We start from the raw sequence: 45,164 nt of genomic DNA on the forward strand, positions 1-45,164 counted from the left end.
CCGGAAGCCGGATGGGACCTCGTCGGGCATCAGATGTTGCTCGGAGTGCAACAAGCCATCCATCAGTATGGGATTCCAACGCTCGATCTCTGGGGCGGGAACGCCGGCCTCCTGATGGGCATCCGGGCTCTGTCGCGCGGCGGCACACGCTATCAGAGCATGATGGAGTCCATGAACCGATTTGCAGCGGAACAGCTTCCGGCTTTCCTCGACGAACGGATGGCTCGCATGTCCAGCGATTTGCGGCCTACCGACTATGATACGATGGGCGGGATCACCGGGGTCGGACGGTACCTGCTGGCTTTCCGGGACGAACTCATGTTGCAACCGGTGTTGGAGAGCGTTTTGCGCTATCTGATTGCGTTAAGCGGCGACAAGGAGCTTGAGGGGGAACAAGTTCCGATGTGGCACATCTTGCCCCACAATCATTTCCTCGAAATCGAACGCGAGCAATACAAGCAAGGCTCGTTCAATTTGGGCGTCTCCCACGGGATGGCAGCTCCGATGGGACTCCTCGCCTTGGCGAAGTTGCACGGCGTGGAAACAGCGGGGCAGGACGCGGCGATCCGCCGCTATGCGGAATGGTTGATCGAGCAGAAGCGGGAAGATGAGTACGGCATCTACTGGCCGGGCCGCCTCGCGAAGGAAGTGCTTGCAAACGGACGGGGAGAGGGGAACGTGATGCCTCCGAATGAATCCTGGTGCTACGGGGGACCCAGCATCGCGCGTCAACTGTGGTTTGCGGGAACGGCGCTTGGGGAGACGGCGTGGCGGGAACTTGCCGTGGAAGCGGCTCTGGCGTCCTATCAACGACCGTTTGAAAAAACCGGCTTGCATGCCCCGAACTTCTGCCACGGCATCGCCGGTACTGCGTATATGGCGCAAGTCATGTACGCCGAGACAGGGCGCGAACTGTTTGCACAAGCGCGGGATCAACTCGTGAAGCGGGTGTTGGAGCGATTTGAAAACGAGATGGAGTACGGCGTCTATGAGCTCACGCGCGAACCGGACGGCACCCAGCGCAAATTGAGCAGACCGGGCTTGCTGGACGGCTTGGCGGGGACGTTGCTCGTATTGACCAGTATGCTGGCCGAAGAAGCGCCGGAATGGGATGCGGTGTTTTTGCTTTCGTAATTTATTCTTGAAAATCTTACCTTTCTCATTCGGACAAAAGGATTTTCTCAATAAAAAATTTCAATATATTGTGTTTTTATATTGAATATATTTGAGTAATGGTCTATAATCAAAATGTGAACTCCAGTTTGTGTGTGCATTTAACAAACCAAACTCACACAACAACTCAGAAACGCATTCGATACCATTCCACTAGAAAGGAGGATGCTAAATGGAAAACATGTTCGAACTCGACGTTCAAGTCTCGAAAAGCCAACCTTCTGCCTCTATGAACCAAGCTGGGGGCACGTTCCTCGGTTCGAGCATCTGCTCGTGGAATACGATCGGCGGATGCACCGAATACGATGCTATGTAAGCTTGACTCCCTAAATTGCCAGTGCAAGTAAGAACGTGCCATCACCAGTTCTGTTCCAGAACTGGTGATGGTTTTTAAATTCAGATGAAACAAAAAGGCATTCCTCTTCAACGAGGAATGCCTTTTGGAGCTACACGGATTGTTTCACTCTCTGGCGAATCGGCCGAGTGAACAGGGCGAGCACCAGCGCAACTGTTGCGGGGAGTATCCACCCGAGGCCTTGAGGTTGCAGCGGAAGTTCGGTGAACATGGAAGGGTACACCAGATTCAGCAGCGAGAACACGGCGACCGTCCACGCCGTCCACGGGTACACGCGGGTGTTTCCTTTCCAGAGTCGATCTGTCAACGCCAACAGGATGAGCACGATCGCGATCGGGTAGAGTACACCGAACAACGGGACGGAGAATTTCAAAATCGCGTTCAGCCCCAAATTCGCCACGCCGAGCGAAGCGAGGGCGAGCAAGTTGACGCAGGTCTTGTACGACAAGCGCGGGAACAAGCCGGCGAAGAATTGACCGCACGAAGTGGTCAGCCCGATGGATACGCAGAGGCAGGCGATGGTGAACACCGCGCCGAGCAGCACCATGCCGTACGCGCCAAACAGGTGGTTCATGAGGTACGTCAACACTTGCGCCCCGTTGTCCGCCTTGCCGTACGATGCGCTGGAAGCGCCCAAAAAACCCAAGATTAAGTAGATCACCATCAAGAGCGCTCCGGCCCCGAGACCGGAGATGATCATGTAGCGTGAAATCTTCTTGTCGTTGTCCACGCCTTTCGAACGCAGGGTATTGGCGATCACGATGCCAAACGCCAGCGCAGCAAGGGCGTCACCGGTTTGGTAGCCGTCGAGAATCCCTTGGAACACCGGATGTTCGATATAAGCACCTGTCGCAACCCCGGTCGGTCCCGACGGGGAGAACAGGCTTTTCAGCACCACGATGCCAATCAATGCCAGCAAAAGGGGAGTCAGCAGTTTGCCGAAGCGTTCCACCAGTTTGGACGGGTTGTGGCTCAACCAAAGCACGATGCCAAAAAAGAGAAGGGAGTAGAAAAACAACGCCGTTGTATTCTGCTGCCAGTCGGTCGGGAGAAACGGGTGCATCCCCATCTCAAACGCCAAACTGCCCGCACGCGGAATCGCGAGGCATGGTCCGATGCACAGGTAGATCAAAAACAAAAACACCCGCGCAAATGAAGGATGCACGCGGCGAGCAAGAATTTCAAAACCGCCCGCTTTGGAAATCGCGAGCACCCCGAGGATCGGCAAGCCGACGGCGGAGAAGATGAATCCGATCAAGGCAAACGGCACGTGAGAGCCCGCTTGATACCCCAACAGCGGAGGAAAGATCAAGTTCCCGGCTCCGAAAAACATGGAAAACAACAGGAAGCTAAGCAGTACGAGGTCTTTTTTTGACAAGCCGTTCATAACAATCTCCTTTTGGGTACGTCTTTGGGCATTTTTCAGAAACTTTAATCTCTATATCCATATTTAATAAATCCAATCGATATTTCTGATCATTATACACTTTGGTGCGAGCAGGGGCAATGATGTTTTTACTTCCTCCTCAACGTCCGATAATATATATTATGTGAACTAGAAACAAAAAAAGGACACGGAGACAAATCACGGTCTCGCAGCGTGACTTCATTCATTGTATTGACAGCCGTTTCCGGCAGGTGTACTATCTCCGTATATTCAAAGAATCAAATATTCAAAGAAGAAGGCGAGACCATGCGAACGTATTCCCTGCAGAACTTGAAGCGAGACCTCGTCTCGGGCCTGATTGTCGGCATCATCGCGATCCCTTTGGGGATGGGGTTTGCGATCGCTTCCGGCGTCAAACCTGAGTACGGCATCTACACCACGATCTTCGCAGGCGCACTGATTTCTATGTTCAGCGGGTCGAAATTTCAGATCGGCGGGCCGACGGGTGCTTTTATTCCGATTTTGTTTGGCATCGTCATGGCGTACGGCTATGAGAAGCTGTTGACCGCAGGCTTTCTGGCGGGCATTTTGCTCGTGCTGATGGGGGTCTTTCGGCTCGGGAATCTCATCAAGTTCATCCCGCGTCCGGTGACGATCGGGTTTACGGCGGGCATCGCCGTGACGATTTTCTCCGGGCAAATCGCGAACTTTCTGGGGCTTGCCAACTTGCCGAAACATGAGCAGTTTTTGGCGAACATGAAGGAAATTCTCATGCATCTCCCCGCCTTGCATATGCAGAGCGTGTGGACCGCCCTCATCTGCTTGACCGTGATCCTGTTCACGCCGAAGGTATTTCCGAAAGTTCCCGGCGCGCTGCTCGGGATCTTGATTTCAAGTTTGATCGCCGCTTGGCTGTACCCCGGCGAAGTGGCGACGATCGGCTCGACATTTGGCGACATCCCCGGCAAACTGCCGCAGTTTCAGATGATCCATCTGGATGGGACGACAATCATCTCCCTCCTCCCTCCTGCTTGTCTGATCGCATTTCTCGGCGGCATCGAGTCGCTGTTGACCGCAGTGGTGGCGGACGGTATGACCGGAACGAAACACAACAGCAACAAGGAACTGATCGGCCAAGGCATTGCCAATATGATCACGCCGCTGTTCGGGGGGATTCCTGCGACCGGCGCGATTGCGAGAACCGCTACAAACATTCGTTCCGGGGCCGTGTCACGCGTGTCCGGTGTCACGCACAGTTTGGTGGTTTTAAGCACCTTGCTGCTGTTTGCACCCTGCGCGTCGAGCATTCCGCTCGCCAGCATGGCGCCGGTATTGATGGTGGTGGCGTGGAACATGAGCGAACGTCGTGAGTTCGGGCACATCTTGCGCTCGAAGACCGCCGATTCCTTGGTGTTGGTGGTGACGTTCGGCTTGACCGTGCTGACGAGCCTCACCGTCGCGGTGGCTGTCGGGCTTGGGATGTCGATTCTTTTTTTCACAAAGCGGATGAGCGAACATCTGATCGTGACGCATCGCCATCACAGTCCGGAGATTCGCATCTTCCACATCGAGGGGCCGCTGTTCTTCGGAGCGGCGCAAAGTTTTGAAGCTTCCGTTTTGAAGTTGGCCCCGCAGGAACACGCCGTTTGCGTGTTTCAGTTGGATCGAGTGCCGTTTATCGACATGACAGGAGCCGCCAACCTGAAAAACATCGTGGTCGATCTGACGGAGCAGGGCCGCGTCGTTTTGCTTACCGAACTTTCCGACCAACCAAAAGACCTGTTACGAAAAACCGGATTGTATGACATAATTGGAGAAGATCACCTCTTTGATCACACCGAGGAAGCTGTCCAGTACGCCCTCACCCACATACAATCGCACCGCGAGACTGCCCACGCGATTCACCCCTAGTTGATGAGAGGAGAATCCTATGGATTTGGAAATGCAGCAATTCAAGGCCGATTTTTTCAAAGCGCTCGCGCACCCGTTGCGGATTCGCATCTTGGAACTGCTCGCCGAAGGCGACAAGAGCGTCAACGAACTGCAATCGTTGGTCGGCAGCGAAGGATCGGCGATGTCCCAACAACTGAGCGTCTTGCGCGCCAAAAACATCGTCGTCGGCACCAAGGACGGCAACCGCGTGATCTACGCTCTGCGCGATCCGATGATCACCGAACTATTGGCGGCGGCGAAGACGATTTTCAACAACCACTTGATTGACGTTCGCAATACGTTGCATCGCATGCATAAGGAATAGAAAAAAGCCGGACGGCGGACGTCTGGCTTTTTTCCATTCCCGGTGCGGTTGCATCTGCACGGCGCATAATTTTCTTGAAAAAGGAAATTTGAAAATCCTTGCAGAATCTTACCCATTCGAAACGAGAGACAAGGAGGCGCGTATGATCCGTTTGAAAAAAACGAAAGCCGTTCTTGCGGCCGCGATGCTTTTTTCCGCAACGACAGGGCTCGTTGGTTGCTCTTCCGAAGATGAAGTGCGGGGTCCGATTGCGGACTATCTGAAGAACAACTACGGGATTCAGGACTTTACGATCTTATCAGATGAATATAACTGGTTTGAAACCGGCGATCACCAGACGCATCTACTCATTCAGAAGCCCTACCCTGCCTACGTGTATCTGGTGCTGGGGCGCGATAAGGACCGGCGGATTCAAGGCGATGATGTATACGCAGAGCTTTTTACCAGCGCATTTGCCGAACAACACCCGAGAGTGTTCGCGAAGTCGGAGGAGCTGGTGAAAAAGTATAAGCTGTTTGAGAAATCTCCGTTTTCCAAGTCCACTCCCAATGTCATCCAAGGTGATCCGTACTATTTCGTAGATACCAAACTCAAAGAGGCACAGGAAACGCAGTTGGTCGAGCAATTCAAGAAGACGCACGAAATCAAGACGGACGCCCTTCTCCCGACCCTCGAACAGGGCGATCCGGTTCAAGGCGTCGTTGATTTCACGTATTACTTCAATACGTATCACTATACAGGCGAAGTGCCCAAGGCAGACAGCCTCGTTCAGGATTTCGCCGAAAGCCGAGTGCTGCCGGAAGGGACTTTCAGCGTGAATATCAAGAGTGCGGCCATCAACGAGAACGGCGGCTCCTCCATCGGGATTGATCAGAACTACAGCAGTGTGCTGTTTCGCGTAAACGGGCAGGGCGATGTGCAGGTGCTCAAGACGGTTCACGGCGAGGATGAATATCTAAAGGCATCCTCATCGAAGGTCAAATAGCCGTTCCGAAAAAACTGGCATTCTCCTACCGGGAGGGTGCCAGTTCGTTTTTTACAAAGGGACGCAACTTCTTTCGGAAGGCAGTATAAGAGCGTGTTGGTTTCCTGTAATAATGTTATGTAAAATAAAAGGCTGTTTAGAGAAAAACACATCCCTCAGACCGGATGTCTAAGGGATGTCCTGATGCTTCTATCCATTGGCGTTTTTTACTTCTTCGCGCTCTCGAACTGCTCCTCTTCGGTGGAGCCGCTCAGCGCTGTGGTCGACGAGGTGCCGCCGGAGATCACCATCGACACTTCGTCGAAGTACCCCGTCCCCACTTCCCGCTGGTGGCGGGTCGCGGTGTAGCCGTGCTCTTCGCTCCCAAACTCCGCTTGCTGCAACTCCGAGTACGCCGCCATGCCGTGGTCGCGGTACTGACGCGCCAGTTCAAACATGCTGTGGTTGAGCGCATGGAACCCCGCCAGCGTCACAAACTGGAACTTATACCCCATCTCTCCCAGCTTGTGCTGGAACTCCGCGATCGTCTGCTCATCTAACTTCCGCTTCCAGTTAAAAGACGGCGAGCAGTTGTACGCCAGCAGTTTCCCCGGAAACTGCTCGTGAATCGCATTGGCAAACTGCTCCGCTTCCTCCAGATCCGGCTCCGACGTCTCGCACCAGATCAAATCCGCATACGGCGCATACGCCAATCCGCGCGCAATCGCCGCCTGCAGCCCGCCGCGCATGCGGAAGAATCCTTCCGGCGTCCGCTCGCCCGTCAAAAACGCCCCATCCCTCGGGTCGATGTCGCTGGTGATCAAGTGCGCTCCGTTGGCGTCCGTTCGCGCCACCACCAACGTCGTCGTCCCCGACACATCCGCCGCCAACCTTGCAGCCACCAAATTGCGCACCGCCTGCTGCGTCGGAATCAACACTTTGCCGCCCATGTGCCCGCACTTTTTCTCCGACGCCAACTGGTCTTCAAAGTGCACGCCCGCAGCCCCCGCCTCGATCATCGACTTCATCAGCTCAAACACGTTCAACGGCCCGCCAAACCCCGCTTCCGCATCGGCGATGATCGGCGCAAACCAATACGTGTCTCCCTTGCCCTCCGCCGTCTGAATCTGATCCGCCCGCTGCAACGCTTGGTTGATGCGCTTCACCACTTGCGGCACCGAATTCACCGGGTACAACGATTGGTCCGGATACATCTGCCCCGCCAGATTCGCGTCCGCCGCCACTTGCCAGCCGCTCAGGTAGATCGCTTTCAGCCCCGCTTTGACTTGCTGCATCGCTTGGTTCCCCGTCAAAGCGCCCAGCGCGTGCACATGGTGCTCACTGTGCAACAGCTCCCACAGACGCTCCGCCCCCATCTGCGCCAACGTGTGCTCGATTTTGACAGACCCGCGCAGGCGCAACACGTCCTCCACGGAATACGGGCGCTCGATGCCCGCAAAGCGCGGGGATGCCCACAGGGTTTCCAGTTCGTTTTTTTGCTGTTCTTGCATCATGTCGATCCTCTCCCTTAGGTTGATGTCAACAAAACTACAGGCGCTCGTACCCCAGCCCTGTCAGAAAATCCTCAAACGTTTCCCCAAACACCAAATCGCGAAACAGTTTCGCCGCCTCGTCAAAGTCGCCGGTCAACGCCGCCAACTCTTCGTCGATCAACTCCGAAACCCATTGCGCGGTGATCGGACGCCCGTCTTCCAATACACCCTGCGGATGACGAATCCACTGCCACAACTGCGCCCGCGAAATTTCCGCCGTCGCCGCGTCTTCCATGAGATGGTACAGCGGCACCGCACCGCTGCCTTGAAGCCAAGCGGCGATGTATTGCACGCCCACTCGAATGTTCGTGCGCACGCCTTCCTCCGTGATCGTTCCGGTCGGTACTTCCAACAGGTCGGCCGCCGTCACGCGCACATCGTCGCGCAGGCGGTGCACTTGATTTGGCGTCGGCATGTGCTCGTTGAACACCTCCATCGCCACCGGCACCAAGCCCGGATGCGCCACCCACGTGCCGTCATGGCCGTCGCGGGCTTCCCGTTCCTTATCCGCCCGCACTTTGGAAAAAGCGACCTCGTTCGCCGCCGCGTCGTTTTTGACCGGAATCTGCGCCGCCATGCCGCCGATGGCGTGCGCCCCACGCTTGTGGCAGGTATGGATCGTCCAGAGCGAGTACGCCCGCAATAACGGCGTCGTCATCGTCACTTGCGCTCGGTCGGGGAAGATCACGTCCGGCTGGCAGCGGAATTTTTTCAAATAAGAGAAGATGTAATCCCAGCGCCCGCAGTTCAGCCCCGCTGCATGATCGCGCAGCTCATAGAGGATTTCCTCCGTCTCAAACGCCGCGAGGATCGTCTCGATCAGCACCGTCGCTTTGATCGTCCCCTGCAGCATCCCGAGCAGCTGTTGCGCCCGCACGAACACGTCGTTCCACAGACGCGCTTCCCGGTGGCTCTCCAATTTCGGCAAGTAGAAGTACGGCCCGGTGCCATGCTCCGCCAGCGCGGCTCTGTTGTGGAACAGATACAGCCCGAAATCGAACAGCGACGCTGAAATCGGCTGGCCGTCTTGGAGTACGTGTTTCTCTTCCATATGCCACCCGCGCGGACGCACCACCAACACGGCGGTGTTCTCCCGTAACGCGTAGACTTTGCCGCTCCCGTTCACGAACGAGATCGTGCGCCGTACCGCGTCTCGCAAGTTCACTTGACCTTGGACCGTGTTCGCCCACGTCGGCGAGTTCGCGTCTTCCAGATCCGCCATAAACACACTGGCGCCGGAATTCAGCGCGTTGATCACCATCTTGCGGTCGCTCGCCGGCCCCGTAATCTCCACACGGCGGTCTTGGAGGTCGTGCGGCACCGGCGCAATCTTCCACGCCGTCTCCCTTACCGCCGCCGTCTCCGGCAAAAAATCCGGTTTCACACCCTCGTCAAACGCCGCTTGCCGCTCCTGTCTCGCCACAAGCAACTCCAACCGCCGCCCGCCGAACTCACGCGCCAACACGCCGACAAACGCCAGCGCTTCTTCTGTCAGAATCTCCTCCATCCCTGCGGCCATCGGCCCGATCACCGTCAAGTTGCACACGCCAGTTTCGTGTCCCATGTCGTCCCTCCGTTCTTGCTATATAACAGATCAGGTTTCACGTCACTATTCTATAACAGCGTATCGAGAAAATGACACAAACTTTTTTCCCGCAAAAAAAGTCGCATCTCCGAGAAATCCCGCATATTGTTATACAACAGAAACACGAAGCTAAATTTGTTATACAACAAAACTTACGAGGTGATCAGAATGGATGAATTGCAAGTTCTTCTGAATCAAGAAAGCACCCACGAATGCATGACCTGCGGCGAGGATCTGCACTCGAATTACCCGGTGTACGAATGCGACCGCTGCTTGAGCCAATCGCCGGAGTAACAACTTGAATTCCTTAAAGGAGGGCTGCCGATGACGACAACCCAACCGACTTCCCCGCAACCGGATCGCCAACCTCAAGACACCGAGCGAGCCATCCGATACCCCGCACACCTCTGGCTGACGGAAAATACGAACCACCTGCACACGATGTGGAACCTCCACCGCATCTACGACCCCCGCGCCTAGCACAAAAAAGCCGGACACCGCTGCAAAGGGCGGGTTCCGGCTTTTTTTCTGATGTTCTTGTCGACTGTATGGGTTTTTGCCAGCTGTTTCGATTAGTTCCAGACGCGCTCCACCTGGACCGCATCGCCGTCGAACGTCAGCAGATACACGTCCGGGTTGCTCAACACTTTCCACGATTCAAAACCGAACGAGTCGTCGTACGCTTTCAGCAGGTGTGTGCAAAGTCCGCCGTGCGAGGCCAAGACCGTGATCTCCGCGTCCGTCGCGAGGATGTCTTGCACCGCCGCAAGGGCACGGTTCATCACCGTACGCCCGGATTCGCCGCCTTCGTAGCAAAGGTCGAGGTCTTCATACGCCGCTTTCAGCATCTCCATCCAATTCAGCTCGTCCCGGGCTGACAACACGCGCTCGCCGAGACGCTCATCTTGGCGAATCTCCAACCCCAAGCGCTTTGCCAACGGTTCCAACGATTGCACCGCGCGCAAAAACTGCGAAGCGACCAACTGCTGCGCTCCCACGCCTTCCAAGAAATCAGCCAGCGACTCCGCTTGCTCAAATCCTTCCGCCGTCAACGGTGCTTCGACCGTTTGTCCCGCCGCTTTGCAATGGCGCACCACGTAGAGCTTTTTCATAGTATTCTCCACCTTCTTCCACTTATGTACCAATTTAGTATACTTGAAATTGACAATCAAAGGAACAACTTTGCAAGGCTGTAGGGTTTTGTTATACTTGTAGAATTGAGTTCAGGAAAACAAAGGAAGTGGCGACCCTATGACAGCCAAAATCACCCGCACTGCTTCGTTTGGCCCGCAAGCAGTGGAAGTCAGCGCCCTCGCACTCGGTTGCATGGGCTTGGCGGGTACGTGGGACCCGCAGGAATTTTCCGAAGAACATCTGAAGCGCGGCATCGCGGCACTGGAAACCGCCGTGGAAGCCGGCATTACGTTCTACGACCACGCCGACATCTACGGCCGGACGATGAGCGAGTCTGTGTTCGGCGAGTTCCTCGACATGAATCCGGGGCTTCGCGAACGTTTGTTCCTCGCTTCAAAGTGCGGCATCATCCTCGGCGACGAACAGACGCCGTATCACTACAACCTCTCGAAATCCTACATCTTAGAGAGCGTGCAAGGCTCCTTGAAACGCTTGCAGACCGACTATCTCGATCTCTACCAAATCCACCGCCCGGACCCGCACACCCATCCGCGCGAGACGGCGGCGGCGCTCAACCAGCTTGTCAAGGACGGCCTCGTGCGCTGCATCGGCGTTTCCAACCACTTGCCGTCGCAGGTGGAAGCGCTCGAAGCGTACCTCGACGTGCCGATCGTCTCCACCCAACCGTCGATTTCGCTGTGGAACCTCGATACGCTGCACAACGGCGTCCTCGATCAGTGCTTGGCGAAAAACATCACGCCCCTCGCCTATTCTCCGCTCGGCGGCGGCATTCTGACCGGCAAAAACTGGGACAAAGTCCAAGGCGATCCGCGCGTGCCGAAACTGCTGGCGGCGTTTGCCGAGCTGGGCGAGACCTACAACGCCACTCCGGCACAGCTCAGCCTCGCGTGGCTGATGCACCATCCGGCGGGCATCATCCCGCTGTTTGGCAGCAACAACCCGGAGAACATCCGCGAAGCGGTCGCGGCGACGTCCCTTGAACTCAGCCACGAAGACTGGTACATCCTCTGGTCCGCCGGCCGCGAAGTCCCGCTTCCGTAAGCTGTCTCCATGACCGCTTTCAAAAGTTGGTACAATCGTCCTATGTTACGCTTCGATCGTATAGGTCGAAGCGTACTTTACATTTTGTATTGCGTATAAAACCCCTTAAATCACTGGGCATTAGGAACCAAGCAAATTTACCCATACTTTTTTCCGAATTTGAAAAGGTGTTTGAGAATTCACGGAGAATTTGTTCCTCTAGTAAGTCGTGGAAAGGGGATTCGAACCTTGTCATTTAAGCAACTTGCGACTGGTACGACTCTTCTCGGCTTGATTCTCGTCTGCATCGTCGCCATCTCGGCACCGCCGAATCTGCACACGCACGACGCTTTGATCTTGCTCACGCTGTTCGGGTTGTACGGCTTCACGGAATTTTTCCCATTGAAGCGCGATCAATTTTCCATTTCGTTGCTGTTGTGTGTGGATCTTGTGATTTTTGTGAAGTTCGGTCTGGTTGCGCTCGTGTTCACGAGTCAGATCGTACATCTCTTCTCCAGATGGTACCGACAACGAAAGTTTGAATTTTGGAAAACCCTGGCGAACAACGGGATGTTTTTGTTTATCAACGGAGGTTCCGCCGCCGTGTTCTACCTGCTTGGCGGCACCCACCATGATAAGATGTCGATCAACCTCGTCCCGCTGTTCGGCTATTGTGCCGCTCACTTTCTGTTCAATCACTTCATCCTCTACCTCTACTTCCGCAAATTGGACAGCACAACGACGTTTCAGGGTCACTTGAAGCGAACCAAATTCGATATCTTCTCCACGTTGTTCGCCGCTTCCCTCGGGTTTCTCGTGATCATGCTCTATGAAGGGGACGGGCTGTACGGCCTGATCGCCTTCGGGATGCCGATGGTGCTGTGCGTGTATGTGTTCAAACTGTTCAACGACGTGTGGAGGTCGAATACGCTGTTTCGCAACTTGGCAGCCCTGACCGGGGATTTCTCCGCGGAACTGGAAGTCGAAGCCCTGTTTGCCCGCGTGACGGAAGAATTGCCGAAATGGTTCGACCATGTGCATTGCGTGATCTTCTTGCGCCAAGGCGACAATTTGGTGGCCATCTCGCGTTCGGCTGGATTCCGGCCCTATGAACTCGACGCGCTGCACCGCTACCTCGTGCAACAAGAGGCGTCTTTGCGCGATGAACCGACGCTGACGAAGCGTCTTGCCGAAGACCCCCAATTTGCCGGGACGGTGTACAGAAACTTGGTTGTCGCTCCGTTTCATTCAAGCTATGCCGATTACGGGTTTTGCTGCCTGCTCGCACCGAAAAACAACGATTTTGACGCGACGACGCTCGACGCCGTCTCCATCCTCGCCAATCAACTGTCCGTTTCGTACCACAACGCCATGCGGTATGAAAGCGTGGAGAAGCAGAGCTTGTACGACGAACTCACCCAGCTGCCGAACCATCGCTACGGCGAGAAGCGGTTGGCCGAAGAGCTGGAGCGTCTGCAGGACGGAGAGTCCCTCTCCCTGCTCTTGATCGACTTGGATCACTTCAAGAAAATCAACGATACGTACGGCCACCTCGCAGGGAATGTGGTCCTGCGCACAGTCGCCCAAGCGTTCGAAAGCGCGCTTCAGGAACCGGAATTCGTCTCCCGCTACGGCGGCGAGGAATTCATCATCGTCCTGCCGGGTTCCGATGCCGCACGCGCGCTGTTTCTCGGCGAATTCATCCGCGAAACGGTGGAAAGATTGTGCGTGCCGGTGCCGACGATCGACGGACAGACGGTCACGATCCAACTGACCGTCTCCATCGGGATTGCCACTTGTCCCGACGAAGCCGAAGACGCCCTGTCGCTGGTGCGGTTTGCCGACCGCGCCATGTACGTGGGCGCCAAGCGCGCCGGACGCAACCGCGTCGCGCTCTATCGGGAGGAGAAAGAAAGCGCGATCCCCCGCCAAACGGTCTAACCTTGACGAAGACCTTCCCCGCCGGATGCGGAGAAGGTCTTTTTTTAGCGCTTGGACTTTTGGAAGACTTCAAACAGCGCCAACACGATGAAAAAAACCCCCACCACTTCCAGCCAGCTCACCGCGAGAAACACATCCGGATCGCTCATGTTCATCTGCAAACGCCCCCTTCTGATGGCTGCACTCGTTGCTAGATGATATGCAAGAGAGGCCGGGATCAAGTACAATGAGCATACCGATGATCGCTTCAAGGAGGAATTTCCCATGAGCACTCTCCCCCAAATCAACCCGGCGACCGGCGAGAAGCTGCCATCCGTTCCGGAATGGACTGCAGACGAAGTCCTCGCCGCGATGGAGCGAGCCCGCGCCGCCGCTCCCGGCTGGGCGTCGACTCCGCTCTCCCAACGCCTGCTGGCGATCAAGCGTCTGCGCGAGTACCTCGCCGACCATGTCGAGGAGATCACCCGCGAGCTCGCTTCGTATACGGGCAAGCTTGAGACGGAAGCGCTGTCTCTGGACATCTTCCCGGTGACCGACATCTTGGCGTATTACGAGAAGCACGCCGAGAAGATTCTCGCGCCGCGACGGGTGAAGACGCCGATTGTGTTTTTTGGGAACCGTTCGTATATCGAGTACAAGCCGATGGGTGTGATCGGCGTGATCGCACCGTGGAATTTCCCGTTCTACCTCTCCGTGACGCCGGTGATCTCCGCGCTGATCGCCGGGAACTGCGCAATCTTGAAGCCGTCGGAAGCCGCCCCGGGCGTCGGTGTGCTGATCGAGCGTTGCTTTCAAGCGATCGGCTTGCCGGACGGCGTGTTCCAAGTGGCGCACGGCGGACGCGAAACGGGCGCGGCGTTGACGGCTGCAAGGCCGGATAAGATCTTCTTCACCGGCAGCGTGGCGACCGGGCGCAAGATCATGGCGGCGGCGGCTGAGCACCTGATTCCCGTGGAGTTGGAACTCGGCGGCAAAGACCCGATGATCGTGTTCTCCGACGCAAACCTGGAGCGCGCCGCCAACGCCGCCGTCTGGGGCGCGTTCACCAACGCCGGCCAAGTCTGCATGTCGGTCGAGCGCGTCTACGTCCAAGAGGAACTCTACCACCCCTTCCTCGCCAAAGTCTTGGAAAAAACCGCCCAACTCCGCCGGGGCGAGGGCTACGGCTCGATGACCTATGCCCCGCAGGTGGAGATCGTGCAAAAGCATCTCGCGGACGCCGTCGCCAAGGGCGCGAAGATCGAGTGCGGCGGACGGGCGGCGAACGACGGGACGCTGTACTTTGAGCCGACCGTGGTTACCGGCGTCGACCACAGCATGCAACTGATGACCGACGAGACGTTCGGCCCGGTGCTGCCGATCATGACGTTTCGCACGGAGGACGAAGCGGTGCGCCTCGCCAACGATTCGGTCTACGGGCTGAACGCGTCGGTGTTCACACTGGACATGGCGAAGGCCGAGCGCGTCGCGAGGCGTCTGGTCTCCGGTGCCGTCTGCATCAACGAAGTGATCACCTCTGTCGCCAACCCGCACTTGCCGTTCGGCGGCGTCAAGCAAAGCGGCATGGGCCGCTACCACGGGCCGATCGGCCTGCACACGTTCTCGCACGAGACGTCGGTGATGGCAAGCCCCGGCAAGAAGCAGCGCGAGATCTCGTGGCATCCCTACTCCCCCGCCCGCGATGAAGCGCTGGTCGGCCTCACCCGCCTGCTCTACGGCGGCAACCGCGCGCAAGGGTTGAAATCGTGGAAAGTGATCCTCCGCGAACTGCTCGGCACGTATAAAAAGTCATGAGAAAAAGGGACTGACCGCAGAAACAGAAGCGGTACAGTCCCTTTTTGCTTGAACTTTATGATTTCAATTCGGCGTTTTCCGTTTTCTTCGGAAGCAATTTGAACAGCGGCAAGATCGCAAGCAAGCCGATCGTGAAGAACACAGCGCCGATCAAGTAGGTGATCGAAAGAGAGGTCAGACCTTTCAACCAGCCCGCCAAACTCATCGAGATCACCATCATCCCGATAAACAGCGGGTTGAGGATGCCGTTGACACGCCCGATGAACGCCTCCTCGGTGGCGTTGAGCATCATCGTGTTGATGCCGATCTGGATGAACGGCATGACGAGCCCGCTCAAGAACTGCGCGGCGAGCGTGATGTAGAGGTTCGTGGAGAAGCCGATTACCGCTACCGTCACCGCCGAGACGACCATGCCGATCGCCAGCATCATCTGCGGCGGAATCTTCTTGCCGATCGTCATCGCCATCCCTCCGCCGACGATCATCGCGACGCCGTTGATCATCAAGAGCCATTGGATGAATTCCTTGGGCTCGCCGAGCAACTCCATGACTACGAACACGCCGAGCGGTTGAATCAACCCGACGGCGAGACCCGCCCCCACGAAGCCGCCCGCCATGCTGCGCAGCACCGGGCGCTGCATGACGTAACGCACGCCCGCTTTCATCTCTTCGCCGAGCGAGGTGGTCGTCGCCTGTTCCTCCAAGCGGTCCGGCGGAAGGAACAGCAGTGTGCCTGCCGAGAGCAAGAACGCAACGCCCATGATCCCGACCGACCAGTGGATGCCGTACGTTTGGTAGACAAACGTGCCAAGCGACGGGCCGATGATCATGAACATCGCAAACATCGTTTGGTACATCGTCATGCCCATCTGAATCTGCTCCGCCGGGACGTGAAGCTTAAACAACTTCATCCCCGACGGCTGCGAAAACTGCGACAGAATCGCCGAGACCAGCGTCGCAAAGAAAATCACTTGCCACGTCCCCGTAAGCAACGTCAACAAGACGACAAACACCGAAATGGCGCTCAAGAAATCGCACCAGACCATCGTACGCTTCGGACGCCAGCGGTCCGCAAATGTCCCCCCGATGAAGGAGAACAGGAAAATCGGCGCAAACTCCGCCACCGAGATCAGCGAAACCGCCGTCGGGTCGTTGTTCGTTTTTTCCATGACGTACAACAACACCGCGAAGTTTCGAACCCAGATGCCGAGCTGCAAGAACAACCCGGACATCAAGATGGCCCGCACAAAGCGATTGCGGAAGAACTCTCCCATGCTTGCTTTGCCCGGTTGCCCCGCACTTCCCGTACCGGAGCTTTCCAGATCTGTACGTTCCACACTTGCACTTTCCATACTGCTGTTGGTACTCAACCTGATCCCCCTCCTCACCTGCATGTCGATCTCTCTCTGATCCTCACTCAGTTTACCAGATGGAGGGAACTTCGCAATCCAACTTGAGACGGAGGAGTTGACTCCGCCCTAAGCCCGCAAACGCTCCGCCAATCCGGCAAGGAACGTCAGCATGAATTGCACGGTCATCCGCGTGGTCAAGTTCCGCACGTCCACCGTCGGATCAAACTCCACGAAGTCGATCCCCTGCACCTGCGGCAACTGTCCCAAGCGATACAGCGCATCGAGTGCGTCCCAAGGGTTCATCCCGCCTGTGCCGACCGCCGGACAGCCCGGCGCGTACGCTTGGTCGATCACATCGACGTCAAACGAAACGAACAGCGCCTCCGTCCCGTCGCCCGCCAATTCCAGCGCTTGGTCGAGCACCGCGTCGATGCCCAGTCGCCGTACATCGCGGGACGTGAAGATGTGCACGCCGTGCCTTTTCACATAGTCGTGATACGCCTTGGAATTCATGAAGCCGCGGATGCCGATCTGCACGATGTGGCGGCCTTCGACCACGCCCGATTCCAGCAGCCCGCGAAACGGCGTGCCGTTGGTGGGGCCGCCGTCTTCGAGGTTGCGCACGTCATGGTGCGCGTCGAAATGGAGGATGCCGATTCTCTTCCCCGGATAGCGGGCGGCAAACGCTTGGATCGACGGACAGGAAGTCGAGTGATCGCCGCCGATGAGGATCGGTACGAGGTGCGGCTGTTGCTCGTACAGCGCCTGCAACCCCTCTTGGATGCGGCGGTGGCACTCGCGGATGTCGGTCGGGTGCATCTGGATGTCGCCCAAGTCGCGGACAGGCAACGTCTGCAGGTCGACGCCGTACTCCAAGCTGTACGTCGTGAACGATTTAAACGCGGCGCGCACGGCGGCCGGCGTCGTCGAAGCACCGGAGTGCGAAATCGACGGTTTGGAGAGCGGCAGGCCGATCAGCCCCGCCTGGATCGCTTCCACACCGTCCCACTGGGTGAGCCAGTGCGCGACTTTGGTTTCCATATGATCGCGAAACGCCGCTTGCTCCGGCGTTTTCAGGAACGGAATCTCGCTCATGCGTTCACCACCCCGCGCTCCCACACGACGACGCGTCCGCTCTTGATCACGCCAAACGTGTGGTTGATGCCGAAGTGATACGGCAGGTACGCCAGATTCGGCGCGTCAAAAATGGCGAGGTCCGCCGCCTTGCCCGCTTCAATCGTCCCGATCTCAAAGCCGCGTCCCAGCGCGTTGGCCGCGTTGATCGTGCAAGCGGTCAAGATCTCTTCCGGTGTCATCTTGAGGTTCAACGACGCAAGCGAGATGATCAACTGCATCGATTCCGTCGGGCTCGAACCGGGGTTGTAGTCGGTGGACAGCGCCACCGGCAGTTCGTACTTGTCGATCATGTCGCGGGCGCGGGCGTGTTGGATCAAGCCGAGGTTGAAAGAAGTCCCCGGCAACAAGACTGGGATCACCCCGGCGTTCGCCATCTCCGCCAACCCTTCATCGGACGCCGCCAACAAGTGCTCCGCCGAAATCGCTCCGACTTCCCCCGCCAATTGCGCCCCGCCGAGCGAGACGATCTCGTCGGCGTGGATTTTCGGGATCAAGCCGTTGCGCTTGCCTTCCATCAAGATACGGCGCGACTGTTCCACGGAAAAAACACCCTGTTCGCAGAACACGTCGCAGAATTCCGCCAAGCCTTCGTCGGTGACGCGCGGGAGCATCTCGTTCACGATCAGGTCGACGAACTCGTCTTCGCGGCCCTTGTACTCCGGAGGTACGGCGTGCGCGCCCATGAACGTCGAGACGAGATCGAGCGGATGCGCTTCGTGGAGGCGTCGAGCGACGCGCAACTGCTTGAGTTCGTCGTCCACCGTCAGGCCGTAGCCGCTTTTCGCTTCGATGGTGGTCACGCCTTGGAGCATCATCTCGTTGAGGCTTTTCAGCGCTTTGGTGTAGAGTTCATCCTCGGTGGCTTTGCGCGTGGCGGTGACGGTGCTGAGGATGCCGCCGCCCATCGCGAGGATTTCCAAGTACGGCACGCCGGAGCGCTTCAACGCCAATTCGTGCTCGCGGGAGCCGCCGTGCACGAGGTGCGTGTGCGGATCGACGAGACCCGGCGTGACGAGACGTCCGCCGGCGTCGACGGAGGTGACGATTTCCGAGCCCGCGCTTTGCAAAGCGTTGCGCACTTCCTCTTCCGTGCCGACGACCGCGATGCGCCCGCCGGCGATAGCGACCGCCGCTTGTTCCATGACCTGAATGTCTTTCATCGCGTTCCCGCCGCGCGGGTGGTTGCCGAGCGGCGTGACGAGCGTGCCGATGTTATGAAGCAGAACATCGACGCGGTGGGGGATTTTTTTCATGAGGGTCCCTGCCTTTCTGTTTCGTGGGCGTTCTACGCTTGGTCGCGCATCGGGATGCGGACGCCGTGCTTTTCTGCCGATTCAATCGCTTCGTCGTATCCGGCGTCGACGTGGCGGATGATGCCCATGCCCGGGTCGGACGTCAGCACCGCTTGCAGGCGCTCGGCCGCAGCGTCAGTGCCGTCCGCGACGACGACCATGCCCGCATGCAGCGAATAGCCCATGCCCACGCCGCCGCCGTGGTGGACGGAGACCCAAGAAGCGCCCGCCGACGTGTTGATCAGCGCGTTGAGGATCGCCCAGTCGCCGACCGCGTCGGAGCCGTCCTTCATCGCTTCCGTTTCACGGTTCGGGGACGCGACGGAACCGCAGTCGAGGTGGTCGCGGCCGATGACGATCGGGGCTTTCAGTTCACCGTTTTTCACCATCTCGTTGATCGCGAGGCCGAATTTGGCGCGTTCGCCGTAGCCGAGCCAGCAGATGCGCGCCGGGAGACCTTGGAACGCGACGCGCTCGCCCGCCATCGTGATCCAGCGGCGCAGGTGGTCGTTCTCCGGGAAGAGCTTCAGCACGAGTTCGTCCGTTTTGCGAATGTCTTCCGGGTCGCCGGAGAGCGCCGCCCAGCGGAACGGGCCTTTGCCTTCGCAGAACAGCGGGCGGATGTACGCCGGAACGAAGCCCGGGAAGTTGAACGCGTCCTCCACCCCTTCGTCAAACGCCACTTGGCGGATGTTGTTGCCGTAGTCGAACACGACGGAGCCCATCTTCTGCAGGTCGAGCATCGCTTGGACATGCTTCGCCATGCTGGCTTTGGACAGTTGGACGTAACGCTCCGGGTCGGACGTGCGCAGTTCAGCCGCTTGCTCAAGCGTATAGCCCGCCGGGATGTAGCCGACCAACGGATCGTGCGCGGAAGTTTGATCGGTGACGAAGTCCGGTTTGATCCCGCGGTCGACAAACTCCGGGAAGATCTCCGCCGCGTTGCCGAGCAGCCCGATGGAGAGCGCCTTGCCCGCTTGTTTTGCTTCGTCTGCCAGTTTCAGCGCTTCGTCCAGCGTTTCCGCCAGCACGTCGCAGTAGCGGTGCTGGATGCGGCGCTCAATGCGGGTGCGGTCGACTTCCACGGCGATGACCACGCCGTCGTTCATCGTGACCGCCAGCGGTTGCGCGCCGCCCATGCCGCCAAGTCCGGCGGTGAGCGTCAACGTGCCGCGAAGCGTGCCGCCGCTGTGTTGGCGCGCCGCTTCGGCGAACGTTTCATAGGTGCCTTGCAAGATGCCTTGCGTGCCGATGTAAATCCAAGAGCCCGCGGTCATCTGGCCGTACATCATCAGCCCTTTTTGCTCCAGTTCGCGGAAGTGCTCCCAGTTCGCCCACGCCGGGACGAGCACGGAGTTCGACAGCAGGACGCGCGGCGCTCTTTCGTGCGTTTTGAACACACCGACCGGCTTGCCCGATTGCACCAGCAGGGTTTCGTCGCTTTCCAGACGCTGCAGTTCGCGCACGATCGCGTCGTAGGACGGCCAGTTGCGCGCCGCTTTGCCGATGCCGCCGTAGACGACGAGGTCTTCCGGACGTTCCGCGACTTCCGGGTCGAGGTTGTTCATCAGCATGCGCATCGCAGCTTCTTGCACCCAGCCTTTGCAGTGCAGGTCGGTGCCGCGCGGAGCGCGGATGGTGCGTTTTTGTTCGGTGGTCATAAGAGATTCCTCCTTGGGAGTTGGATGATGCGGGTTGGGTTGTTTTTTTCTTAAAAAAGCGGGCCGCTGATGCGTTCGACTTCCGCCTGCCAGCGGCCGAGCAGGAGCTCTTGCGCCACTCGCTCGATGTCAGCGCTGGTGGAGCGGTCGGTGAGCACAGGCGGCACGACGGCGCGTACTTGGTCGTAGAGTTTGCGGGTGGCGGGCGCGAGGCCGTCCGCTCCGACGAACTCAGCCGCTTCGGCGGCGCAAATCAATTCGATGGCGAGCACTTTCGCGGTGTTCGCCACGACCAGATCGGCGTGGCGGGCGGCGGTGGTGCCCATCGAGACGTGATCTTCTTGGTTGGCGGACGACGGGATGGAGTCGACGCTGGCGGGATGAGCCAGCACTTTGTTCTCCGAGACCAGCGACGCCGCGACGTATTGCGGAATCATCATGCCCGAGGCGATGCCGGGGTTGTGGCTGAGAAACGCGGGCAATGCAGAGAGCGCCGGGTTGACGAGGCGCTCCGTGCGCCGCTCGGCGATGTTGGCGAGTTCCGCCACGCCGATTTTGAGAAAGTCCATCGCAAACGCGATCGGCTGCCCGTGGAAGTTGCCGCCGGAGATGACTTTGCCCTGCTCCGTGAAGAGCAGCGGGTTGTCGGTGGCGGCGTTGATTTCGATGTCGAGCTTCTCGCCCGTGTACTTCAGCACTTGGCGCGTCGCGCCGTGCACTTGCGGCAAGCAGCGCAGCGAGTACGCGTCCTGCACGCGGATTTCGCCCGGCTCGGTCGTCAAGCGGCTCCCCGCAAGCAGCGCGCGCAAGTTCGCCGCCACGCCGATCTGTTCCGGGTACGGGCGCACGAGGTGCACGTCCTCGTCAAACGCCGCCGGGATGCCGCGCAGCACTTCGGTGGTCAACGCCGCGATCATGTCGGCCGCCTTCGCCAAGCGAAGCGCTTTCACGTAGGCGAGCGTGCCGATGGAAGTCATCGCTTGCGTGCCGTTGATCAGCGCGAGCCCTTCCTTGGCTTGCAGCGTAATCGGCGTAAGTCCCGCTTTGGCGAGGGCTGCGTCCGCCGGGAGACGCTCTCCTTGGTAATACGCCTCCCCTTCGCCCATGAGAACCAGCGCGAGGTGCGAGAGCGGCGCGAGGTCGCCGCTTGCGCCAAGCGAGCCCTGCGACGGCACGACAGGGTGCACGCCGTGGTTCAAGCAGTCGATCAGCAGTTGCAGCGTCTCCGGTCGGATGCCGGAGTAGCCCTTCACCAGCGCATTGGCGCGGAGCATCATCAAAGCGCGCACGGTCGGTTCGGGGAGCGGTTCGCCTACCGCGCAGGCATGGCTGCGAATCAAGTTCGCTTGCAGCTCTTCAGCGTCCTGCGGCGAGATGTGCACATCGCTGAACTTGCCGAATCCGGTCGTCACGCCATAGACGACCTTGCCGGACGCCACCAAGTCCTCCACCATCCGGCGGCATTCCGCCACTCGTACCCAAGTCTCGTCGCCGACGGTGACCTTGGCTCCTTCCCAAGCGACGCGCGCGACCTCATCGGCCGTCACCGTCGCTCCGTTCAGCTCCACATCTTGAATGTTGATCATCATGTCTTTCCCCTTTCTTGCTTTAGCAAAAGAAAGGGACTGGGCGGAAGTCCTTGCTTCCACTCAGTCCCTTTGAAAAAAGAATCGCGTATGCGGTTGTCCGGTATTCAAATGCCGATGCCCGTGCAAATGGCTTCCGATGCAGTTCCTCATCGCGATCCCTCACTTTTGTAAGATTTGATAGTTCTTGAATATTCACATTCTCGCTGATCGGTTCCGTTCTTGTCAAGGTTGTATGGTAAAGTGGTAGTATGCAGAAATCCATTGCAGGGAGGTTTTTCGATGCGTTTGCAAGGCAAGAACGTGATTCAGTTGGTCGAGCATGAGTTTGAAGATTTGGAACTGTGGTACCCGGTGCTGCGTTTGCGCGAAGAGGGCGCAACGGTACATATCGTCGGGCCGAAAGCCAGGGAGACGTACACAGGCAAGTACGGCGTGCCGATTCAGTCCGACTTCGCGCATGAAGACGTGCAGGCGGCCGATTACGACGGCATCCTCGTGCCAGGCGGCTGGGCACCGGATAAGATTCGCCGCTATCCGGAAGCGCTGCAGCTCGTGCGCGAGATGCACGAAGCGAAGAAGCCGATCGGGCAGATTTGCCACGCGGGGTGGGTGTTGATCTCCGCGAAGATTCTGCAAGGGGTCAACGTCACGTCCACCCCCGGCATTCGCGACGACATGGAGAACGCCGGCGCGATCTGGTTCGACGAGCCGGTCGTCGTCGACGGGCACATCATCTCCTCCCGCCGCCCGCCGGATTTGCCGCCGTATGCGAAGGCGTTTGCCGACGCGCTGGCTGGAGAGTAAGACGACCCGCACGAAAAAGCCCTTCGCACATGCAAAGGGCTTTTGCTTTTTTCCGCGCAAAAAAACAACCGAGCTCCACGGGGAACTCGGGTTGGTTGTCGGTTCATTTTTATTCGAAATCGAGCAAGCCCTTCTTGAGCGCATAACGCACCAGTTCCGGGCGGGTCTTCATGTGCAGTTTCTCCATGATCTTCGCTTTGTGCGACTCGACCGTTTTGACGGAGACGATCAGCTTCTCGGCGATCTCCTTGTTCGCGTAGCCCTTGGCGATCAGCACGAGGATCTCTTGCTCGCGGTCGGTGAGCACTTGAAAGCGCTCCACGTCCTCGCCGCGGTGCACGCGCTGCAGAAATTCCGAAATCAGCGACTTGGTCGCGCTCGGATGCAGATACGCCGCACCGGAATGAATGGTGCGGATGGCGTTCAGCAGGTCGTTGTCCGGAGCGCTTTTCAACAGATACCCCGACGCGCCCGCTTGCAGGAGCCGGAACAAGTATTCCTCGTCGTCGTGCATGGTCAAAATGAGGATGTCGATCTCCGGCGCCGCTTCTTTGAGCCGCGTCGTCGCCGACAAACCGTTCTCTCCCGGCGGCATGCTGAGGTCCATCAGCACGATGTCCGGACGCAGTTCAAGCGCTTTGTCAAACGCTTCTCCTCCGTCCGCAGCCGTCCCGATCACGTCCATGTCCGGCTGGTTGTTCAACAGCATCGAAAGTCCGGAACGAACGATGGCGTGATCATCCGCGATCAGCAATCGGATGGACATAGCGCGGACCTCCTTTCTCGTCGAGCGGCACGACGACATGGATTTTCGTTCCCTGTCCCGGTGCCGCTTCTATCGTCAACGTGCCGCCTAAGAGCGTCACGCGTTCCCGCATTCCGTATAACCCCAATCCGGTGCCTTGCACCTTGAGGTGCTGGGGATCAAATCCGACCCCGTGGTCTTCAATACACACTTCCACCCCGTCGGGTTGGTCCGCCAACCGCAGGGTGATCGAATCGGTGTCGGCGTACTTCGCCGCGTTGGTCATCGCTTCTTGGGCGATGCGGTACAGCGCGGTCTCCACCGCAGAATCATACCGGCGGCGCTGACCGCCGATTTCAAATGTGGTGAGGATGCCGAACGTCTGCTCAAAGCGCTTCGAATACGAACGCAACGCCGCCGCCAGCCCGAGATCGTCGAGTGCGGACGGACGCAGTTCCACAGACAGGCTCTTGACCTCTTCCAGCGTCCGCGCCGTCAACTGCTGCACTTCGTCCAGGTGCTGTCTCATGTCGTGATTGAGATCCAGTTGGTTGATGACGCGAAGTCCGACCATGATCGAGTACAGCGCTTGTCCGATCCCGTCGTGCAAGTCGCGGGAGATGCGTTTGCGCTCTTCCTCTTGGGCTTGGATGACATAGTTGGTCAACTGGCGCTGGTGACGCTCCCGTTCGGCGCGCTGCATCTCCGAGTTGTCCCGCAAAATCACCGCGAGGGCACCCAGGCCCCCGTCTTCCGGCAAGCGCGTGGAAGATCCCGCCACCGCGATGTCTTCGCCCGATTTGGTGTGCAGATGAATCTGGAACGACGGCATCCGCAAGCGAGAGGCGAAGCAATCGATGCAAGACGATTCCTCTTGGCACGTTGCCATCCCGCGGCACAAATCGCAGAGTGACTTTTTCCCCAACACTTCCTCTGCCATCCAGCCGGACATCCGTTCAAACGCCGGATTGACGCCGATCACGTCTCCTTTGCCATCGACGACGAGGATCGCATCGGTCACATTCTTGAACAGCGTTTCCATAAATCGAGCCGTCTCGTTCAGCATTCGAAACCCCAAAGATCCGCACTCCCCTCCGTGAATCTACACTTCACTATACACCGAGCCCAAACGTTCCGCCAGCCCGATTGCAGCGTCCACGTCAGAGGAAGAAAAGGTGCGGGGTGTGCGAGACGCCATCAGCAAAACACCGCGCACGCGCGAGCCGCACAACACCGGCACCGCCACGGCGCAACAAAGCCCCTCCGCCAATAATATCGGGTATTCCCGAGGATCATCGCCCGCTCTGGGCGTGATGCCCTCCACCGAAACCGGACGTCCAAGCGAGAAGACGCGCCCTGCGATGCCTTTGCCCGGACGCAACACGATGCGCTTGAAGCGGTCGTTGCGGTTGCCGGAAGCGTACGCCCAACGAATCTGCCCGCCTCCTTCTGGAAGCGCCAGTGCCAAGAAATCGGCGACCACTTCCGCGCGAATTCCGTCCAGTGCCTCTTGGATCTGCTCCTCCAGCCGGATCACAACCATCCCTCCCTTAGTATGACAACTCTTATGTCTTGCATTATACAGAGTTGCGCGGGAGAAAAAACGTAGGGAATTCCCCGATTTTGTTAGAGGCGAATCAAGAAAAAAGAAGCCCCGGTCAGCCCGGAGCTTTATTTCGCATTGGATCTGGAAGTTAGCGAGCCATGAACGCTTCGATCTCTTCGACCGTTTTGAGGATTTGCGGAGAGAGGACTTCGCAGCCGTCTTCAGTGACGAGCACGTCGTCTTCGATGCGGATGCCGATCTTCTCTGCCGCGACGTACAGACCCGGTTCCACGGTCAGCACATGGCCGGGCTTCAGCACGAGGTCGCGGTAGTTGCCGACATCATGGGTGTCGAGGCCGAGGTGGTGCGACACGCCGTGGTAGTAGTAGTCCGGAAGTTCGGACGCGTCTTGGATCAGGCCGATGCGGATGCACTCTTCGGAGAGCACGCGCTTGGTGATCTCGTTGAGCTCGGAAAACTTCACGCCCGGCTTGATTGCGTCGATGACGGCGAGTTCCGCTTTGAGAACGGTGTTATACAGTTCCTTCTGGCGGTCGGTGAACTTACCGCTTTTCGGAATGACGCGGGAGATGTCCGCTTTGTAGAACTCAAATTCCGCCCCGAGGTCCACTTGCACGAGGTCTTCGCCGCCGATGCGGGAGTTGTTTTCCGCGTAGTGCAACACGGTGGCGTTGCCGCCCGCCGCGACGATGGAGTGGAACGCCGTTTCGCGCACGCCTTGCGAGTGCAGGGCGAAGTTGAAGTGCGCTTCCAGTTCGAATTCCGTTTCGCATTCGTGCGCGTGCTGCATCATGCGGCGGATGCCGGCGTCGGTCAACTCGATCGCTTTCTTGATCTTCTCCACTTCTTCCGGCGCTTTGATCGTGCGCAGTTCGCAGATTGCCGGGTAGATGTTGTGCAGTTGCAGGTGCGGGTAGCGGGTCTTCACGTCTTGCGCGAACAGGTTGGCGCGGGTCGGCACGGCGTTGAAGCCGCGGCGTTCCAGGTCCAGCGCGAGCACGTGGACATCGCCGCTATGTAAGAGACGGTTGAATGCGTTTTCGAATTCGTCGAGGTAGGAAACGGTCGCGATGCCGGTCAGTTCCTTCGCTTCCTCTGCGGTCAGCATCTTGCCTTCCCACTTCTCCAGCACCGGATCGACGCGCTGGATGAACAGGCGTTCGTCGACTTTTCCGTCGATTTTGATGAAAGCGAGGATCAGATGCTCTTTGGTCAGCCCCGTGAGGTAGTAGAAATTGCGATTCGGCGTGAACGCGTAGCGGTCATCCGCCGACTTCTGCGGCGCTTCGCCTGCAAAGAACAACGTGACCGAAGCGTCCGGCAAAACTTCATGAAGATTCTTACGGTTGCGTGCAAAAAATTCGGTGTGCATGTCTGTCTCCCCTTTTCCAGTGACTGAGTTCATTGTACCCCACCCCCAGAAAAAAGGAAACGGATGCCGTCCTCTCGAACCTAGATTCTCAGAAGAGGAGGTTGGACACGATGATCGAAACGATTCAAATTCGCGGCAAAGGCTTGTATGTGGAAGTCTCCGGGCCTGAAGACGCGCCGCCGCTTTTGTTCTTGCACGGAGGGCCGGGCGGCTCCGGCTGTTACGAATTTCTGGAAGCGCAGCGGGAGCGGCTGTCGAAGAGCGTCCGCTTGCTTGCGTTTGACCAGCGCGGGGTGTTGCGCTCGGAAGCGTTGACGGAAGCGGACTCTTGCACGTTGGAAGACTTGGTGGAGGATTGCGAAGGCTTGCGCAACCACTTCGGCTATGAGCGGTGGTCGGTGCTCGGCCATTCGTTCGGCGGTTTCGTGGCGACCGCCTACGCGCATCAACATCCGACGTCGGTGGAGAAACTGGTGCTGGACTGCCCGGCGCTTGATTTCAACCTCAGCGCGATTTATATGTTGGAAAAATCGGCGGTCGAGTTTGAAAAGCTGGGCGATGGAGAGCGTGCGGCCCAAGCGCGGGCGTTGGTAGCGGCGGACCTCTCCGCGCAGGAGCGCTTCAACCAAATGGTGACGCTCTCTCTGGAATTGAAAGAGCATCGCGACAATCTCTATTGGTACCGTCCGGTGCCGGGGTATTTCGGAAAGATGATTGACGAATCCGGCATTGCCGAGGAAAACTGGAAGCGCACGAGTGCGCACGTGGAAAAAATCACCGCAGACCCGCGGCTCTTCGAGTCGCTCCTGCCGCTGTTGCCCGACTTGCGCTGCCCCGTCTTGCTCGTGCGCGGTGAGAGCGATTCGATCACCTGCGACGTGCAAGCGGGTGCCGTGCTGCGCGATGTACAAGGTTCCGAGCAGATCATCATCGAACAAGCCGGGCATGTTCCCGCCGTCGAGCAAGCGGACCGCTTTGCGGAAGTCGTGACGAAATTTTTACTTAATCTCTACTAAAAAAAGTCGGGGTGCGTCCCCCGACTTTTTTTGTTGCGTTTTTTAGTTGTTGTTCGTCGATTTGGCAGCGGCCATCTGGGCTTGTGCTTCTCCGACGGAGACCTCCGGGAGTTTCTCCCACGCGAGGTTCTCGAATTTCTCTGTGAAGCGGGCAAACCACTTCGCGTTGACGATCCAGTCTGCCAGTTTGACGCACAGGAACGCAAACGCCATCCCCGCAAACACATCGATCACCCAGTGGATTTTCAAGTAGAGGGTGGCGACGATGATCGACGCACAGTACGTGACGATCACCGACTTGTACCAGCGGCTCTTCTCGCGCAACGCCAGCAGGATCGCGGCCGACGCAATCGACGTGTGCATGCTCGGGAAGCAGTTCCACGCGGTGGTGTACGCTTGCTCCGGCGACATCATGCGGTGCAGGAGGTCCGGCGTGCCCTGCACGAACCAGACTTCCTGCAACAGAATCGTGTTGTAAAACGGCAAGATCAACGGCACTTGCAAGAGATAGCCCGCCAGTGCATAGAGGGCGATCTTCTTCACGTCTTTGGTGAAGAAAGCGCGGATGACGCAAATCCAGTACGACAGCGTGAACCCGTACATGTACACCCAGCTGAAGTACTTCGTCAACCACTCCGGCTGCCAAAAGCGCATGAAGAACCCGTCGTTGAACGGAATCGAGTTAAACGCCGCATTCCAATCAAACGCTCGCTTGATGCTATGGAATTGCCACTGCACGACGCGGTCCCACATCGGACCGCCGTTTTGGTAAATCAGATAGAACACCGTCAACGCGACGAGACCGGCCGGCAAGAACTTCTCCCAGGACAAGTCCTTCATGTCCTTGCGCGTCCCGATCAGCGCCAGCACCAATACCCCCAAACAAGCCCAGCCCCAGCTGGAAACTTGAAAGATCAGGTACAGAAGAACAGCGGTCAGAGCGATCAGCAGCGGCATTTTGTAGGTTTTCAAAACAAACATCTTCTCTCTTTCCCCTCACCCTCAGCAAACAGTCGTAGCCATTATAACACCTCCTTTACACGAATCACACAAAGATTTTCCGATTCTTAAAAGTTACATGTTGCCAACTCCATCCGACGTCGTTCCGCCTGCGGTCAAGACGTGCGAGATGAAGCGCGACTCGTTGCGCTTGTCTTCGCCCGCGAGCGCGTCGTAGTGGTGGTACTGCGGGAAATAGCCGATGGCGATGGCGTACTTGACCATGTGGAAAAGCAAGAGCGGATCGGGCTTGGCACAGCGAATTTGGCTCCCTTGCAGCAAGAGCTGCGTCTCGATGCAGGAGAATTTCACGGTGGTTTCCCGCGTGCCGTCGCCTTCCATCTGCGCGATGATCAACTGCAGGGTTTCATTCTGCGTGGACGATTCGCGGAACAGGAAGTCTTGGTACGCCTGCGGGTGCAAGAGCTGAATGTGGTAGCCAAACGATTGTAAAAGCTGAATCATCGACGTGTGCGACGTCTGTTCCCAGTTGCACAAGTGAATCGCCCGCCCGACCGTCTCCCGGCGACCCGCCAAGTGCACCAACGCCGACGCTGCGTAGTCAACCGGCGTCAAGTCAATAAACGAGCGCACGTCGGGTGCCGCTTTGAGGGTCAACATCGCCCGAATCATCCGGTAGAACGCGTTGGAGTCGATGTTGCGCTGGAATTTCCCCGTCTTGCTGTGCCCGATCAAGTTGCCCGCGCGGTACACCGTGCACGGGATGCCCTCTTCGCAGGCTTCGCGCACCAATTCTTCGGCGCGCGTCTTCGACGCGACGTAGACGTTTTCCAGCAATGCTTGTCCGTACTCGTCGTCCGGCGAGGCTTCGAGCACCGTCATCGTGGAGACGTGGTGGAAGCGCACGCCAGGGCGGCGGCGGGCGATCTCCAGCAGTTGACGCGTGCCTTCGACGTTGATTTGGTCAAAGTGCTCCGCATCGCCGTAGTGGCGAACGTCGGCGGCGGAGTGGATGATCGCGTCGACATGTTCCTCGATATAGGCGGCGTTTTCCGGCGAGAGGCCGAGGCGTTCCGCGCCTAAGTCGCCTGCAAAGACGGTGACGCGCGGAGACATTCTCTCCGCCGTTTCGTCTCCAAAGTAGAAGCGCAAGATCTCTTCCAGACGCTCTTCCCCTGTCACATCGTCCGAAGGACGCACGAGGCAGACGATGTGGGCGTCTGTTTTTTCATAAAGTTCGTGCAAGATGTGCGCGCCGAGGTAGCCGGTTGCGCCGGTCAGCAGGACGGTGCCGATGAACTCCTTCACCGGAGCGTTCGCAGGGAAGTTCGCGAAGCTTTTCTCTTCGTTCAAGATGCGGGTTTTGGCGCGTTCGCTTCGTCCGAAGCGGCGCTTCCCTCCTTGCTCGCGAAGGGCACGGTCCATGTCGGCGACGGTGGGGTACTGGAAGAAATCCTGCACGCGCAGAGCCGGGAAGTGCGGTTTGAGCAAGACGAGCACTTTCAAGATCTTCAGCGAGTGACCGCCCATCTCGAAGAAATCGTCGTGGATGCCGACGCGCTCCACTTCCAACACTTCGCTCCAGGCGTCGGCGAGGAGTTGCTGTTCGGGATTCTCGGGCGCGGCGTAAGGACGTTGCTCCGCCTGCACGCAGGTCTTGATCGTCGCCAACGCTTTGCGGTCCATCTTGCCGCTCGGCGTCAACGGCATCTCCGTGAGATGCGTAAGGCCTTCCGGGATCATGAAATCGGGCAGTCGGTTTCGTAAAAAAGTACGGATGTCGTCCGGCTCCATCGCCTCTCCGTCGGTCGTCGTGTAAAAGGCGAACAAGCGCTTCGTTCCGTCGTCGTCCGCTTTGGCGATCACGGCGACTTCCTGCACGTTCGGCTGCTTGGCGAACGCGTCCTCAATCTCGCCGATCTCGATGCGGAAGCCGCGCACTTTGACTTGAGCGTCCTTGCGCCCCAAGTATTCAATCGTGCCGTCCGGCAGCAGTTTGCAGATGTCGCCGGAGCGGTAGAGGCGGGCTCCCGGCTCGTCGGAGAACGGATGCGGGATGAACACCTCGGCGGTTTTTTCCGGTTGGTTCAAGTATTCACGCGCCAGAGCCACGCCGCCGATGCACAGTTCGCCCGGCACGTTGACGGGGCAGAGTTGCATCGACTCGTTGACGATGTAGGTTTCGTAGTTCGACAGCGGAGAACCGATTTGAATGTTTGCGCGGTCTTCCGGGACCGGCTCGGTCACGGCGTGGAACGTCGAGAACACCGTCACTTCCGTCGGGCCGTAGCCGTTGCCGATCACGATGTCCAAGCCGAAGCGTCGTTGCCAGAGGCGCACGATCTCCCCTGTCAGCGCTTCCCCTGCCGAGTTGATCTGGCGCAGCGAGCGCAACTTGTGCATGTCTTCGTCGCGCAGGTAGGTCGCCAAGTTCTTGAAGAAGACCGTCGGCAAGATCATGAGCATCGTGCCTTGCACGCGCTCGACGGCATCGGAGAACTCTTCGATCGACAGGCGCTGCGACTTGGAGAGCATGTGCAGGCGCGCTCCAAAGAACAGCGGGCAGAACGTTTCCAACACCGAAGCGTCGAAGCTGTACGACGCGAATTCGAGGCAAACGTCTCGCTCTGTAACGCGGTGCGAGTCTCTCCCCCAGAAACAGAGGTTGACGACACCGCGATGCTCGATCAGCGCGCCCTTGGGGCGGCCCGTGGAGCCGGACGTGTAGATGACGTAGGCGAGGTCGTTCGGCGTGACGATGACATCAGGATTCTGAACAGGTTGTCCGTCCGGATCGGTTTGGACGTTGTACACGGCAGGAACGGTATCAGCTCCCGCGAAGATCTCCGTCACTTTTTCCAGAGATTCGGAGGTCGTCAAGACGAACCTTGCCGAACAATCCTCAAGAACGTAGCGGTTGCGGTCCACCGGGTAGTCGGGGTCGATCGGGACATAAGCGCCGCCCGCTTTGATGACGCCGAGCGCGGAAATGACCGTCGAAGGGCTGCGTTCCATAAACAGGGCGACGAACTCGCCTTTTTGCAAGCCGTTGGCGCGCAAGAGGTGCGCCACTTGGTTGGAGCGTTCATTCAGTTCTCTGTAGGTGTAGTGCTCGTCGTCGGAAGTAAGCGCGAGGTTGGCGGCGTACTGCTCGGCCGCTTCATAGAACATGATGTCGAGGGTCTTGTCGGCGGGGAACCAGCTCTTGACGTCGTTCAGGCGTTGGTAGACTTCACGGTCTTGCGCGGCGAGGATGTCGACTTTGCGCACGGGTGCCTGAGCGTCGTCTGTGATCGTGCGCAAGATCGTCTCAAACTGCCCGAGGAAACGGCGCACGGTTGCGGGTGTGAACAGCGTGGTGTTGTACTCGATGTCGAGATGCAGGTGGTCGTCTTTCAACAGGGCAATCCAGGTCAGGTCGGAGATCGAGGTGATCTTGCGGCTGTCCATCAGTTCGAGTTCGAGGCCGTCCAATTTGGCCGTCGGCGGAATGAGGAAGTTAAACAGCGTGGAGTAGAGAGCCGGACGGCTGGGGTCGCGGTCGAGGTTGAGTTTTTCGGTCAGCAAGTCGAACGGGTACGCTTGGTTCTCCATCGCTTCGAGCAAGCGGACGCGCACTTGGTTCAACAGGTCTTGGTACGTGGTGACGCCCGCCATCTTGACCCGAATCGGCAGGGTGTTGACGAAATAGCCGATCAAGTTTTGCAGTTCGGGCTCTGTGCGGCCGTTGAACGGCGTGCCGACGAGCAGGTCTTCCTCGTGCGTCACCCGGTGCAGCCAGACGAAGTACGCCGCGAGCAACACCATATACAGCGACGTATTGGTTTGCTCCGCGAGGTTCTTCAACGCTTGCGTCAATTCGGGAGTCAGCGGGTGGTTCACGACGGAGCCCTCTTCGCTTTGGCGCGGCGGTCTCGGGAAATCGGTCGGCAGTTCCAACACCGGGAGCGGCTTGGCAAGGGAGTTCAACCAATAGTCTTCCATGCGCCCAAAGTGCGGGGTGTCCGTCTGCTGCTGTTGCCATTCTGCAAAATCGGCGTACTGGACTTCGACCGGCGGCAAGAAATAGGGCTGGTCGACCGCCTTGGCGGAGTAGATCGTGGAGAGTTCGCGAAACAGGACATCGATGGAGAGCCCGTCGATCAAAATGTGGTGCGTGACGATGTAAAAACGGAACTCCGCCTCGCCGATCTGGAACAGCTTGAAGCGGAACAGCGGCTCTTGGGTCAAATCAAACGGCGTGCTGAGGTCTTCGTGCAACGCTTCTTCGACGACGTTCTGCACCTGTTGCTCCGTCATGTCGACCGCGTCGAACATCGGAAGCTCGAACGTCACTTCGTCGAGGATCAACTGCTTCGGTCGTCCTCCCCGCTCCACGAACACGGTGCGCAAAATGGCATGGCGTTCGATGATTTCTCGAAGGGCGAGACCCAAAGTCAGCACGTCGAGACGCCCGGTGAGCTTCAGGAGATAGTGTTCGTTGTACGCCACGGAGTTTGGCGTCATCTGCTGGATGAACCAGAGACCGCGTTGACCGTGCGAGAGTTCGTACTCAGCGGGCGAACCGTCTGCACGCAGGCGAAGCGTGAACTCGTGGATCGACTCGCGGGATTCGTTGCGTTCGCGGACCTCGCTGCCCACGTTGCCCTCGTGTGACGGGGGCGTTTTTACCGGAAGCGTTTCCAGATACGCGGCGAGGCTTTCGATGGTCGGGCATTCAAACAGCTTGGAGAGCTCCACGCCTTGCAGCCCGTGCGCCTCTTCCAGTTCGCGCAACAGCTGCATCGCTTTCAGCGAGTTGCCGCCCAACGCCATAAAGTGGTCGTTCACGGAGATGACCGACCCCGGCAGGTGGCCGAGAACGCGCGTCCAGAGCTTGTGCAGAGTCTTCTCCATCGCCGTGCGCGGCATGATCAAGTCGTTGCGCGTGCTGGATTTCTCCAACAGTTGCAGTCGGATGTCGTCGAGCAGGTCGTCAAACTCTCCGTTTTGCAAGCGGGCGCGCAAGTTGTAGCGCTCCAATTTCCCCGACGTGGTCTTGGGAATCGCCTGCACCGGGATTACGCCTGCGATCTCGAAGCCGAGTTCCACGTTGATCGTGGTCTTCAGATCCTGCGCCAACTTCAAGAATTGATCATTGATCCGCTTATGCTTGAGGAATAGATATACTTCTTCACGACCGCTCTCCTGATTCGTCAACCCGACGGCGACGACCGTCTGGTTCTGCAGGTCGAATTCGCGAATCACCAACTCCTCCACGTCATGGGCGTAGAAGTTTTGGCCGTTGATGAACAGGACGTCCTTGTTCCGCCCGGTCACGACCAAACGGCCGTTCATGAGAAACCCGAGGTCGCCGGTGCGCAACCAGCCGTCGCAGAACAGTTTGGCGTTCGCTTCCGGATTGCGGTAATACCCGCGAGTGACGTTCGGCCCTTTGATTTGAATATGGCCGACACGGGATTCGGGCAACACTTGGTCGCGGTCGTCGACGATGCGCAACTCCATGCCCGGCAACGGAATCCCTTCGTCCGCCATCTCCAGGTACGGCGTCTCCAGGTCGGTCACCGGAACGACGAGACCCTCGCGGTTGAAGCGTTTCTGGTCGATGCGATGGAACAGATCGTTTTTCATCTCGCCGATCGGTGCCACCGCCACCCCGACACAAGCCTCCGCCATTCCGTATGTGTAAAAAACGACCCCTTTCCGCAGCCCCGCCTCGGCAAACTTCTCTTCGAAGCGGCGCGTGACCGGCACCGAAATCGGTTCGGCGCCGTTGATCATCGCTTTGAGCGACGACAAGTCGATGCCGGTCAAGTCGTTGATTTTGGTGGTCATCCATTCCAAGCCAAAATTCGGCGAGCCGGTGATGGTGCCCTCGTGCTCGGTGATTTTTTTCAAAAGCAACTCCGGGCGGCGCAAGAACGTCTCGTGCGACATCTTGACCTGTTTGCTGCCGTTGAACAGCGAAAACAGATGGAGACCGATCAGGCCCATGTCGTGGTAGAGCGGCATCCAGTTCACGATGACGGAGTGCTCGTTGTACCCGTAGCTGACGGAGCCGCTGCCGCAGTTGTACATGAGGTTGCCGTGGGTCAACTCCACGCCCTTGGCGTCCCCTGTACTGCCGGAGGAGAATTGCAGAAACGCGAGGTCTTCCGGCCGGCTGGGATGATGTTCCCGGTCCGGCTCGTGCTCCACCAGCTCTTCGGCCGTCCCCACCCGCAGTCCGGCGTACAGCGGATGCTCTTGGAGCTGCACGTATTTCGGCTCGATGAATCCGTCACAAACCAACAACGGCTCGTCCAGCAGTTTCCACACATTCTTGGTCTTGCGCATCTGGTTGGACTCCGGATCAAACGAAGCCGGCGTATGCATCGGCGCAACGTGGAAACCGCCGAGGATACAGCCCCAAAACACCGACAAAAACAGTTGCGAGTCCTGCACTTCCAAAATCACTTTGTCACCCGGCTGCAAGCCTCTCGCGCGAAGGGCTCCCAACACCCGTTCTGCCGACTCCAAAAGATCGGCGTACGACTGGTAGTGTTCCGACCCGTCTGCTTTGACGTGCACGATGCCGCGTCCGCGCGCCACCGCCCGTTTCAGCGCTTCGGGCAATGTTTGCGGATGGGTCTCCCACCCCGCGTAGTCCCGGCCACGACTGACTGCGTACATTTGTTGCAAGTTGCTCATCTCGCGGATCACCTCATCTCATGACGAAAATGGTTTGCTCCTATCTTACAGCAGAAATTTAATTTAATCTATCGTAATATCAAGTGTGCCTTGATTTTATAATCTCTATAATTACAAAGAGAAGAGAACTACATTCTCTTTCGCCTAAAAAAAGTCTGATTTAGAATGATTTTATGCAGGAATTACCATTCGAATCATGAAACTAGTAAATATAAGAGATTGCCCATTCATAATAACCGAAATTCAAACAACAACAAGGGGTGATTTAGCTACATTTCAGATTCGCATGACAAACACTTATCTCCGTAGTACGATATGAAAAAGTAAAGCGAGGTGAACACTTCATGCAAACCAACAACCAGATCAACCAACAAACGAACAAATATTTGATGATCGGCATGTGGGCTGCCATCGTGCTGGCCACGGCCGCTGCACAAAACCCTTTCATAATGACCATGGACGCCGTTGGCGGAGGTTTATTGGGTGCGTTTCTCACATTCTTGATTTTGAAGAAGATCTGGATCCGACAAACCCCGTACATCTACATCGGAGCATTTATGGTGTTCGATCTGATGTCTTTCATCGGAGACCATACCGCCGCTTCCTACCTGAACGTCTGCCTGAGCGTAATGCTGTTGTCTTTCTACCACAGAGCCAGCATTATTTTGATCGCCGGGATCGGCGGTGTGCTGATGGAAGCGGTGCTGGTGGTCTTCTTCCGGGATTGGTATTCCGATGTGGATATCAAAAACATTTACAACAATATCGAGATCTCCTTGCTGGCGGTCATCATCCTCGCCATCCAGACCCGCATCGGGCATCGCCTGCGTGTCGATGTCGAGCTGCAGCGCCAAGAAGCGGTCGACGCCAAGGATCGTGTGGACGTGCTGCTTGACCAGATCAAACAGTCGGTCAACACGTTGCGAGACCTGGGCGAGATCGTGACCACCAACGTGGCAGCGACCGGTCACATTTCCAAGGAAGTCACGGCCTCGTTCGGCGAGATCGCTCACGGCGTCAGCGAACAAGCGGCGAGCGTCGCCGACATCAACGAATCGATGCAAGTGGTCAACCGTTCCGTACAAACCGTTTCGGAGCGCTCCACGACGATGCGCGACCTCTCGCAATCGACGGTCGCTGTGACCGTGGAGGGCAACCGCCAGATTTCCTACGCGGCGACGGAGATGGAGGAAGTCTCGACGATCATCTCGAAATCGGTCGCGCTGATGGCGGAACTGACCGACCAGACGCAGCAGATCGGCACGATCCTCACCACGATCACGGAAATTTCTTCGCAGACCAACTTGCTGGCTCTGAACGCCGCGATCGAAGCGGCGCGCGCCGGCGAGCACGGGCGCGGGTTTGCCGTCGTCTCGGACGAAGTGCGCAAGCTGGCGGAACGCTCGCAGCACTCCACACAGGAAATCGCCTCGATCTTGGGCGAAATTCAAGACAAGACCTTCCAAGTCACCGCCATCGTCAACGAAGGCCAGCAAAAAATGCTCTCCTCCAAAAAAGCCACTCAACAAGCCGAGCAGATTTTTGAGCACATCATGTCGAACACCGACCATGTCGTGCGCCAAGCGAGCGACGTGCAGACGATGGTGCAAAACCTGATTGCGTCGGCGAACGTGACCATCGACGAAGTGACGTCGATCTCCGCCGTCACCGAACAGACCAGTGCGGCTGTCCAAGAAGTCCTCACCTCCGTTGAAGAGCAGTACAGCCGAATTGAAGAGGTGGTGGATTCGTTCCAGAACCTCGAGAATTTGATCTCCCAGCTCTCCGCCCTCACCAAGGAAGACTAACTCCTCGCTTCCAAGAACCCAACACCCAGACCAAACGGCATGAAAAAAGCCCCTCCGCAAAACGGGGGCGCGGACGAATAACGAAAAGCCCCTCAGCCATTTGGCCGCGGGGCTTTTTTGATCAGGCTTACGCGACGACGTTGCGCCCGGTTTCGAACGCTTCGTACTCGCGGTTTTCGATGATCTCGCGCAGCGCTTGCGCGGTTCGCCACACTTCCTCGTACGACGTGTACAGGGCGATCGGTGCCAAGCGGATCACGTTCGGGGAGCGGTAGTCCGGGATGATGCGGCGAGCTTTCAGCGCTTTGCAGATGCGCACCGCCTCTTCGTGCTCCAGCGAAACGTGCCCGCCTCGGCGGTCGTCTTCGCGCGGGTTGCCGATCCGGTATCCAAGCGACTCCGGCATCGCGTCGATCAGGCCCATCAGGTACTCCGTCTGGTGCAGGGACTTGGCGCGCAGACGCTCCATCCCCGCCTCCGCAAAGATTTGCAGCGAGCCGAGCAACGGTGCCGAGCTCAACAAGTGCGTCGTGCCGATCTGCCAAGCACCCGCCGTGCCGGCCGGTTCAAACTCGTGCACCATGTCGAATTGGCGGTCCTTGTTGTAGCCGAACCATCCGCTGAGGCCAGGACGGGTGCCGAAGTGCCGCTCGTTGACGTAGAGCCCGCCGACGGAGCCCGGCCCTGCGTTCAGATACTTATAGTTGCACCAGAACGCAAAGTCGGTACCCCATTCGGAAAAACGATGCGGTACGGAGCCGATCGAGTGACAGCAATCAAAGCCGATCACGATCCCGCGCCGGTGCGCTTCCTTCGTCAGCCGCTCCATGTCGAGCAGTTGCCCGGAGCGGTACAGCACGGCCGGAAGCAAGATCAGCGCGATCTCGTCGGTCATCGTCGCAATGATGTCGTCCTCGTCAATCGTGCGCCCGTCGCGGCTTTTCACTTGCACCAAGTGCTCCTCCGGGTTCAAGCCCTTCAGCAACACTTGGCTTTGCAGCGCGTAGATGTCGGACGGAAAGTTCAACTCGTCCGCCAAGATCTTCGTGCGCTTGCCTTCGGGGCGGTAAAACGTCGCGACGAGTTGATGCAAGTTGACGGTGGTGGAGCCGGTGACGATCACTTCCTCCGGCTTCCCTCCGACCAAGTCGGCTTCGCGTTTGCCCAGTTCTTCCGCCAGATAGAACCACGGCGGCGACGCATCCGTCCACCCGTCGATGCCAAGGGTCTTCCACTCTTCCAACGCTTTCAACACCGCCTGCTCCGCGTCGCGCGAGCACAGGCCCAACGAGTTGCCGTCCATGTAGATCGTGTCCGGCAACAGATAAAACCGCTCGCGAAACGCGGCCAGCGCGTCTTCCCGGTCGAGCTGTCGGGCTTCCTCTAAAGTCCAGTTCCATTCTGCCATTCCTGTTCGGCCTCCTAACGATTTCCGCTCTCTTCGATCGCCTGTTCACACAGCGCGACCAACTCTCCCACCACATGCTCCGACGAGAACCGCTCGACGGGGTTCGCCTTGGCGCGGGCTTGCTGCTCGTCCAGACGGCCCAGATAGAGCTCCAGCGCGTCGGCGATGCCGTCCACGTCGTCCGGATGGTGCACATGCCAGCCGGACTCTTGCAGCAAGCGCCCCGCCGTGCCCTTGGTCGAGGTGATCCCGAGCACCGGACGCCGCGCGCCCAAGTAGTCGATCAGCTTCGAACTCAAAAACAAATTCACATCGCTCGGCGCATCGACCAACAGCAGAATGTCGGTCTCCGCCATCAATTCCAAGCTCTTGCGGTACGGCACTTGGCCGACGCGCTGCACCGTCATGCCGAGCGTCCGTTCCGCCTCTTCAAGCAGCGGGTGGAACGTGCGCTCGACGTTGCCGACCACTTGCAATTCCAAGCCTTGCAGCAGTTCGGGACGGCGTTCCTTCAGCACGCGCAAGCCTTTCACCAGCGGCTCCGGGCTGCGCAGTCCGTAGAAATCGCCGATGTAGGCGAGGCGGACTTTGTTCCGGGCGGGGGCGGGTGACAGTTGCGTTTTTGCCAGTTCAGCGGTTTCGTCGCTTCCTATGTACAGCTCCGGATCGTAGTGATGCGGCAAGACGATAGATTTGCCCGCCACGTCGACCCCTGGATGAGCCTGTGCGTACAACTCCAACATCTCTTGGGTGGGGAACACCAACTTGTCGGCGAGCTCCACCACTTCGCGCTCCCGCGCTTCAATCGCCTGCTTCTTGCGCCCGCTGTACGGGTGGTAGGGATTGTGCGCCCACGGGTCGCTGAACTGAGCGATCCACGGCAGGTTGAATTTCTTCTTGGCAAAAAGCGCTGCCAAGTGGCTGGAGCCCGGTTGCGAGCGGGAGTACAGCACGTCGAACTCGCCCGGCTTCACCATCATGTTCAGCATCGTCTCGGCGGCTCGCAGCCAGATCGGGTTGTCGATCGACGACACCCGGCCGACCGTCTCGCGGTAGAGCTTGCGCAAGACGCGCGACGTCGGTTTCGGGTTGGACAAGCGCGTGACTTGCACGCCCTCCCCCATCTCCTCCACGAGAAACGGGTCGACTTTGAACTCCGCTTCCTCGCCGACCGTAACCAGATGTACGTGATACTGCCGGGAAAGAAACTTCAACGTCTTGGCCACCAAAATCGACTCCGCGTTCAACTGCGGAGGCGCGTAGTAGGAAATCATCAGCATCTTCTTCATCAACGGGTCCACCATTCTCTTCTGTGTCTGTGTCGTTCTGGTTCCTCTTCCTCCCATCTTACCCTATCCGCCGCACATGAGGAAAGCCTCGTCCGCATATGAGTGTACAAGAGTGTCCCCAGAAGGGTTTTCAAGGAAGAGGAGGTGCGAGTCTCATGATGCGAACGATGATGGAGCAGCATCCGATCTCCACGCGAATCGTTCTCTATGTGGTGATCGTGTTGATCGCCTGCTTGTTCATCCCGTCGGGCGCGATGGCGCACAAACCGATTTTTACCGAGCGGGCGTCGGGCGGGTATGAGCAAGCGTTCCCGATCCCCGACGCGACCACTTCGTACGCGATGTACGGCGCTCTCACGTCGCCCCGTCAAGTCGATGTGTACAAAGTGACGGTGACGGAGGAAACCCCGTTTTACGCGCGGATTTCCGTTCCGAAAAAACCGGGCGCTGCCGCCTTCACGCCTGCGTTCGTCCTGTTTGGCCCGGGCTTGCCGAAATCGAACGAGCCGCCGAACTATCCGCTGACGACGCCGGAGGGGCTTGGCAAGGCGATTTTTCTGTACGAGGGTGAGCAAGATGAGTTTTTTGAACCGTTTACGCAGACGACGCTGTTGCAGCGGCAGTATGTGTCGCGGAAGTTGGAACCCGGCACCTACTATCTGGCGGTGTACGAGCCGAACCAAAGACTCGGCAAGTACGTGCTCGCCACCGGCACGGAGGAGAAATTCGGGTTCCGCGATTGGCTGAACTTCCCGGCGACGTGGTTGCACGTGCGGATGTGGTACGATGCCGGACAGACCTGGGGCGTGTTGGCGCTGCTGGCGGCGGCCGCGGCGGGCTTGGTGTATTACCTGCGTACGAGAAAAAAAAGCACCCGGACTTGATTCTGCGGCTACCTCTCCCAAGGACAGACGGAACAAGCCTCCCTCCTGTACATGCAGGAGGGGGGCTTGTTTTGGTACGAATGACGGACGAATGTTACGTGCGGTCGCAGATCGGACATTTTCCTCTGCGAAGCGTGGTCTCGCGCAATTCAATCGTGGCGAGAGCGCGCCCGTGGTCGAGACCGTCTTGGTAGCCCAGACGGCGGCCGACGGTGAAACCGATCAAGATGCACAGCAGGAGTAGGAGGATTCCGAGGAGACCCCACGTCAATTCTTCACCCTCCTCTCCCGCCACTTGACGCCGCCAAGCAGCGCGACCGCCAGATGGACGATCGGAATCGCCACGATAACCTCCGCTGTGCGCAGCGGAGCCAGCAAAATGGAAGCCAACGCGCTGATGAACAGCAAAAGCGTCGCTTCGACGACACCGATGCGAATGGCCCAATTCGTTTGCCCGGATCGGCTGTCGTGCTGAACATCCATCAGGTCGTCGAGCAGTTGGATCATGAACATGACGAACACGGCCCACGCGGTCATCTGCGGCCCGCTCAGCCAGAGTGCCAGCGCGAGTGCCACAATTGATTCAAGCCATCCCGGCAACTTGGTTGGCATTTTTTCCGTGAGATCATGCCCCATGCCGATGGCATACGAGGCAAGAAACAGCGCCAGCGCCACTTGCGGCACAAGCGACACCGCAACTCCGAACAAGACGAGACCATACGGCAAACAAGCGCGTCCGAGGCGGACGGACAGCGTGTGGCGTCCCACGCTTCGGTCAAACTCCACGTCGAGGTAATCGTCCATCAATTTGATGGTGAATCCCGTCAAGACCATGCCGCCGATCTCGATGAAGAGGTCCCCCCAGACGTTCCACATGTTCTTTCACCTCCCAAGACTCTTGCAGATGCCGGCAAGGGATGAAGAGGAAGTCGTTACTCCTTAGCCTATGCCCTCTTGTTCTGGATCGTGTCTTTTGTCCCGATGTAGAAAAAGGGCCGGAGCCCAGGTGTCAATCTTCCAGGGCTCCGGCCTTTTCCGTGCGGCTCAATTTTGGTCTTGCCGTTGCAGCGGCAAGGTGATGCAGCGGAACGAACCGCCTGATTTGATGATCTCCGACAGGTCGATCTCATGCACGATCAGACCTGCTTGGCGCATCGCCTGATTCGTGACCCGATTGTGCGGCAGGCTGATCACGTGCCCCGCACCAACAGAGAGCACATTGGTAGCCAACGTGAATTGCTCCTCTTCCGGCACCTCGATCAAGCGGTAGCGTTTTTCCAACAACCGCAGGCTTTCCGCGTCAAAAGCGTCCTTGAAGATCAAAGCTTCATCGGGTGAAAGCAAATTAAACACGCAGTCCAAGTGCAGATAGATTTCTTGAAACGGCAATGCGATGACTTCACGATGCGGGAAAAGTTTCCTGAACTCTTCTACAACTTCAAGACTTGTGCGGTTCCCAACGCCCACCCAGATCGTGTTCCGGTCGATCACGATGTCCCCGCCTTCGAAGAAGTTCAAGGTGCGCACAGACTGGATGCGGTTTCGGTGCAACCAATCCTGAAAGACCTGTTCTTCCGTTTGGCGGATGCTGCAACGCAGAGCAGCTCTCACCAATTGGTTGTCAATCACCACGCCGATGTCGCGCGTAAATACTTGTTCCGGAAGCAGCGGGTCTTCCGGTATCAGTTCAACTCGAATTCCGCGTTGCGTCAAAAATTCGACGACGGTATTGAATTGGCTGACAGAACGATCGATGTCGATGTTGACTTCGACGTAGTGTTTTTGGATTTCATTGATCACTTCTTCGATCTGCATGTAGGTAGGAGTGCACATCAACACACTTCGCAATGGCGCATACTCGTTGCGACACTGCAATGAAACCGCTGACACATCCAGATTCTTCAACACGCATCACCTCCTATGCCTGCTTAGGCCGTGGGTTGATAAACAGAAAGATCAACAAGGCAAGCAGTGTCAACAGACTGCCTGAGAACACAAACACCCCGCCGATCCCCCAATATCCTGCCAAGAAAGCACCGATGCCGGGGCCAAAGATCGTCGCAGCATTGAGGCTGGACGAGGATACGCTGGAAACTCGACCCATGAGATGTTGAGGAGTTTCGGTTTGCAAAATGTAGCTGTAAGGTATCGAAGCCGCTGCCCCGAAGGCACCGAATAACAGGAACACAACGGTCCACCCCACCCACGACAAGGAAAAAAGATGCCAGGTGCCAAATCCGGCAGCCGCTGACAACAACCCGGCCAGCAACGCGGTGAAGCTCATGATGCGCATGGGTGCTTTGAGCCACCCTTTCCAAATTCCGGCGAGAACCGCGCCCACGATACTGCCCAATCCCAACGCGGAAACGATTGTGCCGTATCTGGATTCTCCCAGACCCATCTCCTTGACCCAGAGCACCAACAGTCCGTCATAGAGCACGACGAGTAGCATGCCGACGGAAAGCAGGATGATCGAAGTAAACAGCATCGAATTGCTTCGAATGTGCGACAGTCCCTCACTCAGTTCTTTGAAATACTGTGCCGTTTTGTTTTGACCGGATGCCGATGAGTTCTTGGATTCGTTCGCACGAAGGATGTTCGGCAACATCGCAAGGAACACGGTCGACAACAACAACATGACAGATTCCAGCAGGAAGATATTTCGCACGCCGATGACCGGAATGAGCGCGCCGCCCAGTGCCGGTGCGACGATCTGCGAGGTGTAGAGGATGATCTGCCCAAGCGATACGGCTTCTTGCACTTGATCGGCTGGAACCAACTGGCGAATCACAGCTTGCCGCGCCGGAAAATGAATCGACGCCAAGGTGCATCGCAAGAAGACGAGCACAATCAGGATGTAAAAATTCGGGACAAAGAAGAACGCCACACTGATCAAGAGACGGAGAACCATGCAGGCGGTCATCAGGTTTCGCAACGGCAGACGGTCCACCCAGACACTGAGCAAAGGCCCGAGCACGATCATGGGCGCTCCCTGCGCAATCGCAAACGCGGCCAACATTCCGGCTCCCATTTTCCATTCATAGGCGATTAATACCATCAAAGCGGTAAAGTCGAACCAGTTGCCAAAGTTGGCAAAAACGTCGGCGAGGAACAGTTTCCGAAACGCTGGTGTTTTTAGCAGCACAACGATTGAGGACATGCATTGTCCTCCTTTCAAAAGTGGTTCCGAACTGTGCGAAGACATGCGCACAGTTCGGAGCAAGCTGTGAAGTCAAGCAGATTTTTTCTGAAACGGGTCGCGTTATTGTTCGCTGCCATTGGAAGTCAACGCACGTCGAATGCTTGCGGCCAACCGGTCGACGTTCGGCGGCTGGATGAGCGTGAAGTGGTCACCCGGCACGCTCTGCACTTCCAGGGTCGGAGCCAGTCCTCCCCAGTTCGAGTCATCTGCTTGTTGTAAATCTGCGGACCCTTCTGCCGCTTTCAACAGCGTTACGCGGCCGTTGTACGGAGCCGGAGTGTAACTTTCCATCGCCAGACGATTCGCTTTGTAGACAGCAAACAGTCGAAGAACATCTTCTTGTTGGAGCGAAGGAGGCAGTACCTTCAAATCTTGCGCCTTTTGAAGCGCACCGTAGAGGTCGTCCACCTCGACCAACTGTTCAAGTGCAGCGGCTGTTTCTTGACCAAACTGTCCCGCCAAGTCGCGGCCAAACTCCAGCAACAGCGCTTTTTCATCCAAGTTCTGGCCCGTTTGGGGGTTCGGGGCGAAACTGTCGATGAGCGTCAACATCGCGACCTCTTGTTGTTGTGCCGCCAGTTGTTGCGCCATCTCGTAGGCAACCAGCCCCCCGAACGACCATCCGCCGAGCCAGTACGGCCCTTCCGGCTGAACGGTGCGGATCTCCGCCACATAGCGGCTTGCCAATTCCACCACCGATTGCAGCGGCTCGCTTTGTCCTTCAATTCCCGGTGCTTGCAGCGCGTAGACCGGTTGATCTCCGAGGGCACGCGCCAATTCGAGGTAGCTGTGCACCGTCCCTCCGACCGCGTGCACCAGGAACAGCGGCTTGCGTTCTCCTCTGCTCAGCGGAATCAGCGTGGATGATCCCGAAGCAGCCCCCTCCTTGCGAAGGATCACGGCCATCTGTTCCACTGTGCTCTCTTGGAAGAGGGTGAGCATCGGCACGTTGACCCCGAATTCACGCTCGATCTCCGCACGCAGTCGCAACGCAAGCAGCGAGTGTCCGCCAAGTGTGAAGAAGTTGTCTTGAACGCCCAAGTTTTCAAGGCCGAGGACGTTCTCGTAGAGTCGCACCAGTTTCCCTTCCAACGCATCGCGGGCCGGGATGGAGGAGATCAAACCGCTGATGGAAGAGTCAGGCGCCGGCAGGGCACGGCGATCCACTTTGCCGTTGGGCGAAAGCGGCAGCTCGTCCAGCACCA

The 45,164-nt window shown here is 57.9% G+C and carries 36 protein-coding genes (1 of these 36 running past the window's edge); 14 read left to right on the plus strand and 22 right to left on the minus strand.

All coding sequences use genetic code 11. From position 1 onward, the window contains the following. A protein-coding gene (locus tag EL26_RS09285; protein WP_038087251.1) for a lanthionine synthetase C family protein crosses the window boundary here: on the plus strand, window positions 1–1,134 show its 3' portion. Its footprint begins 213 nt before the window's first position; 1,134 of the gene's 1,347 nt are visible here — the last part of the coding sequence; the start codon falls outside the window, past its left edge; the stop codon is at window positions 1,132–1,134. Between the two features lie 211 nt (window positions 1,135–1,345). Then, on the plus strand, window positions 1,346–1,489 hold the full coding sequence (locus EL26_RS25455; RefSeq protein WP_161780697.1) for an FDLD family class I lanthipeptide: 144 nt from the start codon (window positions 1,346–1,348) through the stop codon (window positions 1,487–1,489). A 130-nt stretch (window positions 1,490–1,619) separates the two neighbouring features. On the opposite strand, the gene brnQ is transcribed toward EL26_RS25455, so the two are convergent. Next, window positions 1,620–2,915, minus strand: a complete 1,296-nt coding sequence (gene brnQ, locus EL26_RS09290; protein ID WP_038087253.1) for a branched-chain amino acid transport system II carrier protein — start codon at window positions 2,913–2,915, stop codon at window positions 1,620–1,622. Window positions 2,916–3,221: 306 nt separating this feature from the next. Between brnQ and EL26_RS09295 the strand changes: the two genes are divergently transcribed. The 3 genes from EL26_RS09295 (at window position 3,222) to EL26_RS09305 (ending at window position 6,157) form a co-directional block, all read left to right on the plus strand. After that, window positions 3,222–4,826 carry a SulP family inorganic anion transporter gene (locus EL26_RS09295; protein ID WP_052036183.1) on the plus strand — a complete coding sequence of 535 codons (1,605 nt, stop codon included), beginning with the start codon at window positions 3,222–3,224 and terminating at the stop codon, window positions 4,824–4,826. Between the two features lie 19 nt (window positions 4,827–4,845). Then, on the plus strand, window positions 4,846–5,172 hold the full coding sequence (locus EL26_RS09300) for an ArsR/SmtB family transcription factor (RefSeq protein ID WP_038087255.1): 327 nt from the start codon (window positions 4,846–4,848) through the stop codon (window positions 5,170–5,172). A 142-nt stretch (window positions 5,173–5,314) separates the two neighbouring features. Further along, a complete protein-coding gene (locus tag EL26_RS09305; protein WP_038087257.1) occupies window positions 5,315–6,157 on the plus strand; it encodes a hypothetical protein in 843 nt (280 codons plus the stop codon). Between the two features lie 206 nt (window positions 6,158–6,363). Here the strand turns inward: EL26_RS09305 and aceA are convergent, their stop codons facing one another. After that, window positions 6,364–7,647 carry an isocitrate lyase gene (gene aceA / locus EL26_RS09310; RefSeq protein ID WP_038087359.1) on the minus strand — a complete coding sequence of 428 codons (1,284 nt, stop codon included), beginning with the start codon at window positions 7,645–7,647 and terminating at the stop codon, window positions 6,364–6,366. 37 nt (window positions 7,648–7,684) lie between these two features. Then, window positions 7,685–9,253 carry a malate synthase A gene (aceB, locus tag EL26_RS09315; protein WP_052036184.1) on the minus strand — a complete coding sequence of 523 codons (1,569 nt, stop codon included), beginning with the start codon at window positions 9,251–9,253 and terminating at the stop codon, window positions 7,685–7,687. A gap of 189 nt (window positions 9,254–9,442) precedes the next feature. On the opposite strand from aceB, the gene EL26_RS26435 reads away from it, so the two are divergent. Both EL26_RS26435 and EL26_RS25460 read left to right on the plus strand, forming a co-directional pair. Next, window positions 9,443–9,568 carry a hypothetical protein gene (locus tag EL26_RS26435; RefSeq protein ID WP_274518876.1) on the plus strand — a complete coding sequence of 42 codons (126 nt, stop codon included), beginning with the start codon at window positions 9,443–9,445 and terminating at the stop codon, window positions 9,566–9,568. Window positions 9,569–9,598: 30 nt separating this feature from the next. Further along, window positions 9,599–9,754, plus strand: coding sequence for a hypothetical protein (locus EL26_RS25460; RefSeq protein WP_161780698.1), 156 nt, complete (start codon window positions 9,599–9,601; stop codon window positions 9,752–9,754). Window positions 9,755–9,846: 92 nt separating this feature from the next. On the opposite strand, the gene EL26_RS09320 is transcribed toward EL26_RS25460, so the two are convergent. Continuing rightward, window positions 9,847–10,386: a histidine phosphatase family protein gene (locus EL26_RS09320; RefSeq protein ID WP_038087260.1), complete on the minus strand. Its 540-nt coding sequence runs from the start codon at window positions 10,384–10,386 to the stop codon at window positions 9,847–9,849. 139 nt (window positions 10,387–10,525) lie between these two features. Between EL26_RS09320 and EL26_RS09325 the strand changes: the two genes are divergently transcribed. From EL26_RS09325 to EL26_RS09335, 3 genes are all read left to right on the plus strand, one after another. Further along, a complete protein-coding gene (locus EL26_RS09325) occupies window positions 10,526–11,470 on the plus strand; it encodes an aldo/keto reductase (protein ID WP_052036185.1) in 945 nt (314 codons plus the stop codon). Window positions 11,471–11,698: 228 nt separating this feature from the next. Further along, on the plus strand, window positions 11,699–13,390 hold the full coding sequence (locus EL26_RS23635; RefSeq protein ID WP_052036186.1) for a sensor domain-containing diguanylate cyclase: 1,692 nt from the start codon (window positions 11,699–11,701) through the stop codon (window positions 13,388–13,390). Window positions 13,391–13,654: 264 nt separating this feature from the next. After that, window positions 13,655–15,184: an aldehyde dehydrogenase family protein gene (locus EL26_RS09335; protein ID WP_038087262.1), complete on the plus strand. Its 1,530-nt coding sequence runs from the start codon at window positions 13,655–13,657 to the stop codon at window positions 15,182–15,184. A gap of 55 nt (window positions 15,185–15,239) precedes the next feature. Here the strand turns inward: EL26_RS09335 and EL26_RS09340 are convergent, their stop codons facing one another. The 5 genes from EL26_RS09340 to hutH form a co-directional block, all read right to left on the minus strand. After that, entirely contained in the window at window positions 15,240–16,457 is a 1,218-nt protein-coding gene (locus tag EL26_RS09340; protein WP_038087369.1) for an MFS transporter, read from the minus strand. 204 nt (window positions 16,458–16,661) lie between these two features. After that, window positions 16,662–17,630 (minus strand): formimidoylglutamase, encoded by a 969-nt coding sequence (gene hutG, locus EL26_RS09345; RefSeq protein WP_038087265.1) that lies wholly within the window; start codon window positions 17,628–17,630, stop codon window positions 16,662–16,664. Beyond that, window positions 17,627–18,916 carry an imidazolonepropionase gene (gene hutI / locus EL26_RS09350; RefSeq protein WP_173424615.1) on the minus strand — a complete coding sequence of 430 codons (1,290 nt, stop codon included), beginning with the start codon at window positions 18,914–18,916 and terminating at the stop codon, window positions 17,627–17,629. The genes hutG and hutI overlap by 4 nt, the downstream gene beginning before the upstream one ends. A gap of 41 nt (window positions 18,917–18,957) precedes the next feature. Further along, window positions 18,958–20,625, minus strand: coding sequence for a urocanate hydratase (gene hutU, locus EL26_RS09355; RefSeq protein WP_038087272.1), 1,668 nt, complete (start codon window positions 20,623–20,625; stop codon window positions 18,958–18,960). 50 nt (window positions 20,626–20,675) lie between these two features. After that, on the minus strand, window positions 20,676–22,211 hold the full coding sequence (gene hutH / locus EL26_RS09360) for a histidine ammonia-lyase (RefSeq protein WP_173424614.1): 1,536 nt from the start codon (window positions 22,209–22,211) through the stop codon (window positions 20,676–20,678). A 282-nt stretch (window positions 22,212–22,493) separates the two neighbouring features. Between hutH and EL26_RS09365 the strand changes: the two genes are divergently transcribed. Beyond that, window positions 22,494–23,018 (plus strand): type 1 glutamine amidotransferase domain-containing protein, encoded by a 525-nt coding sequence (locus EL26_RS09365; RefSeq protein WP_038087276.1) that lies wholly within the window; start codon window positions 22,494–22,496, stop codon window positions 23,016–23,018. Between the two features lie 109 nt (window positions 23,019–23,127). Here EL26_RS09365 and EL26_RS09370 read toward each other — a convergent pair whose 3' ends face one another. The 4 genes from EL26_RS09370 to EL26_RS09385 form a co-directional block, all read right to left on the minus strand. Next, window positions 23,128–23,784: a response regulator gene (locus tag EL26_RS09370; RefSeq protein ID WP_038087278.1), complete on the minus strand. Its 657-nt coding sequence runs from the start codon at window positions 23,782–23,784 to the stop codon at window positions 23,128–23,130. After that, window positions 23,756–24,841: a sensor histidine kinase gene (locus EL26_RS09375; RefSeq protein WP_238546086.1), complete on the minus strand. Its 1,086-nt coding sequence runs from the start codon at window positions 24,839–24,841 to the stop codon at window positions 23,756–23,758. The genes EL26_RS09370 and EL26_RS09375 overlap by 29 nt, the downstream gene beginning before the upstream one ends. Before the next feature lie 24 nt (window positions 24,842–24,865). Further along, on the minus strand, window positions 24,866–25,300 hold the full coding sequence (locus tag EL26_RS09380; protein WP_052036187.1) for a GAF domain-containing protein: 435 nt from the start codon (window positions 25,298–25,300) through the stop codon (window positions 24,866–24,868). 157 nt (window positions 25,301–25,457) lie between these two features. Beyond that, window positions 25,458–26,702 (minus strand): aminopeptidase P N-terminal domain-containing protein, encoded by a 1,245-nt coding sequence (locus EL26_RS09385; protein WP_038087284.1) that lies wholly within the window; start codon window positions 26,700–26,702, stop codon window positions 25,458–25,460. A gap of 110 nt (window positions 26,703–26,812) precedes the next feature. On the opposite strand from EL26_RS09385, the gene EL26_RS09390 reads away from it, so the two are divergent. Beyond that, on the plus strand, window positions 26,813–27,718 hold the full coding sequence (locus tag EL26_RS09390) for an alpha/beta fold hydrolase (protein WP_052036188.1): 906 nt from the start codon (window positions 26,813–26,815) through the stop codon (window positions 27,716–27,718). 42 nt (window positions 27,719–27,760) lie between these two features. On the opposite strand, the gene EL26_RS23640 is transcribed toward EL26_RS09390, so the two are convergent. After that, window positions 27,761–28,699 carry a phosphatase PAP2 family protein gene (locus tag EL26_RS23640; RefSeq protein ID WP_052036189.1) on the minus strand — a complete coding sequence of 313 codons (939 nt, stop codon included), beginning with the start codon at window positions 28,697–28,699 and terminating at the stop codon, window positions 27,761–27,763. Window positions 28,700–28,792: 93 nt separating this feature from the next. Next, on the minus strand, window positions 28,793–35,368 hold the full coding sequence (locus EL26_RS09400; RefSeq protein WP_038087287.1) for a non-ribosomal peptide synthetase: 6,576 nt from the start codon (window positions 35,366–35,368) through the stop codon (window positions 28,793–28,795). Window positions 35,369–35,712: 344 nt separating this feature from the next. Here EL26_RS09400 and EL26_RS09405 point away from each other — a divergent pair, with 344 nt between their 5' ends. Continuing rightward, window positions 35,713–37,176, plus strand: a complete 1,464-nt coding sequence (locus EL26_RS09405) for a methyl-accepting chemotaxis protein (protein WP_038087290.1) — start codon at window positions 35,713–35,715, stop codon at window positions 37,174–37,176. 127 nt (window positions 37,177–37,303) lie between these two features. Here the strand turns inward: EL26_RS09405 and kynU are convergent, their stop codons facing one another. Both kynU and EL26_RS09415 read right to left on the minus strand, forming a co-directional pair. Continuing rightward, window positions 37,304–38,584: a kynureninase gene (gene kynU / locus EL26_RS09410; RefSeq protein WP_038087293.1), complete on the minus strand. Its 1,281-nt coding sequence runs from the start codon at window positions 38,582–38,584 to the stop codon at window positions 37,304–37,306. 14 nt (window positions 38,585–38,598) lie between these two features. Then, on the minus strand, window positions 38,599–39,873 hold the full coding sequence (locus EL26_RS09415; protein ID WP_161780699.1) for a glycosyltransferase family 4 protein: 1,275 nt from the start codon (window positions 39,871–39,873) through the stop codon (window positions 38,599–38,601). A gap of 155 nt (window positions 39,874–40,028) precedes the next feature. On the opposite strand from EL26_RS09415, the gene EL26_RS09420 reads away from it, so the two are divergent. Beyond that, complete coding sequence (locus EL26_RS09420; RefSeq protein ID WP_038087295.1) at window positions 40,029–40,757, plus strand: hypothetical protein; 729 nt, start codon at window positions 40,029–40,031, stop codon at window positions 40,755–40,757. 94 nt (window positions 40,758–40,851) lie between these two features. On the opposite strand, the gene EL26_RS25465 is transcribed toward EL26_RS09420, so the two are convergent. The 5 genes from EL26_RS25465 to EL26_RS09440 all read right to left on the minus strand — a co-directional run. Next, a complete protein-coding gene (locus tag EL26_RS25465) occupies window positions 40,852–41,028 on the minus strand; it encodes a hypothetical protein (RefSeq protein WP_161780700.1) in 177 nt (58 codons plus the stop codon). Further along, entirely contained in the window at window positions 41,025–41,633 is a 609-nt protein-coding gene (locus EL26_RS09425; protein WP_052036191.1) for a hypothetical protein, read from the minus strand. The genes EL26_RS25465 and EL26_RS09425 overlap by 4 nt, the downstream gene beginning before the upstream one ends. 168 nt (window positions 41,634–41,801) lie before the next feature. After that, window positions 41,802–42,590, minus strand: a complete 789-nt coding sequence (locus EL26_RS09430) for a dimethylarginine dimethylaminohydrolase family protein (protein ID WP_238546087.1) — start codon at window positions 42,588–42,590, stop codon at window positions 41,802–41,804. A gap of 85 nt (window positions 42,591–42,675) precedes the next feature. Beyond that, window positions 42,676–43,917, minus strand: a complete 1,242-nt coding sequence (locus tag EL26_RS09435) for an MFS transporter (RefSeq protein WP_038087297.1) — start codon at window positions 43,915–43,917, stop codon at window positions 42,676–42,678. A 102-nt stretch (window positions 43,918–44,019) separates the two neighbouring features. Further along, the coding region (locus EL26_RS09440) for a thioesterase domain-containing protein (RefSeq protein WP_152559223.1) at window positions 44,020–45,164 on the minus strand (1,145 nt) is incomplete at its 5' end.

The organism is Tumebacillus flagellatus (assembly GCF_000714935.1).
Lineage (GTDB): Bacteria > Bacillota > Bacilli > Tumebacillales > Tumebacillaceae > Tumebacillus > Tumebacillus flagellatus.

Bases quoted from the DNA above. Each gene is read 5' to 3' on its own strand.
- EL26_RS25455 (WP_161780697.1), top strand. From the start codon at position 1,346: ATGGAAAACATGTTCGAACTCGACGTTCAAGTCTCGAAAAGCCAACCT.
- brnQ (WP_038087253.1), bottom strand. From the start codon at position 2,915: ATGAACGGCTTGTCAAAAAAAGACCTCGTACTGCTTAGCTTCCTGTTG.
- EL26_RS09295 (WP_052036183.1), top strand. From the start codon at position 3,222: ATGCGAACGTATTCCCTGCAGAACTTGAAGCGAGACCTCGTCTCGGGC.
- EL26_RS09300 (WP_038087255.1), top strand. From the start codon at position 4,846: ATGGATTTGGAAATGCAGCAATTCAAGGCCGATTTTTTCAAAGCGCTC.
- EL26_RS09305 (WP_038087257.1), top strand. From the start codon at position 5,315: ATGATCCGTTTGAAAAAAACGAAAGCCGTTCTTGCGGCCGCGATGCTT.
- aceA (WP_038087359.1), bottom strand. From the start codon at position 7,647: ATGCAAGAACAGCAAAAAAACGAACTGGAAACCCTGTGGGCATCCCCG.
- aceB (WP_052036184.1), bottom strand. From the start codon at position 9,253: ATGGGACACGAAACTGGCGTGTGCAACTTGACGGTGATCGGGCCGATG.
- EL26_RS26435 (WP_274518876.1), top strand. From the start codon at position 9,443: ATGGATGAATTGCAAGTTCTTCTGAATCAAGAAAGCACCCACGAATGC.
- EL26_RS25460 (WP_161780698.1), top strand. From the start codon at position 9,599: ATGACGACAACCCAACCGACTTCCCCGCAACCGGATCGCCAACCTCAA.
- EL26_RS09320 (WP_038087260.1), bottom strand. From the start codon at position 10,386: ATGAAAAAGCTCTACGTGGTGCGCCATTGCAAAGCGGCGGGACAAACG.
- EL26_RS09325 (WP_052036185.1), top strand. From the start codon at position 10,526: ATGACAGCCAAAATCACCCGCACTGCTTCGTTTGGCCCGCAAGCAGTG.
- EL26_RS09335 (WP_038087262.1), top strand. From the start codon at position 13,655: ATGAGCACTCTCCCCCAAATCAACCCGGCGACCGGCGAGAAGCTGCCA.
- EL26_RS09340 (WP_038087369.1), bottom strand. From the start codon at position 16,457: ATGGGAGAGTTCTTCCGCAATCGCTTTGTGCGGGCCATCTTGATGTCC.
- hutG (WP_038087265.1), bottom strand. From the start codon at position 17,630: ATGAGCGAGATTCCGTTCCTGAAAACGCCGGAGCAAGCGGCGTTTCGC.
- hutU (WP_038087272.1), bottom strand. From the start codon at position 20,625: ATGACCACCGAACAAAAACGCACCATCCGCGCTCCGCGCGGCACCGAC.
- hutH (WP_173424614.1), bottom strand. From the start codon at position 22,211: ATGATCAACATTCAAGATGTGGAGCTGAACGGAGCGACGGTGACGGCC.
- EL26_RS09365 (WP_038087276.1), top strand. From the start codon at position 22,494: ATGCGTTTGCAAGGCAAGAACGTGATTCAGTTGGTCGAGCATGAGTTT.
- EL26_RS09370 (WP_038087278.1), bottom strand. From the start codon at position 23,784: ATGTCCATCCGATTGCTGATCGCGGATGATCACGCCATCGTTCGTTCC.
- EL26_RS09385 (WP_038087284.1), bottom strand. From the start codon at position 26,702: ATGCACACCGAATTTTTTGCACGCAACCGTAAGAATCTTCATGAAGTT.
- EL26_RS09390 (WP_052036188.1), top strand. From the start codon at position 26,813: ATGATCGAAACGATTCAAATTCGCGGCAAAGGCTTGTATGTGGAAGTC.
- EL26_RS23640 (WP_052036189.1), bottom strand. From the start codon at position 28,699: ATGTTTGTTTTGAAAACCTACAAAATGCCGCTGCTGATCGCTCTGACC.
- EL26_RS09400 (WP_038087287.1), bottom strand. From the start codon at position 35,368: ATGAGCAACTTGCAACAAATGTACGCAGTCAGTCGTGGCCGGGACTAC.
- EL26_RS09405 (WP_038087290.1), top strand. From the start codon at position 35,713: ATGCAAACCAACAACCAGATCAACCAACAAACGAACAAATATTTGATG.
- kynU (WP_038087293.1), bottom strand. From the start codon at position 38,584: ATGGCAGAATGGAACTGGACTTTAGAGGAAGCCCGACAGCTCGACCGG.
- EL26_RS09415 (WP_161780699.1), bottom strand. From the start codon at position 39,873: ATGAAGAAGATGCTGATGATTTCCTACTACGCGCCTCCGCAGTTGAAC.
- EL26_RS09420 (WP_038087295.1), top strand. From the start codon at position 40,029: ATGATGCGAACGATGATGGAGCAGCATCCGATCTCCACGCGAATCGTT.
- EL26_RS09425 (WP_052036191.1), bottom strand. From the start codon at position 41,633: ATGTGGAACGTCTGGGGGGACCTCTTCATCGAGATCGGCGGCATGGTC.
- EL26_RS09430 (WP_238546087.1), bottom strand. From the start codon at position 42,590: ATGTGCACTCCTACCTACATGCAGATCGAAGAAGTGATCAATGAAATC.
- EL26_RS09435 (WP_038087297.1), bottom strand. From the start codon at position 43,917: ATGTCCTCAATCGTTGTGCTGCTAAAAACACCAGCGTTTCGGAAACTG.